Source organism: Erwinia sp. PPS120, assembly GCF_047918655.1.
Classification (GTDB): domain Bacteria; phylum Pseudomonadota; class Gammaproteobacteria; order Enterobacterales; family Enterobacteriaceae; genus Erwinia; species Erwinia tasmaniensis_A.
The window spans coordinates 57672-115342 of record NZ_JBLREF010000014.1 but is presented as its reverse complement, the minus strand read 5'-3'; the positions used below and the strand labels follow the sequence as shown (position 1 = coordinate 115342).

At 55.1% G+C, this 57671-nt stretch carries 49 protein-coding genes, 3 pseudogenes and 1 riboswitch (1 of these 53 only partly in view); of the genes and pseudogenes, 14 read left to right on the top strand and 38 right to left on the bottom strand.

The features are described 5' to 3' along the window. Positions 1-52 precede the first annotated feature (52 nt). Entirely contained in the window at positions 53-955 is a 903-nt protein-coding gene (locus tag ACLRGG_RS08845; protein WP_416249371.1) for a LysR family transcriptional regulator, read from the top strand. A 135-nt stretch (positions 956-1090) separates the two neighbouring features. On the opposite strand, the pseudogene ACLRGG_RS08840 reads toward ACLRGG_RS08845, so the two are convergent. From ACLRGG_RS08840 to soxR, 5 genes and pseudogenes are all read right to left on the bottom strand, one after another. After that, positions 1091-1682 (bottom strand): annotated as a pseudogene (locus tag ACLRGG_RS08840) (Rpn family recombination-promoting nuclease/putative transposase); the annotation flags it as partial. A 207-nt stretch (positions 1683-1889) separates the two neighbouring features. Further along, entirely contained in the window at positions 1890-3539 is a 1650-nt protein-coding gene (locus ACLRGG_RS08835; RefSeq protein ID WP_416249370.1) for a Na+/H+ antiporter, read from the bottom strand. Positions 3540-3707: 168 nt separating this feature from the next. Next, the gene (locus ACLRGG_RS08830; RefSeq protein ID WP_416249369.1) at positions 3708-5057 is read right to left on the bottom strand and encodes an NCS2 family permease; all 1350 of its coding nucleotides are present in this window, start codon (positions 5055-5057) and stop codon (positions 3708-3710) included. A gap of 392 nt (positions 5058-5449) precedes the next feature. After that, a complete protein-coding gene (locus ACLRGG_RS08825) occupies positions 5450-6112 on the bottom strand; it encodes a glutathione S-transferase family protein (protein WP_416249368.1) in 663 nt (220 codons plus the stop codon). Positions 6113-6153: 41 nt separating this feature from the next. Next, the gene (soxR, locus tag ACLRGG_RS08820) at positions 6154-6624 is read right to left on the bottom strand and encodes a redox-sensitive transcriptional activator SoxR (protein ID WP_416249367.1); all 471 of its coding nucleotides are present in this window, start codon (positions 6622-6624) and stop codon (positions 6154-6156) included. A 125-nt stretch (positions 6625-6749) separates the two neighbouring features. Between soxR and soxS the strand changes: the two genes are divergently transcribed. Together soxS and ACLRGG_RS08810 are read left to right on the top strand one after the other, a co-directional pair. Continuing rightward, positions 6750-7151: a superoxide response transcriptional regulator SoxS gene (gene soxS, locus ACLRGG_RS08815; RefSeq protein ID WP_416249366.1), complete on the top strand. Its 402-nt coding sequence runs from the start codon at positions 6750-6752 to the stop codon at positions 7149-7151. Between the two features lie 173 nt (positions 7152-7324). Further along, on the top strand, positions 7325-7606 hold the full coding sequence (locus tag ACLRGG_RS08810; RefSeq protein WP_416249365.1) for a YjcB family protein: 282 nt from the start codon (positions 7325-7327) through the stop codon (positions 7604-7606). A 62-nt stretch (positions 7607-7668) separates the two neighbouring features. Here ACLRGG_RS08810 and ACLRGG_RS08805 read toward each other — a convergent pair whose 3' ends face one another. After that, complete coding sequence (locus tag ACLRGG_RS08805; protein WP_416249364.1) at positions 7669-8628, bottom strand: ATP-grasp fold amidoligase family protein; 960 nt, start codon at positions 8626-8628, stop codon at positions 7669-7671. Between the two features lie 8 nt (positions 8629-8636). Next, on the bottom strand, positions 8637-9893 hold the full coding sequence (locus ACLRGG_RS08800; RefSeq protein WP_416249363.1) for an MATE family efflux transporter: 1257 nt from the start codon (positions 9891-9893) through the stop codon (positions 8637-8639). A 542-nt stretch (positions 9894-10435) separates the two neighbouring features. Here ACLRGG_RS08800 and ACLRGG_RS08795 point away from each other — a divergent pair. Both ACLRGG_RS08795 and ACLRGG_RS08790 read left to right on the top strand, forming a co-directional pair. Continuing rightward, a complete protein-coding gene (locus tag ACLRGG_RS08795; protein ID WP_416249362.1) occupies positions 10436-10867 on the top strand; it encodes a transposase in 432 nt (143 codons plus the stop codon). A gap of 1073 nt (positions 10868-11940) precedes the next feature. Beyond that, positions 11941-12876 (top strand): VirK/YbjX family protein, encoded by a 936-nt coding sequence (locus ACLRGG_RS08790; RefSeq protein ID WP_416249361.1) that lies wholly within the window; start codon positions 11941-11943, stop codon positions 12874-12876. Positions 12877-12909: 33 nt separating this feature from the next. On the opposite strand, the gene ACLRGG_RS08785 is transcribed toward ACLRGG_RS08790, so the two are convergent. The 3 genes from ACLRGG_RS08785 to ACLRGG_RS08775 all read right to left on the bottom strand — a co-directional run bounded on the left by ACLRGG_RS08785 (position 12910) and on the right by ACLRGG_RS08775 (position 14851). Next, positions 12910-13347 (bottom strand): DUF3828 domain-containing protein, encoded by a 438-nt coding sequence (locus tag ACLRGG_RS08785; RefSeq protein WP_416249360.1) that lies wholly within the window; start codon positions 13345-13347, stop codon positions 12910-12912. Between the two features lie 287 nt (positions 13348-13634). After that, positions 13635-13793 carry a winged helix-turn-helix transcriptional regulator gene (locus ACLRGG_RS08780; RefSeq protein ID WP_416249359.1) on the bottom strand — a complete coding sequence of 53 codons (159 nt, stop codon included), beginning with the start codon at positions 13791-13793 and terminating at the stop codon, positions 13635-13637. 503 nt (positions 13794-14296) lie between these two features. Next, the gene (locus ACLRGG_RS08775; RefSeq protein ID WP_416249358.1) at positions 14297-14851 is read right to left on the bottom strand and encodes a single-stranded DNA-binding protein; all 555 of its coding nucleotides are present in this window, start codon (positions 14849-14851) and stop codon (positions 14297-14299) included. Between the two features lie 304 nt (positions 14852-15155). Here ACLRGG_RS08775 and uvrA point away from each other — a divergent pair, with 304 nt between their 5' ends. Together uvrA and ACLRGG_RS08765 are read left to right on the top strand one after the other, a co-directional pair. Then, positions 15156-17987 (top strand): excinuclease ABC subunit UvrA, encoded by a 2832-nt coding sequence (gene uvrA / locus ACLRGG_RS08770; protein ID WP_416249357.1) that lies wholly within the window; start codon positions 15156-15158, stop codon positions 17985-17987. Between the two features lie 174 nt (positions 17988-18161). Then, positions 18162-19214: an NAD(P)-dependent alcohol dehydrogenase gene (locus ACLRGG_RS08765; RefSeq protein ID WP_416249356.1), complete on the top strand. Its 1053-nt coding sequence runs from the start codon at positions 18162-18164 to the stop codon at positions 19212-19214. Positions 19215-19291: 77 nt separating this feature from the next. Here ACLRGG_RS08765 and ACLRGG_RS08760 read toward each other — a convergent pair whose 3' ends face one another. From ACLRGG_RS08760 to dnaB, 5 genes and pseudogenes are all read right to left on the bottom strand, one after another. Further along, positions 19292-19624: an MmcQ/YjbR family DNA-binding protein gene (locus ACLRGG_RS08760; RefSeq protein WP_416249355.1), complete on the bottom strand. Its 333-nt coding sequence runs from the start codon at positions 19622-19624 to the stop codon at positions 19292-19294. A 6-nt stretch (positions 19625-19630) separates the two neighbouring features. Continuing rightward, entirely contained in the window at positions 19631-20047 is a 417-nt protein-coding gene (locus ACLRGG_RS08755; RefSeq protein ID WP_416249354.1) for a secondary thiamine-phosphate synthase enzyme YjbQ, read from the bottom strand. Between the two features lie 27 nt (positions 20048-20074). Continuing rightward, positions 20075-21268 carry an amino acid aminotransferase gene (locus tag ACLRGG_RS08750; RefSeq protein WP_416249353.1) on the bottom strand — a complete coding sequence of 398 codons (1194 nt, stop codon included), beginning with the start codon at positions 21266-21268 and terminating at the stop codon, positions 20075-20077. Between the two features lie 422 nt (positions 21269-21690). Beyond that, positions 21691-21841 (bottom strand): annotated as a pseudogene (locus tag ACLRGG_RS08745) (Lrp/AsnC family transcriptional regulator); the annotation flags it as partial. Positions 21842-21898: 57 nt separating this feature from the next. Next, a complete protein-coding gene (gene dnaB / locus ACLRGG_RS08740) occupies positions 21899-23314 on the bottom strand; it encodes a replicative DNA helicase (RefSeq protein ID WP_416249352.1) in 1416 nt (471 codons plus the stop codon). A gap of 99 nt (positions 23315-23413) precedes the next feature. On the opposite strand from dnaB, the gene ACLRGG_RS08735 reads away from it, so the two are divergent. Then, positions 23414-24394 carry a quinone oxidoreductase gene (locus ACLRGG_RS08735; RefSeq protein ID WP_416249351.1) on the top strand — a complete coding sequence of 327 codons (981 nt, stop codon included), beginning with the start codon at positions 23414-23416 and terminating at the stop codon, positions 24392-24394. A gap of 247 nt (positions 24395-24641) precedes the next feature. On the opposite strand, the gene pspG is transcribed toward ACLRGG_RS08735, so the two are convergent. The 3 genes from pspG to ACLRGG_RS08720 all read right to left on the bottom strand — a co-directional run bounded on the left by pspG (position 24642) and on the right by ACLRGG_RS08720 (position 27429). Beyond that, a complete protein-coding gene (pspG, locus tag ACLRGG_RS08730) occupies positions 24642-24863 on the bottom strand; it encodes an envelope stress response protein PspG (RefSeq protein WP_416249350.1) in 222 nt (73 codons plus the stop codon). A 145-nt stretch (positions 24864-25008) separates the two neighbouring features. Next, positions 25009-26001 carry a tRNA dihydrouridine(20/20a) synthase DusA gene (gene dusA, locus ACLRGG_RS08725; RefSeq protein WP_416249349.1) on the bottom strand — a complete coding sequence of 331 codons (993 nt, stop codon included), beginning with the start codon at positions 25999-26001 and terminating at the stop codon, positions 25009-25011. 183 nt (positions 26002-26184) lie between these two features. Further along, on the bottom strand, positions 26185-27429 hold the full coding sequence (locus ACLRGG_RS08720) for a conjugal transfer protein TraF (RefSeq protein WP_416249348.1): 1245 nt from the start codon (positions 27427-27429) through the stop codon (positions 26185-26187). A gap of 477 nt (positions 27430-27906) precedes the next feature. Here ACLRGG_RS08720 and zur point away from each other — a divergent pair, with 477 nt between their 5' ends. After that, positions 27907-28425, top strand: a complete 519-nt coding sequence (zur, locus tag ACLRGG_RS08715) for a zinc uptake transcriptional repressor Zur (RefSeq protein WP_416249347.1) — start codon at positions 27907-27909, stop codon at positions 28423-28425. A gap of 286 nt (positions 28426-28711) precedes the next feature. On the opposite strand, the gene ACLRGG_RS08710 is transcribed toward zur, so the two are convergent. The 4 genes and pseudogenes from ACLRGG_RS08710 to ACLRGG_RS08695 form a co-directional block, all read right to left on the bottom strand. Then, positions 28712-28921: a CsbD family protein gene (locus ACLRGG_RS08710; RefSeq protein ID WP_067704503.1), complete on the bottom strand. Its 210-nt coding sequence runs from the start codon at positions 28919-28921 to the stop codon at positions 28712-28714. A gap of 237 nt (positions 28922-29158) precedes the next feature. Next, positions 29159-29613 (bottom strand): annotated as a pseudogene (locus tag ACLRGG_RS08705) (MATE family efflux transporter); the annotation flags it as partial. A gap of 237 nt (positions 29614-29850) precedes the next feature. After that, positions 29851-30459 (bottom strand): transcriptional repressor LexA, encoded by a 609-nt coding sequence (gene lexA, locus ACLRGG_RS08700; RefSeq protein WP_416249346.1) that lies wholly within the window; start codon positions 30457-30459, stop codon positions 29851-29853. 107 nt (positions 30460-30566) lie between these two features. After that, positions 30567-30935 carry a diacylglycerol kinase gene (locus tag ACLRGG_RS08695; RefSeq protein ID WP_416249345.1) on the bottom strand — a complete coding sequence of 123 codons (369 nt, stop codon included), beginning with the start codon at positions 30933-30935 and terminating at the stop codon, positions 30567-30569. Positions 30936-31063: 128 nt separating this feature from the next. On the opposite strand from ACLRGG_RS08695, the gene plsB reads away from it, so the two are divergent. After that, positions 31064-33487 carry a glycerol-3-phosphate 1-O-acyltransferase PlsB gene (plsB, locus tag ACLRGG_RS08690; RefSeq protein WP_416249591.1) on the top strand — a complete coding sequence of 808 codons (2424 nt, stop codon included), beginning with the start codon at positions 31064-31066 and terminating at the stop codon, positions 33485-33487. A 79-nt stretch (positions 33488-33566) separates the two neighbouring features. Here plsB and ACLRGG_RS08685 read toward each other — a convergent pair whose 3' ends face one another. The 9 genes from ACLRGG_RS08685 to pgi form a co-directional block, all read right to left on the bottom strand. Further along, positions 33567-36671, bottom strand: coding sequence for a hypothetical protein (locus tag ACLRGG_RS08685; protein WP_416249344.1), 3105 nt, complete (start codon positions 36669-36671; stop codon positions 33567-33569). Positions 36672-36766: 95 nt separating this feature from the next. Further along, positions 36767-37648 carry a 4-hydroxybenzoate octaprenyltransferase gene (ubiA, locus tag ACLRGG_RS08680; RefSeq protein WP_416249343.1) on the bottom strand — a complete coding sequence of 294 codons (882 nt, stop codon included), beginning with the start codon at positions 37646-37648 and terminating at the stop codon, positions 36767-36769. Position 37649: 1 nt separating this feature from the next. Further along, complete coding sequence (gene ubiC / locus ACLRGG_RS08675) at positions 37650-38177, bottom strand: chorismate lyase (protein ID WP_416249342.1); 528 nt, start codon at positions 38175-38177, stop codon at positions 37650-37652. 90 nt (positions 38178-38267) lie between these two features. Continuing rightward, positions 38268-38666 carry a phosphate-starvation-inducible protein PsiE gene (gene psiE, locus ACLRGG_RS08670; protein WP_416249341.1) on the bottom strand — a complete coding sequence of 133 codons (399 nt, stop codon included), beginning with the start codon at positions 38664-38666 and terminating at the stop codon, positions 38268-38270. A 121-nt stretch (positions 38667-38787) separates the two neighbouring features. Then, positions 38788-40884, bottom strand: a complete 2097-nt coding sequence (locus ACLRGG_RS08665; RefSeq protein ID WP_416249340.1) for a YjbH domain-containing protein — start codon at positions 40882-40884, stop codon at positions 38788-38790. Continuing rightward, on the bottom strand, positions 40884-41639 hold the full coding sequence (locus ACLRGG_RS08660; protein ID WP_416249339.1) for a capsule biosynthesis GfcC D2 domain-containing protein: 756 nt from the start codon (positions 41637-41639) through the stop codon (positions 40884-40886). The genes ACLRGG_RS08665 and ACLRGG_RS08660 overlap by 1 nt, the downstream gene beginning before the upstream one ends. Continuing rightward, on the bottom strand, positions 41636-42283 hold the full coding sequence (locus tag ACLRGG_RS08655; RefSeq protein WP_416249338.1) for a YjbF family lipoprotein: 648 nt from the start codon (positions 42281-42283) through the stop codon (positions 41636-41638). The genes ACLRGG_RS08660 and ACLRGG_RS08655 overlap by 4 nt, the downstream gene beginning before the upstream one ends. Positions 42284-42360: 77 nt before the next feature. Further along, positions 42361-42609, bottom strand: coding sequence for an exopolysaccharide production protein YjbE (yjbE, locus tag ACLRGG_RS08650; protein ID WP_067704547.1), 249 nt, complete (start codon positions 42607-42609; stop codon positions 42361-42363). Between the two features lie 817 nt (positions 42610-43426). Continuing rightward, positions 43427-45076: a glucose-6-phosphate isomerase gene (pgi, locus tag ACLRGG_RS08645; protein ID WP_416249336.1), complete on the bottom strand. Its 1650-nt coding sequence runs from the start codon at positions 45074-45076 to the stop codon at positions 43427-43429. Positions 45077-45293: 217 nt separating this feature from the next. Between pgi and ACLRGG_RS08640 the strand changes: the two genes are divergently transcribed. From ACLRGG_RS08640 to panS, 3 genes are all read left to right on the top strand, one after another. Then, positions 45294-47099 carry a cation:proton antiporter gene (locus ACLRGG_RS08640; RefSeq protein ID WP_416249335.1) on the top strand — a complete coding sequence of 602 codons (1806 nt, stop codon included), beginning with the start codon at positions 45294-45296 and terminating at the stop codon, positions 47097-47099. 52 nt (positions 47100-47151) lie between these two features. After that, positions 47152-47313: riboswitch (Lysine riboswitch) on the top strand. Positions 47314-47549: 236 nt separating this feature from the next. Further along, positions 47550-48902 (top strand): lysine-sensitive aspartokinase 3, encoded by a 1353-nt coding sequence (gene lysC / locus ACLRGG_RS08635; RefSeq protein ID WP_416249334.1) that lies wholly within the window; start codon positions 47550-47552, stop codon positions 48900-48902. 65 nt (positions 48903-48967) lie between these two features. Beyond that, positions 48968-49888 (top strand): ketopantoate/pantoate/pantothenate transporter PanS, encoded by a 921-nt coding sequence (panS, locus tag ACLRGG_RS08630; RefSeq protein WP_416249333.1) that lies wholly within the window; start codon positions 48968-48970, stop codon positions 49886-49888. A gap of 44 nt (positions 49889-49932) precedes the next feature. Here panS and ACLRGG_RS08625 read toward each other — a convergent pair whose 3' ends face one another. The 7 genes from ACLRGG_RS08625 to ACLRGG_RS08595 all read right to left on the bottom strand — a co-directional run bounded on the left by ACLRGG_RS08625 (position 49933) and on the right by ACLRGG_RS08595 (position 56601). Then, entirely contained in the window at positions 49933-50169 is a 237-nt protein-coding gene (locus tag ACLRGG_RS08625) for a hypothetical protein (RefSeq protein WP_416249332.1), read from the bottom strand. Between the two features lie 164 nt (positions 50170-50333). Then, positions 50334-51959: a Na/Pi cotransporter family protein gene (locus tag ACLRGG_RS08620; protein WP_416249331.1), complete on the bottom strand. Its 1626-nt coding sequence runs from the start codon at positions 51957-51959 to the stop codon at positions 50334-50336. Between the two features lie 123 nt (positions 51960-52082). Beyond that, positions 52083-53075 carry an ABC transporter ATP-binding protein gene (locus ACLRGG_RS08615; protein WP_416249330.1) on the bottom strand — a complete coding sequence of 331 codons (993 nt, stop codon included), beginning with the start codon at positions 53073-53075 and terminating at the stop codon, positions 52083-52085. A 2-nt stretch (positions 53076-53077) separates the two neighbouring features. Further along, positions 53078-53863, bottom strand: a complete 786-nt coding sequence (locus ACLRGG_RS08610; protein ID WP_416249329.1) for an ABC transporter permease — start codon at positions 53861-53863, stop codon at positions 53078-53080. 3 nt (positions 53864-53866) lie between these two features. Continuing rightward, complete coding sequence (locus tag ACLRGG_RS08605) at positions 53867-54715, bottom strand: ABC transporter permease (protein WP_416249590.1); 849 nt, start codon at positions 54713-54715, stop codon at positions 53867-53869. Then, positions 54715-55530, bottom strand: coding sequence for an alkaline phosphatase family protein (locus ACLRGG_RS08600; RefSeq protein ID WP_416249328.1), 816 nt, complete (start codon positions 55528-55530; stop codon positions 54715-54717). Before ACLRGG_RS08600 ends, ACLRGG_RS08605 begins: the two co-directional genes overlap by 1 nt. A 9-nt stretch (positions 55531-55539) precedes the next feature. Beyond that, positions 55540-56601 carry an ABC transporter substrate-binding protein gene (locus ACLRGG_RS08595; protein ID WP_416249327.1) on the bottom strand — a complete coding sequence of 354 codons (1062 nt, stop codon included), beginning with the start codon at positions 56599-56601 and terminating at the stop codon, positions 55540-55542. Positions 56602-57070: 469 nt separating this feature from the next. Between ACLRGG_RS08595 and iclR the strand changes: the two genes are divergently transcribed. Further along, positions 57071-57671 carry the 5' portion of a glyoxylate bypass operon transcriptional repressor IclR gene (gene iclR, locus ACLRGG_RS08590; protein ID WP_416249326.1) on the top strand. It continues 233 nt past the right edge of the window, so only the first 601 of its 834 coding nucleotides appear in the window; its start codon is at positions 57071-57073; its stop codon lies beyond the right edge, outside the window.

Sequence of the window (57671 nt, the reverse complement as noted above, 5' to 3'; positions counted from 1 at the left end):
GCGTGAAAAAAATGACTTAATATTATCCAAACTATGCCTTAAAGGAATGTTTATGGATGTTCGGGCCCTGCGTTATTTTGTGGAAGTGGTGCGCCAGCAAAGCTTTACTCGTGCGGCTGAGCAGCTTTTTGTAACCCAACCCACCATCAGTAAAATGCTGCGCCAGCTTGAGGACGAGCTGGGCTGTACGCTATTGATCCGTGAGGGCCGTAAGCTGCACTTAACCGATACCGGTCAGGCGGTTTTTCAGCGCGGAGTCACTATTCTTCAGGAGTTTAAGCAGCTGGAGGCAGAAATTAGCGATATCAACGATCTGAAAACCGGCGAACTGCGGCTGGGCATTCCTCCTATGGTCGGCATGCAGATTGCGGATTCAATTTCTGCGTTTCGCCAGCGCTACCCGGGCGTAGAGCTGAAGATTTCTGAATTTGGCGGACTGACCGTACAGCAGGCCGTTCTGTCAGGCACGCTCGATATTGCCCTGACCGCGCTGCCGGTCGCCGATGATTTACCGCTCAACGCCCTGCCGCTGATGAGTCATCCACTTTGCGTTCTGGTGCCACGGACCCAGGCCTGGCTGTGCCGGACGCATATGCCCATTGCTGAACTGGCCGGGCATCCCATCCTGATTTATAACGAGGAATTTTCGCTTAACCGCCAGCTGATGCGCGCCTTTCAGGCAAGCGGTTTTACGCCGCAGATTGCGGTACGCAGCGGTCAGTGGGATTTTCTGGCAGCAATGGTGCAGGCCGGGATGGGCGTGGCGATTTTACCGGAGCCTATCTGTCAGCGGCTGGATAAAACCCATCTGCTGTGGCTGCCTCTGGAGTCGGAGCTGGTCTGGAAGCTGGGACTGATCTGGCAGGAAGGGAGCTATCTGTCAAAAAGCGCCCAGGCATGGATAGCCTGCTGCCGGGAATTCTGGCCGGGTGAGACACCCAGGCTATCGGTTTAAGCCGGTACATTCGCGGCGAAAGCTGCCCGAACCACGTTTAGTGGCGGATCTGCGCCAGGACTTCTTCTGACAGGCCGGTCATTTTAACGAAGTTTAGTGGCGGATCTGCGCCAGGGTTTCTTTTGACAGGCCGGTCATTTTAACGATAGTAGGGCGATCGATACCATTCAGCAGCATGGTGCGGGCCGCCATACTACGGTGATTCATAATGTCGTCATCGGCGATAACTGTCACATCGACCAGTGGGAAATTCCCGCTGTAAAGAATCTGCGCCAGCGCTGGATCGTCGAAGTGGTCAAGCCATCTGATGGAATAAGGATAGGGACTACACCTGCCGGTATAAAACAATACCGGAATAACCAGCGGCAGCTTCTTTTTCCGGCATCAAGATGGCGCTGCATAGCTGCCACGGCAAAGCGGAGCAGCCGCAAGGCCATATGCTTATCAGGTGTGGACTGATGTTCAATCAGAACGTGGATCCAGGCATCACCGGTGCTGGTTTCAGACTGTAAAGGACGTCACTGAAATAGGGACACAGGCTCTCTTCAACAAAGCTCCCTGACCCCAGCTTAAGGGTACTGAGGTCGCAGAGGGCCTGTAGCTGTTTTGGCAAATGCAGCTGCATAAAATCCCGCGCGGTTTCGGGATGGGTAAGAAATTGTTTGAAAACCAGATCGTGTGGCGTCTGAGTGACTCTCTTACCGCCCTTCGAATTCCTTTCCGACACGTCATTACCCCCTTTAATTGTATGGTCATCCTGACCGCAGGGATTACAGAGCGTTTAAGGCGAACGGGCGGGGCGAAATGAAGGTATCACTCCTGGCAGCGTACTGAAATGAAACAGGCCACGATTAAGGTCACGGCTAAACAAACGCAGATTGGACGAACGAATATAGAATTCCCCGCGAACCCTGATAGTCCGCGGGGGCAATGGTTACTCTTCTTTCTCGATAAGCAGCGTTTCCAGCAGGTCAAGATCGTGCAGCAGTTTTTGCATGGTCTCGTTGCTGATTTTTTGCGTTGCGCGCAGATGATAAAGCTCCCCGCGCTCCGCACGAAGCGCAGTCAGGCGGAAGCGGCGCTCAAGATTTTCGGCAAACAGCGCACGCTCTAAATCCTCTTTACCATCCACCCGGCGGCGCATATTGCCAATCACCCGCGAACTCACCTCTTTCAGCAGTTCAACGTCAATATTCTCTTCGGTGTCGGCAATCAGACGCTCCTCCATTTTGTGCAGGCTTTCAATCGCCGTACCCGCCATAACCGCGCGCGCCATCTGCACTTCATGTCGATGCGCCGTTTTGTCCATGCCGGGAATACCACGCAGCAGCAGGGGCAGCAGCACAACACCCACCAGCAGGGAAAGCAGGATCACGCCGGTCGCCAGGAATATCAACTCATAGCGAGCGGGATAAGCATCCCCATTGGTCAGGTAGAGCGGAATAGAGAGTACACCAGCCAGCGTAATGGCACCGCGTACGCCCGCAAATGAGGCAATTAACAGCTCACGCAGCGAATAGCTGCTGAATTCCATCGGGCTCTTTTTAAGCACGCGCTTACTGATTAACTGCATCATCCACAACCAGCCAAAACGCACGATCATCAGTGCGCCATAAATCATCACTACCGAGGCAAACAGCATCCACAACTCGACGTTAGGATCAGCCTTCGCCTGACTTATCGAGGTATCAAGGATACCCGGCAGTTGCAGACCCAGCATCAGGAATACCATGCCATTAAAGACAAATTCCAGCATCTGCCACACGCTGTTAGCACGCAAACGCATAGCAAGCGGGGCCTGACGGATAATGCCAGAGCGGGTGATTGTCATTCCCGCCGCAACGGCGGCCAGGATACCGGATACGCCAATGTGTTCCGCAATCAGGTAAGAGGCAAAGGGCAGTAGCAGCAGCAGCACAGTCTGGGTTGCCGGATCGTCCCCGCTCCAGCGGCTGAACAGGCGCAGCGACTTACCATACAGCCAGCAGATTGCGATCCCGGCCAGCAGACCACCAATCGCGACCTTGCAGAACTCAAGGGTGGCGCCCGACACGGTAAACACCATCGTTCCCATCGCGACCGCAACGGCAAACTTCAGTGACACCAGGCCAGACGCGTCGTTCATCAGCGCCTCACCCTGCAGGATTGACATGATTTTTTTCGGGATGCGCCCTTCTCCGACAATGCCAGACAATGCCACGGCATCGGTGGGCGAAAGTACTGCCGCCAGGGCAAAAGCACCCAACAGGGGAATACCGGGCACCAGCCAGTAAATCAGATAGCCAATACCGACCACTGTGATCAGCACCAGCACCAGCGCCAGACCAATAATTTCGCGTCCGTGATGCAGGAACTCGCTGGTTGGTGTCTTCCAGCCGTCGGCAAACAGAAGCGGCGGAATAAACAGCACCAGAAACAGTTCAGGATCGAAGTCTACGTGCAGACCGAATGTAGGCCAGGCAAGCAGCGCCCCCATCGCTATCTGAACCAGCGGCAGCGGAATTTGAAAGGGAATAATGCGGGCAGCAACGCCAGACAGCGACACCACCAGCGTTAATATGAGGATAGTAAAAAAGATTTCCATGCTTTCCTTAAACGTCTTCCTGGGTTTTACACGTGATCCAATCGATTAAATCAGCCTGTTCGCTGTAATAGTAAAACAAAAATTCAAGTGGTTTAAAAACAGGATGTGCGCTATCGACGCAAAATAACCTGAATAGTTAACGGGGCCGTATTCACGGCCCGCGAGGCATCAGATGGCCCAACCGCCTGCGTAGAAGGCGACCAGCGCGATGGCAATAATCACCGTACCTGGGTTCAACCTGCGCCACTCGCCAGCAAAAATCCGACCAACGACCAGCGAACCAAAGCCGAGCATAATGCCGGTAACGATGTTACAGGTCAGAACAATAAATACCGCAGCCAGCAGCCCGGACATCGCATCAACAAAGTCTTCAAAATCAATCTTTGATACGTTGCTAAGCATCAGCAGGCCAACATACATTAGCGCCGGTGCCGTCGCATAACCAGGCACCAGATACGCCAGTGGAGAAAGGAACAGGATCAGCAGAAACAGGATGCCCACCACTATCGCCGTCAGGCCCGTTTTGCCGCCCGCCGCCGTGCCTGCCGCCGATTCAATATAAACAGCCGCTGGAGAAGCGCCCACCAGACCGGCGAAAATACTGCTGACGGAGTCCGTGGTCAGCGCTTTGCCGCCGCTGATAATCTGATTATCTTTATCCAACAGGTTAGCCTGCCCGGCCACGGCGCGGATGGTACCAGTGGCGTCAAATACGGCCGTCATGACCAGCGCCAGTACGCTCGGCAGCACGGCAGGCTTGAGCGCACCCAGAATATCCAGGCTAAAAAACAGCGAATTGCCCTGGGCATCATGCAGGCTGGGTAGTGCAAACAGTCCCTGATATTTCACGGCCGGATCGAAAATTAGCCCGATAACGGAAATGCCAATGATGGTCAGCAGAATACCGCCCGGCACGCGCAGCTTCTCCAGCCCAAAAATGACCGCAAGTCCCAGTAGTGACATGATCACCGGAAAAGAGGCGAAATCACCCAGCGCCACCGGTAAGCCGGGTGCGGGGTTCTTCACGACCAGGCCTACGCCGTCGGCCGCGATCAGCAGAAGGAAAAGTCCAATGCCAACGCCCGTTCCGTGTGCAACACCCATCGGCAGATTTCGCAGGATCCAGGCCCGAATGCCGGTCGCTGAAATGATGGTAAAGAGTATCCCCATCAGGAATACCGCCCCCAGCGCCACTGGCACGCTGATATGCTGACCCAGCACCAGGCTAAAAGCGGTAAAGGCCGTCAGTGAAATTGCGCAGCCAATAGCCATTGGCAGATTGGCCCACATTCCCATAATCAGCGAACCAAAACCGGCGACCAGACAGGTTGAAACAAATACCGCCGCGGGTGGGAAACCGGCTTTGCCTAACATTGATGGGACCACGATCACCGAATAGACCATTGCCAGGAAGGTGGTCAGACCCGCCAGGATCTCCTGACGAACGGAGCTTCCTCGCGCAGAAATCTTAAACCAGGCATCGAACGTTCCGCGCGCCGGTTGTGATGGAGTCGACATAGTGAAAATCCCCTGAAAATTTTTTTGATTTATCAATGCATGGTGCAGGAAGCACAACCGGGTTCAACGTTTACATCCTGGGCCGCTATGTTCACAGATCGCAAAAACCCCCATAAGAGGCGACGATCGGAAAAAAAGGGAAACGTTTACTACGCCACGCAAAAAAGCCGCATTGTTTTAAAAGGCAAACGATTATCCAGCCTTTAATGCCGCAGATTCAACTCCGATCGCGCATATATTTACGCCAACCGGGTGATCAGGGCGCTAGCCCTGCTCAATTAGCCACCACGGTGACTCTACTCATACGGCATAATGCGCTCTAATAGCACTTTCTTATGATGCCGTGACGCAGGAAGCCACCTGCGCCGCGCAGGCTAATTTCAGGGAAAGAGTTAGCTAAGGTTGACTTCGCCACCCTGTTGCAGGGCGCGCTGCCAGGCGCTTCGGGCCTGCACTTTGCTTAACCACGCCTGAATAGCTGGCGAGTTTCCCGCCCCACCACGTGCCGAAAGCGCCTGTAGAGGAAAGCTCATTTGCACATCGGCAATGCTTATCTGCGTGCCGGCAAACCATGCATTCCGGCTCAGGTGCTGCTCAATAAATTCCCGATGCGTGGCCAGCTGTTTATCGAGATACGCCTTTTGCACCCCCTTACCAAATGCGCCACCAATCGGCCGTAACAGCCAGGGCACCGGCGGTTTCCCCATCCTGCCAAAGATCAGCTTCATTACCAGCAACGGCATCAGCGACCCCTCCGCATAGTGCAGCCAGTAACGAGCCTGAAGATGCGCGTCATCATCAACGGGTGTTAATCGGTTTTCGCTATCATAGCGCTCTGCAAGGTACTCAAGAATCGCGCCCGACTCCGCAATAACCCGATCGCCATCGGTAATCACCGGAGATTTGCCCAGCGGATGCACTTTTTTTAGCGCCTCGGGTGCCAGCATTGATGCTTCGCGCTGGTAACGTTTGATTTCATATGCAACCTCAAGCTCTTCCAGCATCCAGAGTACGCGCTGTGAGCGGGAATTATTCAGATGGTGAAGGGTAATCATGGGCTGTCCTTATGTTGATCGCAAAGCGTTGAGTATAGACCCTATGGCTCGTTCGCCGGTTCCAGCAGGATCGCACCGGTCCCCCTTTCGCCAAGACGGTCATCTGGGTTGCGCAATGGGCAGTCGGCCATAGACAGACAGCCGCAGCCGATACAGCCGTCCAGGTCGTCGCGCAGTCGCGTCAGCGTCGCGATACGTCGATCCAGCTCTTCCCGCCAGCGTTCGGTCAGGCCTCGCCAGTCCTTAGGCGACATCCTTTTTCCGGGTGGAAATTGCAGCAGATGCTCACCAATGGTTGCCAGTGGAATACCGATGCGCTGGGCAATTTTAACGATTGCGACCCGTCGCAGTACGTCACGGTTATAGCGCCGCTGATTTCCCGCATTGCGAAAGCTGCTGATTAATCCTTTACTTTCATAGAAATGGAGCGCTGATACGGCTACCCCACAGCGTTGCGCCACATCGCCTGGGGTCAGTTCACGCTTGTTCGCGCCGTGAAGATTTTTTTTCATTTCGCCCTTTACCTCAAGTTAACTTGAGGAATTATACTCAGCAGCCATTGAGAAGGCGACATCGTTTCTCGCGCAACTTACTCATTCGGGGCTGACAGCGCCGCTGAACCAGGGAGAAAAGAGGTATGCATGACAACATCATCCACACGCTGACCGACTGGATAGAGAATAATCTTGATAAAACCCTGTCTATTGATGACGTCGCCGCAAAATCAGGCTATTCGAAATGGCATCTGCAGCGGATGTTCCGCACCGTGACCAAACAGACGCTGGGGGGGTATATTCGTGAGCGGAGGCTGACGCTGGCGGCTGAAGCGCTTCGTCAGACGCAGCGCCCGGTTTTTGATATTGCGATGCAGTATGGCTATGATTCTCAGCAGACATTTTCCCGCGTTTTCCGCCGTCAGTTTTCCCTGACGCCAACCGCTTATCGCCAAAGCATGCGCCGTCAGTCGCTCACCCGGCAGCCCAGCTACGCCTTTGACTGTGGCGCCGGCAGAGGATATTGCAGCGATAGCCTGCTTTAACGCCTAAAAATTATTCAAATTTTAAAAACGAGTGATATAATGTGACCGTCGTCACATTTATATGACCCTCAGGGTCAGCTTCGACTAAGGGCTTATCCTGGCAACCCTTCGTCCAGAATACGTGATGCCACTACCTATTGTCAGGGCAGTTATTCACGGAGTTTGAACGAGATATGGGAACCTTAACCACAAGCCTGGTATTAATGAGATGGGAACTGGTAAGTGCGGTGATGATGTTTCTTGCCAGCACGTTTAACGTCAGGTGCCGCAAAAGCAGCCATAACGCAATGGCCTTTATCTTTACCGGCATCGGGATTGGTATGTCCTGCTGGTTTGTTACCGGCCTGCTCGGCATGACGCTAAACATGAGCAACCTGCAGAATTTTTGGCACGTTACTAAAGCTGTCTTTATCGACGTTATGAGTCACACCCCCGCCGATTACCCCATGCCTTAACCGCACCCGTGAGCCGCTAATTCTGCCTGACAGGCGGCTCACCGTTTACATTAGCCACACCTTCAGATCTTCTTAAATACAGCAGGCAATGGCGTTATCTCTTCCGGGCGGTGCGCACGCGGCAGCGCGGCGGATTTACGCTCCTGTAGCCACATATCACCCATCATTTTATCGAGTCCCTGCTCCAGTCCGGTGACCATTCCCGCGCCTGGCGTGAACGTCAGCTCGCCAAAGTAGATCTGGCCTTCACTGATGTACCAGTCAACGCGGACATAATCGAAGTCACTCGCCAGCTTCTTACTCAACTCCAGCGCCTTCTCGAGCGTCTCCCGATCGCTGCTGATATCCAGGCCCGTATCGCGGATCTTGTAGAAGCAGTGGCTGAGATTGTTGACATAAAAGTTCATTGAGAGCGGCGAGTTGCCGCTGCGGTTATAAATCACCTGCAGCACGTACTCATAGTTGCCGTCTTTTTTATTAAACATATGAAACTTATAGTCAATAGCCGCGAACTTACCGTCGCCTACATACTGTTCCACCAGAATCCTGGGTTTTATGTAGCGATAGTGAATTTCGCGCGCCTCATGCGAGAAATCACGGCTGAGCCACTCTTCACAGCGTTTAATCAACAGCTGCTTCTGGATGCAGTCCGGCTCATCCAGAAAGATTTCTACCATACCGGAACCGTGGTTCGGTTTGATAACGGTATTCTTTAATGATTTAAGTCCCAGCAGCGTAATGGGATCGGCCGTTTCATGCAGCAGCGGAATGAGATACTCTTCGCCGATGGTTTTTGAAATATAGTCTCTCACAAGAATTTTATCCGATAGGATCCCATAACGAACGTAGTCTCCGGTGATAAATTTACGATATAAAACCTTCTCATTAAATAACTTCGGCTGGCGAATGTTAGGTAACTTTCTAAATTTATGAAAATAATAGATTCTGTCCTGACAGGACCACGGCATCTTTTTTAACAGATATAAGACGCCTTTTCTCAGTTCAGTTTTGAGCTTGAACATTTTTCACCTCATTTGTAGGTTTTGTAGTTAAGTGAGGAAAGCTGTATTTTAAGAATGACGGCATTCTTAAAGAAATAATTCATTACGGTAAGGGATAAGAGCTCCGTCACAAGAACACTCCAGGCTGCGCCTGTTAACCCCCAGGAACGGATGAAGAACCAGTTGGTTGCCACGCTAATTACCACCAGTAAAATAATCTTTACCAACAGATAATTAAAACCACCTTCTTTCACCATATAGCGATAAGCTACTGTCCCCATTGCCGAAAAGCAGGTTGCTAACGACAATAACGTAACGAGATTTCCAGATTGTGTGTAGTCGTGCCCAAAGAGGACACTGATAATTCTGTCGCCAAACAGCGCAATAAAAATAAGCATCAGAAATGAGACTGCCATAACATAGCCGTAGAGCCTTGAGGCCAACCGGATTGCAACATCCGACCGCGCCCTGAATATCTCCGTAAAACAGGACGTAATGATCGCCACAGGGATAAAAATCCACGATGCCGATATCGTATTCGCGGCAGTAAACAGCCCCAGCTCATGCGCTGATCCCACCCCAACCAAAAAAAACTGCGCCAGCTTTACCTGAATCGAGATAAACACGCTGGATATGGCCAGCGGCAGGCCCGCATGCAGCAGGTAGCGCAGATAGGTTTTATGTTTACGCTGGGGTGGCGGAGTCATGTTCTGCGCCTGATAAAACATGCCGCGTTTAATCAGATAGGGCACCAGCGTAACGGCAACAATCGACAGCGACAACAGTAACGGGCTGAGCTTCATCCAGGCAATGGTAAAACTGATGGCGAAGCTCAGTATCATTCCCGTGGCATTGGCTACGGTATTCATTCTCGAAGCCAGCCGCGCATTATTGTAAACGCTAAAAATATCCTGTGTAACGAACATGGCTGACAGAAAAGAGGCGATCGCAAATACCATAAAGTTTTCGCGCATGGTCAGCCAAACGTAAAGTAATACGGGTAAAGAAAGTATGAGCAAAAGCGCCATCCGCAACTGCTTCGCTACCGCCATCAGGCGCATTCCCTTTGGCACGCTTTTGCTAATACTCTTAAATAAAATGGTCTCTGTGCCAAAAATGGCAATCGTCTGAACAATTGAAAAAAGTGAAGCAGAAAATGCTATTTGTCCAAAAACAGTAGGACCAAATGATTTCGCGACATAAGACGTCACAAATATCACGCCGAAGACAGAAACGATTTTTTCCGACATCATCCAGGCGGCGTTTGACATAACACTGTGTTTCATTAAAGCATCCTTTTGACACGAACTACTTACTGCAAAAAACGGTACATCCTTGTTTACAACAAAAGAAATTTGCTGAATTTCCCCTGGCGAAAAAAGACGCCTGAATATTTTCAATCATACAGCAGGATAGTTTTCGCTCTTAACGAAAAGCGTTATTTTAAAATACTAACTCAAGGCAATAACTTTTTCTGTGTTTACCTGGCCTTGATACCCCCGGCCTTCGTCTGAAAAGGCTGCCTGACGGAAAACAGATTCGCACAGAAAACCTCCTTCGCCTGCTGGAGAATTCTGAATTAGATACTGGTCTTGTTGTCGGCATGAAACGAATTTATAACAAAAACCCAAATATCGAAAGCTAACTCCGGCCTTTAGAAATAAAATAGGAGAAATCCCATGATGATATTTATCCATAATCCCTTAACTTAATGGCTGTCTTAAAAATCGCGCACTTAACGTCATTGCCCTTATTGGTTCATTAATCAGATCCATTAAATAGTGCAGTTACTCTCATCACATTATAGTTAAGAAAGGTAATAGCATTTATGAGAAAGTCACGATATAGCGAAGAGCAAATCACCAATGCCATTAAAGCATCTGATAGTGGTGTAAAGGTTAAAGAGATTTGTGAAGAATTGGGGATTTCTGAGGCCACCTTCTATAGCTGGAAGAAGAAATATGCTGGGCTATCCTCAGAGGAAGGAAGAAAAATCAAAGAGTTAGAGGATAAGGTGCATCACTTTGAACGCGAGCTGCAGATACTTTCCTCGGATAAAGAGATGCTGCAAAGCGTTTTAAAGAACTTCTTTACGACTCACGATAAGCGGCAGGCGGTGAATTACCTTCAGGATACGTTTGAAATCGGAACTCGCCGAAGCTGCCGCCTGCTTGATATTAGCCGTAGTGTTTACCACTATCCATACAATAGTGAAAATCATCAGGGTTCGGGCAATAATCTTAAAACCCGTGACTGCTGATACAAAATTTAAATATCTTTAATGCTAATTGAAATCTATAAATGGTTCCTGTTGCGTCGCTTTTACTTGATGTGTTAGCAGTGTCCAATTTCACCAGCTAAGTCGTGACCACTTTTCAAATAAGATAAATTTCATTTATTTTCATGTAGTTAACTGCGCATTTATCTTTGTTTTCAAAGATAAATGCGCATTCTATGACATTAAGACTGCTTACCGATTGTTAAGTTTCACCCTCTCAGACTTGAAAAATCATAATAATCCCCCGGACTCAAATGATTCATAACCCTGATCCATATCACGAGAAAACTCACGTCACAAAACTGCGTTAATGACAACCAGTCCTTACCAGCCCGCACACCATGACGCAGCAGCCTAAACTGCACTCAGATAAACAATAAAGGCATTCTTAAGCATGACACCCTTTCTGTTCATTTATTCATCGATCCTATACTCTGAGACTATCGTTTCCTTATGTATTGCCTCTTAACATTGACGTCTTCGTGCCCTCCTTAAGGGAAGAATTTGAGTTAATAATGGATTGGTAAATTCTCTGCAGTCACAAATTCAGGCGAAGAGCCATTAAGTAGCTCGTATTTACTGTCCATAGTTATCGATGAATACCATTAGCGATTATTCTTATAGCGGAACAATTCTCAGCTGTGCCAGGCACCTGAGAAAATAAACGGCGAGTAAGCGAGCAGGAACACGCCTAAAAAAGTGTCTTACATCACAAATGTGATACAAAACCCGTCGCATTGCGGCCAGTTTGAAGAAGATTTTTAGCGTTAATTGCGAACTGGTACAGGTTAATAGATGTACCAGGCGCCTCGTGATCGCTCTTACCCTGGTACCAAAAAAAAATGTACTGCAGGACGATTTATGTCTCCTCACAGACTGCTGAGCCACCTGCCGGGCCGCGTTCCACGGAGGATCTGTCGCTTAGCGCCCACATCTATTAGGAATTTCCTCAACAAATCCTAAACAAACAGCAACGTTAAAAACGTATTTACTCTGTGTTGATAGTGGCGTCTTTATAATGCCGTTTTACCCCTCCCTCCCCTGGAATGCAGAAAATGTCTGATACTGCGGTTGCAACTCGTCAGGATACTTCCCTGACCTTTTTCCTGTCCCTGGTTACTGGCAAGCTAACGCCAGGAAGATTGTGGTTCGATCGCGACTACCGTATTAAGTATCTGTTCCGCTCCCTGGCCTACCCGATAGCGACCCAAAGGCTGGTCAGCGCCATTTCAGAAAGTTCGGTAATGCGTGACATTCTGCCGATCCAGCACACGTTACCGAGCAAAATCCACCGGCCTTACCTTTATGGTGGCATGCCGATGGTTAAACGCGCTCAGGCAATTATCGATCACTACCGCTTCGCTCAGGATCTCAGTGCGGTACGTTTACGTCAGGCGATGCTGACCAAAGACGGCGTTGCGCTGGTTGAATTCGCTGGAAAGAACGGTGAAGCCTTCTGTATCACCCTCGCCTGTACCGGCAGCTGTGAAAGAGAGGGAGAGGTGAACCTGTTTGTCACCTGTGATGGCGTTAAGCTGGCCATGCTAACCTTTGCAGTGACGGAACAGCAGGACGTAAAAGTGCTGATTATAGGTGGCATTCAGGGAGCCCATCGCGATACGCCCCACGAGTTGATCCGTGAGGCGACAAAAGCCTGCTACGGCCTGTTCCCTAAAAGGTTGCTGCTGGAGACGTTAATGCTGTTTGCTGCTGCGACGGGAATTACTCAGATACAGGCGGTCAGCGACAGCGGGCATATTTTCCGCAGCCTGCGTTATCGCCTGAAAAAGAAGAGTCTCTTCCATGCTAACTATAACGAATTCTGGGAAACGCTGAACGCGCAGCCGCTGTCTAAGCATCTTTATACGCTGCCGATGCCCATTGCGCGCAAGCCGCTTGAAGATATTGCCAGTAAAAAGCGCGCTGAAGCGCGCAGGCGTTATGAACTGCTGGATACAATGGCTGAACGTTTCGCCGACCAGTGCCGCTAAGTTTTACCGGTTTAAAGCCCTGTTAACCCAGGGCTACGGATTCTCTTTTGCCACATCATCGATCTTCCATCCATCACGATCCCGGTGCAGCGTTATCAGCAGCAGCTGCCTGTCGTTGGCATCGCTGCCCAGCGTCACATCCCCTGAGGCCGTATCGCCGTTAATGGTAAATTTCCCGGCGCTGACGTGATCGACCCAGCCATCGCTATAGTCCTGATCCTGCAGAAAATAGTCATCATCCATGCCGTCCGGGCTTTTTATCAAAATATAGATTTTCTGTAACAGCTGCGGGGTGACGTACTCTTTCAGTAGTGGATCGCGCTCATCAATGGGGCTTTCATCCTTACTTAACGCCGTCAGATACCAGCTGTAAAAATCTCTGCTGAGTGACTGGGGATCGGCGCTGTTACCCTTCGCCGTAGCGTGCAGTGCAAAAAGCGCTATACCGAGCGCCAGTAACCATCTCTTCATTAAGTGCCATCTCTGCCTGTTCATCGCTCCCTCTCATGCTTTGCTGATGTCCCTGCCCGCTGCGTCGTAAAATGCTCCGCTAATTTACTCTTTAACCGGCGAAGTCGAGCGATTATCTGCGTTATTTTTAGTAACCGTTTATACCGGAAGGGCAACACGCCAGCGCCGCCTTATCTTCACCTGCTCCACGGAGGATATCAATTTCACTCCTCCTGGTCATCCCGCAACACATTGTCATAATGCCCCCGGGCCTGGCGAAACTGTGCGGCGGAGTCAATTACCCAGCGCTATAGCGGCAGCATATGCATCAGCAGCCCCTTTCCCAGTGGCGTAATAGCGTACTCCACCCGCGGACGCTTTTCCCGATAGTCGTGCCGGGAGATCAAGCCATCCCGCTCAAGCTGGCGCAGGGTACGGGTGAGCATCCGCTGGGTCACATCTTCCATGTCGACGACTGATTACTGCATGCCGCACTGGCCCCTGTCAGAGTCATACCTGCATCACCGTATTACTCAGGCCTGAAGCCGCTCACGCTGCCGCCGGGAACAGTAAAGCCCGTCTGGATGCCCTGGCCAGGCTGGGGATCTGCGTGCTGCCGCGCGATTTGCAGCAATCCACATCCGACCTGGCTGCGCTGTTCCACCCTTTTGATGCGGTGATAAACTGTAGCGGTTTGGCAGCACAGTAGCTGTCTGATAATCGCGGGGTAGTGGCTGGTTGATAACGCAAGGGTAGTGGCTGGCAGGTGAGCCGGGAGGGTTGAACCGAACGCCGGCGTTTACCGTTTTGGTCTTTTCGCTGATGGCGTGACCAGTAAGGGCGGAGTTTATTCTTCTATAAACCAGTAAGGCCCCGCGCTGGCGGAGCCTTACCTGCTAAGACAACCAGAAAGGTTCTGGCTACCCTAAAACGGACTCTTGCCCGCTCACGACATATTCTCAGACGAGAATCAGAACGGAATATCGTCATCAAAATCTATCGAAGGTTCGCTGCTGGCCGGCGCGTTGTTCTGCTGAGGCTGCGGGCGGGATGGCTGAGAGCCGCCGCTGAACTGGTTACCGCCGCCCTGCTGTGGCTGCTGTGGCTGTCCCCAACCGTTGTTATTGTTGCTGCCGCCCTGACCGCCGCCAGCTGGTGCGCCTGCACCGCCGTTCTGACGCCCGCCGAGCATCTGCATGGTGCCACCAACGTTAACCACGACCTCGGTGGTGTATTTTTCCACGCCCGCCTGATCGGTCCATTTACGCGTCTGCAGTGCACCCTCAATATAAACCTGAGAGCCTTTACGCAGGTACTCACCGGCAACTTCCGCCAGCTTGCCGAACAGCACGACACGGTGCCATTCCGTCTTCTCTTTGGTTTCGCCGGTCTGCTTGTCACGCCAGCTTTCGGACGTGGCGAGGGTAATGTTGGCAACGGCGCCGCCATTCGGCATGTAGCGGACTTCCGGGTCCTGACCCAGATTTCCGACCAGAATCACTTTGTTTACGCCTCTGCTGGCCATGTACGTCTCTCCGATAATTGTTCTGCTTTAAGTCTAAGCCGAAAATTCTAACATGGCGTACCTTTATATCCTACTTTCAGATTTGGGTCTCAGAGGCTTTATACGGCTTGCCGCATTGCAGCGAGCGGCCTGCGCCGGATCGTAAATTTTTAAGTCGGGGGCATGATAGCCGTTAGGATCCTTTCCCCCGGGCTGCGCCAGAACACTGTATATCCAGTCAGGTTTTTTTGTGCCATACTTACAGGCTTCATTCTGGCCGTGCCGGACCGGCATGGCGAGGTCTGTGTTAATCCGGGAATTGTGAATGGATAAGATCGAAGTACGGGGTGCACGCACCCATAATTTGAAAAATATTAACCTGATCATCCCTCGCGACAAACTGATCGTTGTCACAGGCCTGTCAGGCTCCGGTAAGTCTTCGCTGGCGTTCGATACGCTGTACGCCGAAGGACAGCGCCGCTACGTTGAGTCCCTCTCTGCTTATGCCCGGCAGTTTCTCTCTTTAATGGAGAAGCCGGATGTCGATCATATAGAAGGGCTGTCGCCAGCCATCTCCATTGAGCAGAAGTCTACCTCGCATAACCCGCGCTCAACCGTGGGTACGATCACTGAAATCCATGACTACCTGCGCCTGCTGTTTGCTCGTGTGGGTGAGCCGCGCTGCCCCGACCACGACGTGACGCTGGCCGCGCAGACCGTCAGCCAGATGGTCGATAACGTGCTGGCGCTGCCGGAAGGGCGCCGCCTGATGCTGCTGGCCCCGATTGTGAAAGAGCGTAAGGGTGAACATGCTAAAACGCTGGAAAACCTTGCGTCTCAGGGCTATATCCGCGCCCGCATTGATGGCGAGGTCTGCGACCTCTCCGATCCGCCGAAGCTGGAGTTGCAGAAAAAGCACACCATCGAAGTTGTCGTGGATCGTTTCAAGGTGCGCGACGATCTCCAGCAGCGCCTCGCTGAATCCTTTGAAACCGCGCTGGAGCTCTCCGGCGGGACGGTAGTGGTTGCCGATATGGACGACCCTGAAGTGGAAGAGCTGGTGTTCTCCGCTAATTTTGCCTGCCCCGTCTGTGGCTACAGCATGAGCGAGCTGGAACCGCGCCTGTTCTCGTTTAACAATCCGGCCGGTGCCTGTCCGACCTGCGACGGCCTGGGTGTACAGCAGTATTTTGATCCGGATCGTGTGGTACAGAATCCTGAGCTGTCACTGGCTGGCGGAGCGATCCGCGGCTGGGATCGCCGCAATTTCTACTACTTCCAGATGCTGCGTTCACTGGCCGAGCACCTGAACTTCGATATTGAAGCCTCATTTGGATCGCTAAGCGAGAAAGCCCGTCAGGTGATCCTCTACGGGTCCGGCAAAGAGAGTATTGAGTTTAAATACATCAACGACCGCGGTGACACCTCGGTGCGGCGCCACGCCTTCGAAGGCGTACTGCACAATATGGAGCGCCGTTATAAAGAGACGGAATCTTCTGCCGTGCGTGAGGATCTGGCTAAGTTTATCAGCAACCGCTCCTGCGCCAGCTGTCACGGTACCCGTCTGCGTCGTGAAGCACGGCACGTCTACGTTGAGAACACCACGCTGCCGACGATCTCTGATATGAGCATCGGCCATGCGATGGATTTTTTCCTGAATATGCAGCTCAGCGGTCAGCGCGCAAAAATCGCCGAGAAGGTGCTTAAAGAGATTGGCGACCGACTGAAGTTCCTGGTTAACGTCGGGCTGAACTATCTCTCCCTCTCCCGCTCTGCCGAAACCCTTTCCGGCGGTGAGGCGCAGCGTATCCGCCTCGCCAGCCAGATCGGTGCCGGACTGGTCGGCGTGATGTACGTGCTGGATGAGCCATCAATCGGTCTTCATCAGCGCGACAACGAGCGCCTGCTGGAGACGCTGGTTCACCTGCGGAACCTGGGAAATACCGTCATTGTGGTCGAGCACGATGAAGACGCGATCCGCGCCGCTGACCACGTTATCGATATCGGGCCAGGCGCTGGCGTCCACGGCGGTCAGGTAGTGGCAGAAGGAACGGTAGACGATATCATGGCGGTCGAAGCCTCTCTGACCGGTCAGTACCTTAGCGGTAAGCGCGAGATCGCCATCCCCAAAGAGCGGGTTAAAGCCGATCCCGCGAAAGTATTGAAGCTGACCGGCGCCAAAGGTAACAACCTGAAAGACGTGACGCTTACGCTGCCGGTCGGCCTGTTTAGCTGCATCACCGGTGTATCCGGTTCCGGTAAATCGACCCTGATCAACGATACTCTGTTCCCTATCGCTCAGCGTCAGCTGAATGGTGCAACCCTTGCTGAACCGGCGCCGTACCGCGATATCAGCGGGATGGAACACTTTGATAAGGTTATCGACATTGATCAGAGTCCGATTGGTCGCACGCCGCGCTCGAATCCGGCCACCTATACGGGAATATTCACCCCGGTACGCGAGCTGTTCGCCGGCGTTCCCGAGTCGCGTACGCGCGGCTATACGCCGGGCCGCTTCAGCTTTAACGTGCGTGGTGGACGCTGCGAGGCCTGTCAGGGCGATGGCGTCATCAAGGTAGAGATGCACTTCCTGCCGGATATTTACGTACCGTGCGACCAGTGCAAAGGCAAGCGCTATAACCGCGAAACGCTGGAGGTCAAATATAAAGGCCGCAGCATCCATGAAGTGCTGGAAATGACCATTGAAGAGGCGCGTGAATTCTTCGATGCCGTTCCGGCGCTGGCGCGTAAGCTGCAAACGCTGATCGACGTAGGTCTTTCCTATATCCGTCTCGGCCAGTCAGCCACCACGCTTTCCGGCGGGGAGGCGCAACGCGTGAAGCTGGCGCGCGAGCTGTCCAGGCGCGGCACCGGCCAGACGCTCTATATTCTTGACGAGCCGACCACCGGTCTGCACTTTGCCGATATTCAACAGCTGCTGGAAGTGCTGCATCAGCTGCGGGATCAGGGCAATACCATCGTGGTAATTGAGCATAATCTGGACGTGATTAAAACCGCAGACTGGATTGTCGACCTGGGTCCTGAAGGCGGCAGCGGCGGCGGTGAAATACTGGTATCCGGCACCCCGGAAACGGTGGCGAAATGTAAAGCATCGCATACGGCCCGCTTTCTTAAGCCTCTATTAAAAATGAAATAATATGTAGCCGGGGCGGTATTTCCCGCCCCATTCTTCACCCACTTCCCCATAATCTTGCAGGATCAGGCAAGATTTAAACAGGTTCAGACATACCCGCTTTCACCTGCACTGACTATCCTTAACGTTCAGTTTTCCGCGTTACGTTCACGACACTTTTCATTAGCTGGAGATACCATGAATATTACGCATGCTTATGCAGCACAGGACGCTAAATCCAAACTGGCTCCCTTTGAGTATCAGCCGCGCGAGCTGCGCGATCACGACGTACAGATCGAAGTTTTATTCTGTGGCGTGTGCCACTCAGACCTCCATCAGGCTCGCAACGAGTGGAAAAACACCGTTTTTCCCGTCGTCCCAGGCCATGAAATTGTCGGGCGTGTCACCGCCGTAGGCGGCCACGCGAAAAAATATAAAGTGGGCGATTTGGTCGGCGTAGGCTGTCTGGTCGACTCCTGTCGCACCTGCGACAGCTGTAAAGAAGATCTGGAGCAGTTTTGCGAAAACGGCTTTACCGGCACCTATAACGGTAAAGATCGCGTTACCGGTGACATCACCTACGGCGGCTACTCCACGCAGGTTGTGGTAACCGAAGACTTCGTGTTGCGCATTCCGGAAAATCTTGATCCTGCCGCCGCCGCACCGCTGCTGTGCGCCGGTATTACTACCTTCTCCCCGCTTAACCACTGGGGCGTAGGTCCGGGCAAAAAGGTCGGGATTGTCGGTCTGGGTGGTTTAGGTCATATGGGTGTAAAAATTGCCCATGCGATGGGTGCGCACGTCGTGCTGTTCACCACCTCCCCTTCAAAAATTGAAGACGGTAAGCGCCTGGGCGCGGATGAAGTGGTGATCTCTAAAGACCCCGAGCAGATGGCAGCACAGGCTAACAGCTTCGACTTTATCCTGAACACTGTAGCGGCTCAGCACGATCTGAACCCATTTATCAACCTGCTGCGCCGTGACGGTACCATGACGCTGGTTGGCGTTCCTGAGCATGACCATCCGGCACCTCAGGTGGTTAACCTGGTGTTTAAACGCCGTAGCGTTGCCGGTTCCCTTATTGGCGGCATTAAAGAAACCCAGGAAATGCTGGATTTCTGCGGTAAGCACAATATCACTTCCGATATTGAGATGATCAAAATTGATGAGATCAACGAAGCCTACGAACGTATGCTGAAAAGTGATGTGAAATATCGCTTTGTGATCGACATTGATTCACTGCGTAGCTAACAGACTACGTGAAAGCTGAAACGGGGCGAAGAGATTCGCCCCGTTTTTCAATGCCATCTGACGCGGATTTAAACAGCTTAGTGCGCCGTTTTACTGTTTAGGGCCTGCTGCCATGAGGCATCCACCAGGTAGTAGATCTGCGAATCCTTTAGCGTTCCGTCCAGCAGCACCGTGCTCCAGTGCGATTTGTTCAAATGCTCACTGGGCCGTACGTCACTGTGTGAATCTCGCAAAAGCTCAGCCAGCGCGGGGGTGGACTTCAGCGCTACCGCTGGACGCCCCTCAACTTCATGCACCAGGGCGAACAACACATCATCGAGTTTGATTTGCGTCGCTTTCCAGCCGCTGTGCACGCTCTGTTCCGCGCCCGGTTTATCCATACAGTAAGTAAGAAGATCTGAAACGGTCATACTCTCTTATTCTCCTTGCAGCGTGGCAACGATGCGCCGGGCACCACCCTGTATCCGATGTTCCCCCAGCCAGATCCCCTGCCAGGTCCCGAGCACCAGCTGTCCCCGGGCAACAGGCAGCGTCAGCGACACCCCAAGCAGTGATGATTTGATATGCGCTGGCATATCGTCTGCTCCCTCATAATCATGCTGGTAGGGGCCGTTATCCGGCACCGTGCGCAGGAAATGCTGCTCCATATCGCTTCTGACCGTAGGATCACAGTTTTCATTCAGCGTCAGGGATGCCGAGGTATGTTGTAGCAGCAGATGCAGTAGCCCTACCTGTACGTCTTTCAGGCGACGCAGCTCACCCAGCACTTCATCAGTAACCAGATGGAATCCGCGCTGTTTAGCGCTTAACGTTAGCGTTTGCTGATACCACATCGTACGCTCCTTAAGTCAATATAAGCATCACATCACGGCGGCAAAGGCTTCAGCCACCAGATGAACGTTTTTGTCATTGAGGCCTGCGACGCACATGCGTCCGCTGGTAAGCAGATAGATACCGAACTCATTCCGCAGACGGTCAACCTGTTCAGCGCTCAGGCCGGTGTAGCTAAACATGCCGCGCTGCTTCACAAGATAGTCAAAGTTTTTACCCGGCACGGCGGTGGTGAGCACGTCGACCAGCGTCTGGCGCATAGCCAGGATACGCAGGCGCATGGCTTCCACCTCTTTTAGCCAGTTTGCCTTAAGACGCGCATCATTCAGCACGCATGATACCACCTGCGCACCAAAGTTAGGCGGGCTGGAGTAGTTGCGTCTGACGGTCGCTTTCAGCTGACCCAGTACGCGCGAGGCCTCTTCCGCATCGTTACAGACCACCGACAGGCCGCCCACACGCTCGCCATACAGCGAAAATATTTTTGAGAAAGAGTTGCTGACCAGCGCGGATAATCCGGCAGTGGCAATGGCGCGAATGGCGTAAGCATCCTCCTCCATTCCTGCGCCAAACCCCTGGTAGGCAATATCCAGGAAGGGGATCAGATCGCGTCCTTTCAGTACGCCGGTCACCACGTCCCACTGGTCGTTAGTCAGATCGGCACCGGTGGGGTTATGACAGCACGGGTGCAGCAACACGATACTTTTCGGCGGCAGGGTTTTCAGTCTGGCAACCAGCTCGTCAAACTTCACGCCGTTAGTGGATTCGTCATACCACGGGTAGGTGTTGACCTCAAAACCGGCACCGGAGAAGATCGCCACGTGATTTTCCCAGGTAGGATCGCTGACCCAGACCTGCGACTGCGGAAAATAGGCCTTAAGAAAATCGGCACCAATTTTAAGCGCGCCCGAACCGCCAACGGTCTGGATAGTGGCAATACGCCCCGCTGTCAGCAGCGGGTGATCCTGGCCAAACAGCAGCGGCGCAATTGCGCTGCGGTATGCAGGCAGGCCATCCATAGGCAGATACTGAGAGGCGCCAGACGCCTGGGCATTCAGACGGGCCTCAGCCTCGGCAACCGCGTTCAGCTGTGGGACCTCACCCTGTTCGTCATAATACAGCCCGATGCTCAGGTTCACCTTGTGGGGTCGCGGATCCTGCTTAAATGTCTCCATCAGGGAGAGAATTGGATCGCCGGCATAGGCATCAACGTTTTGAAACACGGTGCAGATCTCCATTTAATGATTGGGCAGTTCAGGCGCTTCAGCAGGAAGCCCCTTACATCGACGTCCAGCTGTGACAGGGCTGAGGGTCAACCGGTTAAGGATTCATCGCTCGGTGCAGAGTAAAGGTCTTCTCCAGCCCGGCCTGATAGCGAAACTACACTATAAACCTAATTTTCCTTATCAGGTTACTGAACAGTGTGGCAGAAAAGGAATTCAGCGCGAAAAAATGGATGAAACGCGGATGTAAAACGCGGATTACTTTCCTCCCCCCGCGAAGAAACCGATCACCGCGACGGACGACACTGAGCAGAGACTTAAGGTGATCATATCGGATTTACCCGTGAGGCGGCAGAGCGGCAGAGCGGCAGAGCGGCAGAGCGGCAGAGCGGCAGAGCGGCAGAGTACATCATGCCGGATCCTTCGGCAACCATGCGGTAAAAACGGTTAACCAACCCGGCGGTGTGATTAATCAACCGTACCTCGATCAATCCAGTCATGCCCAACCTCATCGGGTGAGAGCCGTGCATGATAGCCAGAGATCACACCCGCCTGCTCAAGATGGATACGCCGCCCTGCCCAACACTATTTTCTGATGGCCGACGAAAATGCAGGGATGCAAAATGAGGATCAGTCGTCGTCGTACTGGGGTCCGGCGTAGTTATCGAACCGCGACCACTGGCCATTGAAGGTGAGTCGTACTGTACCAATCGGACCATTACGCTGCTTACCGAGAATAATCTCCGCAATCCCTTTCTGATCGCTGTTCTCGTGATACACCTCATCACGGTAAATAAACATAATCAGGTCGGCGTCCTGCTCAATGGAGCCAGATTCACGCAGATCCGAGTTCACCGGACGCTTATCGGCGCGCTGCTCAAGCGAACGGTTCAGCTGCGACAGCGCCACTACCGGCACCTGTAACTCTTTCGCCAGCGCCTTCAGCGAGCGGGAAATCTCGGCTATCTCCAGCGTACGGTTATCGGACAGCGCCGGCACGCGCATCAGCTGAAGGTAGTCGATCATAATCATGCTAAGGCCGCCATGCTCACGGAAAACGCGGCGCGCGCGCGAACGCACTTCCGTGGGGGTCAGTCCTGAGGAGTCATCAATAAACATATTCTTCTTCTCCAGCAAAATACCCATGGTGCTGGAGATCCGCGCCCAGTCCTCATCATCGAGCTGGCCGGTACGAATGCGAGTCTGATCGACGCGCGAAAGCGAGGCAAGCATACGCATCATCAGCTGCTCGCCGGGCATCTCAAGGCTGAAAATCAGTACCGGCTTATCCTGCAACATCGCGGCATTTTCACAGAGGTTCATGGCGAAAGTGGTTTTACCCATCGACGGACGCGCGGCAACGATGATCAGGTCCGAGCGCTGCAAACCAGCAGTCTTCTTATTCAGATCCTGATAACCGGTATCCACGCCGGTCACACCATCGTGCGGGGTCTGGTACAGCGATTCGATCCTGGCGATAGTGGCTTCAAGGATCTGATCGACGCTTTTCGGTCCCTCATCCTTATTGGCGCGATTTTCGGCAATTTGAAAAACGCGGGACTCAGCCAGATCGAGCAGATCTTCACTGGTTCGCCCCTGGGGATCGTAACCGGCGTCGGCAATCTCATTGGCAACGGCAATCATCTCTCTGACGACCGCACGTTCACGGACGATATCCGCATAGGCCCCAATGTTTGCCGCGCTGGGGGTATTCTTCGACAGCTCCGCAAGGTAGGCGAAGCCGCCAACCATGCTCAGTTCACCCTTGGTTTCCAACGATTCGGAGAGGGTTATCAGGTCAATCGGCTTACCCAGCTCTAACAGGCGCTGCATTTCGCTGAAGATCATTCGATGCGGGCGGCTGAAGAAATCTTTCGCCACCACGCGCTCTGACACATTGTCCCAGCGTTCGTTGTCCAGCATCAGCCCGCCCAACACGGATTGCTCTGCCTCCAGAGAATGAGGCGGTAACTTGAGCCCTTCCATTTGACGATCCCGTGGCTCACGGTTCTCAACGGATTTGTTGGTGGGTTTATTTCCTGCCATAGTGATGCAATACCAAAAATCTGAGTAGGGGACGCGCAAGTATACCCGTTTGGAGACTCGTCGTCCTCTTTCAATGACGCTGAATCAGCAGGAGTGACCATGGCAAAACGTATACAAATCAGCCAGCACGGCGGGCCGGAAGTGATGCAGTGGGTTGAGGTCGATCTGCCTGAACCGCAGGCGGGGGAAGTGGTGGTAGAAAACAAAGCCATCGGGATCAACTACATCGACACTTACGTACGCAGCGGGCTTTATCCCGCTTCACTGCCCAGCGGTCTGGGAACCGAAGCGGCGGGCGTCGTCAAAAGCATTGGCGCGGGAGTCACGGCGGTAAAACCGGGCGATCGCGTGGTCTACGCCCAGTCAGCGCTGGGTGCCTACAGCGAATTTCACGCCGTACAGGCCGACAAGCTGGCGATCCTGCCCGACAGCATCTCCTTCGAGCTGGCTGCTGCCTCCTTTCTGAAAGGACTGACGGTACATTATCTGCTGTGCCAGACTTATGTGATCCAGCCTGATGAGATTTTCCTGTTTCAGGCTGCCGCAGGCGGCGTCGGCCTGATAGCCTGTCAGTGGGCGAAAGCGCTCGGCGCACACCTGATTGGCACGGTAGGGTCAGCAGAAAAGGCGGAGCGAGCCAAAAAAGCCGGAGCCTGGGCAACCATTAATTATCGTGAGGAAGATGTCGCCAGACGCGTGAGCGAGCTCACCAACGGTAAAAAAGTGCGGGTGGTTTACGATTCCGTTGGTCAGGATACCTGGGAGTCCTCGCTCGACTGTCTGCAACGGCGGGGTCTGATGGTCAGCTTTGGCAACTCGTCAGGGCCAGTGAGCGGCGTGAATCTCGGCATACTCACTCAGAAAGGCTCGCTTTACGTCACGCGTCCCTCGCTGAATGGCTACGTGACCACGCGTGAAGCGCTGATCTGGGCCAGCAATGAGCTGTTTTCGATGATTAGCAGCGGCGCGATAAAGGTTGACGTTCCCGAGCAGCAGAAGTTTGCGTTGAAGGATGCGCAGCAGGCGCATAAAACGCTGGAGAGCCGCGGAACCCAGGGCTCAAGCCTGCTGATCCCGTAGGCGTGATACAGCCTGCCCGTGCGCCAGATGTGAGCAGGGCTTCCCGTAGGAAGCCCTTTTTATTTTTTTAGTTCGCGCTGAATGTAGGGTACAGCGGCGAATGAATATTTTTCCATTCAGTCGTCTATGGTTGCAGAAATCATAAGAAAAAAGAATGACGGAATGCCAAAGTAGCCGGTCAAAGTCCAGGAATGTGACCAACGCCACATTGCGGGCTACATGTGGCGCAGCGGTGTCTCACGCCTCTTTACCATCGGTTCACTTTTGGCGTTGATTTTTTATTCGCCCGGTAAAGCCATACCACTACCACCGCCAGAACCAGCCACGGCAGCATTTTTATGACAACCGCGAGCATCCCGCCAAAAAACATGACCCCGGTCGCCACTACCAGCGCAGCAAGGATACCGAATACCGAGATACCGGTGAGCAGCAGCATAAAGAAAAAGCCCAGCACAAATAAAATTTCCATCGGATGGCTCCTGTTAACAATCGCTACAGGAGTATTACAAGAATCATGCCAGAAGAGAGATAACGCTAACCTGTTGAAATCATTCAGTCAGGTAAGAAACCCCGCGGGCGGGGTTAGTCAATTTCATCATTTAATGGTGTAGGTTTCACGCCGTGGGAATTTTATCTGCAACCAGGCACAGCGCCTGCTCAACCGTCTCGATATTGGCACCCGCCTTGTGCGCATTTTCACTGAGGTGACGACGCCACTGTCGCGCGCCGGGAATGCCCTGAAAAAGGCCGAGCATATGGCGGGTAATATGACCCAGCCAGGTGCCATTCGCCAGCTCACGCTCAATATAGGGATACATTGAACGCACAACAGCGACCGGATCAACGGCTGGGCCTTTAGCGCCAAACAGCTCGCGGTCAACCTGAGCCAGCAGGCCGGGATTCTGATAAGCTTCACGGCCCATCATCACGCCATCCAGATGCTGCAAATGGGCTTTCGCTTCTTCCAGCGTTTTCACGCCCCCGTTAATGGCCATGGTCAGATGCGGGAAATCACGCTTTAGCTGATAGACACGCTGGTAGTCCAGCGGTGGGATTTCGCGGTTCTCTTTCGGACTCAGGCCTGAGAGCCAGGCTTTACGCGCGTGGATAATAAACATCCCGCAGCCGCCCTGCTCTGAAACCTGGCGAATAAAATCGCAGAGGAATTCGTAGCTGTCCAGTTCGTCGATACCGATGCGCGTTTTTACCGTCACCGGGATTGAAACGCGATCGCGCATAGCTTTGATGCCCTCAGCAACCAGTCCGGCTTCGCCCATCAGACAGGCACCGAAGCGGCCATTTTGTACGCGATCGGAGGGACAACCGACGTTCAGGTTCACTTCGTTATAGCCACGCGCTTCGGCCTGACTGGCGCACTCGGCCAGCGCAGCGGGATCGCTGCCGCCCAGCTGAAGGGCAACAGGCTGCTCCTCCTGACTCCAGGCAAGATAGTCCCCCTTGCCGTGAATAATGGCGCCAGTGGTAACCATCTCGGTATAGAGCAGTGCCTGACGCGTCAGCTGGCGGTGGAAATAGCGGCAGTGGCGATCGGTCCAGTCGAGCATCGGCGCGACAGAAAAGCGGTGTGCAGGTAAGTTCTGGGTCATAAAGCGCGCAAACTCGGTATATTTAATAAACGATGATAATGTGTGCAATGGTATCACGGCTTGATGCCGCAATCATTAACACCGCGCGATGAGAATATCGCCTCAGGAAGTGAGAGGGGCAGGCGTGGCGGGATGCTTAATCTGATGGCAGGGACGCACAGTAAGTGCGCCCTGCCGCCACCGTTAGAAAGTGAAGTTTAGCTGAGCAACGGCACCCCAGGTATGGTCGTCGCCTTTCATACCCGCCAGATCCAGATGGACGCGGTTATAAGGAGAGATGCCAAAACCGGCGGTGACCACGTTTGTATCGTTGGATTTCATATCGGCGCGGTAGCCCGCACGCAGCTGCAACCAGCTCAGCAGGCGGTACTCGGCACCGACACCCGCATACTGGCTCTCATCCTGCGATTTAAATCGCTTCGTGGGCGTGGCGTCAACATCCAGAGCGGTGGTCAGACGATCGATATGGTAAGAGATCCCCGGCGTCACGACGGGGCGGATCTGATAAGTATCCTTATAGCCGTTAACCTCTTTCGTCTCCAGATCGCGCGAAATCAGGTTTTGTGCGCTCAGACCCAGCGTCCAGTTGTCGCCCAAATCGGTCGCGGCACCGGCATCAATGTTAAAGCCGGTATCAGAGTTTTTATAACGCCCTTTGGTGAAGTCAGACTTGTTGTAGTTATAAACCGAGGCACTGTAGTTATACAGGTAGGTTCTCTGCAACTTTGGGGTCACGCCGAACGACACCGGATGCCCGGCGACGGTGAATTCATGCGCAACGGCGATGCCGTAATCATAGACAATGGCTCCGCGCCCCAGACCCGCCGACGTCAGTTTACTCTGGTCGCCCGGCAGGGGGAAAATCGTGCCATCGGCCACACCCTGCAGATAATCAATATCACTCTGGCTAACGGCAGCAGTAACGTGTGCCGTGCCGTAGGCCTTAGTCACAAAGGCAAATGGCAGCTGGTCATTCGGGATGGTGACGGCGAAGGCGGCACCTGCGGTACCGGAGGCTTCATTGCCCTTTATGTGACGCAGCTGGCTGGCAAGATCGCCCGCGGCAGCCTGGATCTTCGGGTAGTCGGCAAAGTTAAATGCGCCACTGCTGGCAATATCCTTGTAACGATCGACGCTGTCGGTCAGGTCATCGACTTTATCAATCAGCTTATTTTTGTCCGTTACCTGTAACCCGGCAGCGGGCAGAATGATACTAACGTCATCATCGGGCTGAGCTTTTGTCATCAGCGCCGGGTTAGCCAGCACCGCCGTGCCGTAGGTGGAAGAGGCGACACCGGTTCCCCCCATCGCATCATTACGCGCATCATAATAGTTACCGGCAGCAAGCGCGCTAAGAGGAGCAAGGAACAAGACGGGGAAAACCGCAGGCCGGGACAGCCTGTTCAACTTACCGATCAATTTCATCATTTTACCGTAGACCCATCCAGAAAAGGAAAAAGCGCTTAACGTAAGCGAGAAGAGTGCGACTGCCTGCATAATGGACACAAAGGCAGCTATTCATTGCCGTGAAGTCAATAACAATGCGTGGGCTTATCAGCTCATTGCCGATTTATTTATCTGTTATCACATTAATCGTTTAGCCCGGTATCTCAATCCTTTACGCTTAAAATGCCGCTATTCCTTATCTCAAGGTAGTCAGTAACGTTTGTGGCTGCAAATTACATAAACGATGTTTTATAAACCTTTTACCTCTTATCTCCAAATGCTCTGACATATTAAGACAGCTTAATGATAACCCCTTTAGTCAAATACCAATCATTTCTGGAATTTTTTCAGCAACTTAACCTTGACGACTAATTCACTAAAGAGGCACGCGAGGAGATTCGGCGTTTTGTGGCGGGCGTGATAACATAACAATTCGATCTGGCGTGAGGGGGAAGAAAAATGACCACTAACAGTGCTGAAAAAATCCTGTCACAGGCGGAATCACTTTGTCAGCAGCGTAATGTAAGACTGACGCCTCAGCGTCTGGAAGTGCTGCGGCTGATGAGCGGTCACCACGGGGCCATCAGCGCCTACGATCTGCTCGATCTGCTGCGCACCACGGAACCCCAGGCTAAGCCTCCTACCGTCTATCGCGCGCTGGATTTTCTGCTGGAACAGGGATTTGTTCATCGCGTTGAGTCGACCAACAGCTACGTTGTCTGCCATCATTTTGAGCAGCCCTCGCACACTTCCGCCATGTTGATCTGCGATCGTTGCGGCTCTGTCGCCGAGAAGCACGCGGAAGGGGTAGAAAATATCCTGAATATACTGGCCTTTAACTCAGGCTTTACCCTCTCCCATAGCATTATTGAAACGCATGGATTATGTCGGGACTGTAGCGAGGTTGAAGCCTGTACCCATCAGGACAATTGCCACCACGATCATACCCGGAATGCCGGTAAAAAACGCGGACGTTAACCGGAACGCGAGAAATGCTCCCAAAAGTAAAAACAGGGCAATGACGGGGCAGAGACTGCTAATAACCGCTTAGACTAGTAGGTATACGCATGGCTGTTTGTGGTGGGATTTATTCAATTACCGCTTAGGTTAACGTGTGTATGTGAGACTGTCATGGAGGGGATTTATACAATAACCGCGCGGGTTGTGGAAATGGGAGGCAAGGTTTAAGCGGCACAGTCCGTGTGCCTGGGTAGGAGTATCTTCCTGAAATGCTTTAATGCTGTCAGAGAAAAGTACTTACTTATCAGAAGCGATGGTTGTTATGGCTCTCCCAGTCGCTGACTTCTTTCTCAGCCTGGTCTTTTGCGTAGCCGTAGCGCTCCTGAATTTTACCGACCAGCTGATCGCGTTTACCTTCAACGACGGTCATGTCGTCATCGGTCAGCTTGCCCCATTTTTCTTTCACTTTACCCTTCAACTGTTTCCAGTTACCGCCGGCTTCATCTTTATTCATCTTGTGTCTCCTGACTTTGAGTGTAAAGAGCATTAGGTGTAAGAGATTTAGTGCAATCGTCTAAGCATAACGCCTGGCAGCAATATAAAACGCTGCTCAACTGCTTAACCTAACGATAATTGTAGTAGAAGATGAGGGGATTGCACGGAACGATATAATAATAAGCGGCAGATTAAGACTATTCCTGCCCGGAGCGATAAAAAATTCTTTTTTATCAATAACTAATCAAACGATGTGAACGCCAGGCAGCCACCCTGGCAGCACAAGGTTTGCCAGCGTGGCAGGCGCGCTGAGCCAGCGGACATGCATAAACAGCGATGCCTGGTACTGCATCGTCAGGATCGCCGCCGACCAGCGACAGCGCCAGATGCTTAAGGGGAGATTTCAACGTGACAAAAGCCAGTCCGGCCACCAGCGCAATGCCGAGAGGCTGCATCAGCGCGCGTGCAAGCGCAGATTTATCACCGGCCCCGAAAGCCTGAGCGGTTAGCCCGGTCGTGCTCATGCGCAGAAAAAGCAGCAGCATAGGTACCGACAGCGGCGCCTGCAAGATAGACAGGCCTGTCAAGATGGCCAATAACAGCGGTATCGATCAGTCCCAGCAGCGGCACGGTAATATTAGAGAGGATCATCGGCGGCGCAAGCCGCCAGAGGCTTTTATCAGCAGCGTTTAGGAATCGCTTACCTGACATAGACGTCACTTACCTGCCATATAAAACGCTTACCAGTTGGAAGCTCACGATAAGCCGTTATACACATCGCCTGCTAAGGGCAAGCAAACGATAAGCCGTTATACACATCGCCTGCTAAGGGAAAGCAAACGAAAAGCCGCTATACACATCGCCTGCTGAAGGCAAGCAAACGATAATATGACGCGCTGGCGAAGCGGCGCGTCAGTTAAAAGTCAGTTACAACGAATAAAACGGAGATCAAATCCAGTTACCGTTACGGATCACGCCCACGGCCAGACCTTCGATCGACAAAGTCTGCTGGCGAAGATCGACGACGATAGGGGCAAAATCGCTGTTTTCAGGCAGAAGGTGTACGGTATTACCCTGTTTTTTTAGCCGCTTGACGGTCACTTCATCATCAATGCGCGCAACCACCACCTGGCCATTGCGGACTTCCTGGGTTTTATGTACCGCCAGAAGATCGCCATCCATGATACCGATATCTTTCATCGACATGCCGCTCACGCGCAGCAGGAAGTCGGCGCTGGGTTTAAACAAACCCGGGTCGACCTTGTAGTGGCCTTCGATATGTTCCTGAGCCAGCAGCGGCTCACCGGCAGCGACGCGGCCAATCAGCGGCAGGCCTTCTTCGTCTTCCATCATCAGACGAATGCCGCGCGAGGCGCCGGACACAATCTCGATTACGCCTTTACGCGCCAGCGCCTTGAGATGTTCTTCCGCCGCATTTGGGGAGCGGAAGCCAAGCTGAGCGGCAATTTCTGCCCGCGTTGGCGGCATGCCAGTCTGGTTAATATGGGCGCGTATCAGGTCATAAACCTGCTGCTGTCTTACCGTTAGTGCTTTCATCCCGCCCCCTGGTTGTTTATACAGTCGACTGTGAGTATATACAGGTATTTGCGCATTGAAAACCTAAAGATGGACAAAAAACAGCAGTTTGTCTGATTCTGGAACGTCTATCGCATATGTGGCACTAACAGCATCAGCCAGGTGGTCAGCGCCATAAGAATAGTCAGCAGCACTGCCGCTGACCCCATATCCTTCGCGCGGCCTGCCAGCGGGTGCCGCTCGCTGCCGATGCGGTCCACAATCGCTTCAATGGCGCTGTTAAGCAGTTCAACCACAACCACCAGCGCCACCGAACCGATCAGCAGCACCCGGGTTATCGGCGTGACGTCCAGCCAGCAGGCCAGCACGATGGCGACAAGTACCACAATGGCTTCCTGCCGGAAAGCCGCCTCGTTTTGCCAGGCAGCACGCAGTCCCTGCCACGAATAACCTGCGGCCTTGATAATTCTGGTCAATCCGGTGACGTTATTTGTCATAATGAGGGAACCCTTTGAACGGTTGAACGTCAATGTCTGGGTGGCGCACATTTTGCAACACCACAGATCTCACTGGCGCTTTCTGGTATGCTTGCCGCGCTTTGCTAACAAGAGGCTTCATGTTGTCTATGTCAGGTTGGCGTAATTTATATTATAACCTATTGAATTTACCGGTTAAATTCTTGCTAAAGAGTAAGGCGATCCCCGCCGAGCCGGTCGCTGAACTGGGGCTTGATACGTCGCGCCCTATTATGTATGTGCTGCCTTACGATTCAAAGGCCGATCTGCTCGCGCTACGTGAACAGTGTCGCAAACAGGATCTCCCCGATCCCTTAGATCCGCTGGAAATCGATGGTACGGTGCTGCCCCGCTATGTTTTTATTCATGACGGTCCGCGCGTGTTCCCCTATTTTGTCCCGAATATTGAGTCGGTGAAGCTGTTTCACGACTATCTGGATCTGCATCGCAGCAATCCGCTGCTGGATGTGCAAATGGTTCCGGTATCGGTGATGTTTGGCCGCGCCCCTGGCCGTGAAGTTCAGGGCGAGAGTCAGCCCCATCTTCGCGTGCTTAACGGCATTCAAAAGTTCTTTGCCGTACTGTGGCTGGGCCGCGACAGCTTCGTGCGCTTTTCGCCGATGCTCTCACTGCGCCGCATGGCAACGGAGCACGGCACCGATAAAACCATTGCTCAGAAGCTGGCTCGCGTGGCGCGCATGCATTTTGCCCGCCAGCGCCTGGCCGCCGTTGGGCCGCGCCTGCCCGTCCGTCAGGACCTGTTCACTAAGCTCCTGCAGTCCAGGGCGATTGCTAAAGCGGTAGAGGACGAAGCGCGCAGCAAAAAAATCCCCTTTGAAAAGGCTCAGCAGAATGCCGTTGAGCTGATGGAGGAGATCGCTGCCGACTTCTCTTATGAAGCGATACGCCTGACCGACCGCATTATGGGCTGGACGTGGAGCAAGCTCTATCAGGGGATTAACGTTAACGGCGGCGAGCGCGTACGCCAGCTGGCGCAGGATGGACACGAAATCGTCTACGTTCCCTGCCATCGCAGCCATATGGATTACCTGCTGCTCTCCTACGTGCTTTATCACCAGGGCCTGGTACCGCCGCACATTGCTGCCGGGATCAATCTGAACTTCTGGCCTGCCGGACCGATATTCCGCCGCCTTGGCGCGTTCTTTATCCGCCGTACTTTTAAGGGCAACAAACTCTACTCTACGGTATTCCGCGAATACCTGGGCGAGCTGTTCACCCGCGGGTATTCGGTCGAATATTTCGTTGAGGGCGGACGTTCTCGCACCGGCCGTTTGCTTGATCCAAAAACCGGCACGCTGTCAATGACCATTCAGGCTATGCTGCGCGGCGGCAACCGTCCAATCACGCTGGTGCCGATTTATATCGGCTACGAGCACGTTATGGAGGTGGGCACCTATGCGAAGGAACTGCGCGGCGCGACCAAAGAGAAAGAGGGCTTTTTACAGATGGTGCGCGGGTTACGCAAGCTGCGCAACCTGGGCCAGGGCTACGTCAACTTTGGCGAGCCGCTGCCGCTGGTCACTTATCTGAATCAGCGCGTTCCGGAGTGGCGCGACGCCATCGATCCTATCGAAGCTCAGCGCCCCGCCTGGCTGACGCCTGCGGTCAACGACATCGCTTCGCAGGTAATGATGCGTATCAACAAGGCCGGGGCGGCTAACGCCATGAACCTTTGCGTCACCGCGCTGCTGGCCTCACGCCAGCGTTCGATGACCCGTGAACAGCTGATTGCACAGCTTGAGTGTTACGTACAGCTGCTGCGCAACGTGCCCTATTCACCCGACGCCACGGTGCCGGATATGACCCCGGAGGCACTGCTTGATCATGCGCTGGGCATGAATAAGTTTGAAATCGAGCAGGATAATATTGGCGAGATCATCATTCTGCCGCGCGAGCAGGCGGTGCTGATGACCTATTATCGCAATAATATTCACCATATGCTGGTCATGCCTTCGCTTATTGCCGTCCTGCTCATGCAGCATCGCGAGCTTTCCCGAGCCGAACTGCTGCGCCAGATCGGCGTTATCTATCCGATGCTTAAAAGCGAGCTGTTCCTGCACTGGAACAAAGAAGACCTGCCGACGGTGCTTAACGGACTGGTCAGCGAAATGGCCCGACAGGGCCTGCTCACCGCTGATGAAGAGAGTCTGCGCCTTAGCCCCGCCCGCTTCCGCACCCTGCAGCTGCTGGCGGCGGGCGTTCGCGAAACGCTACAGCGCTATGCCATTACCTTCTCCATCCTCAGCGCCAATCCGTCAATCAACCGGGGCACGCTGGAGAAAGAGAGCCGGACCATGGCTCAGCGCCTGTCAGTGCTGCACGGCATCAACGCGCCGGAGTTTTTTGATAAGGCGGTCTTCTCCACGCTGGTGCTAACGTTACGTGATGAAGGCTATATCAGCGATACCGGCGATGCCCATGTAGAGCAGACTCAGCGGGTATATCATCTGCTGGCTGAGCTGATCACGCAGGAAGTGAGAATGACCATCGAGAGCGCAGCGGTTCACGAATAGCCTGACGCGTAACTGATAATCAGGCTAACGACGTAAAGCCGCTCAGCGAACATGGGTTAGGCTGCTGTATAAGTGGCCATCAGGGCGATGAGGGATCATCGCCCTGAGCAGGCTCTGGTTCTGGCTCAATAATCCCGCGAGTTATCATCGCCTGCGCGATGGTACCCTGCCAGTGCCGGGCCGTTTCTTCAGGAGACGTATTTCTCAGCCGGCCTGCCAGCTGCATTGCGCACGCCTCGGTAAACTCGCTGCACGCGACCCGCTCTTTGTTAGCGTGCAGAAACTCCAGCTGGCTGTTAACATCCAGCCTGCTAAAGATGGCATTCACCAGCCGGTCTTTATGCCCCTGCGGCAACGCCTGCCAGGCCTGGTTTGGCAGCGACTCATCAACGATGCCCACGCTGCGGCTGAGAGGATTTTTCTCCAGGATCGCAACCAGATTGTTAGCGCCAAAGCGCTGCATCTCCGGCGCGCTATTCCATATATCCTCCAGGCAGAGCTGACACTGCAGCATCACCGCCTGCTCCCGTCCGGTACGGGACACGCCGGGCATACCTGATTGCGTCAGCCCAAGGAGCAAATCGTGCAGCGCCTGACGATCGTCCGAGTCTGCCATCTCCTTCATCACCTCCTGGCTGCTTAGCAGGAAGTTGAGGTAGCCGACAATCGACGCGACTTTATTGAGCGTATACCCATGAGAAACGGCGGCGTTTGCCCGTAGCTCACTTACCCCGGCAGTATTCCGTTGTCTGTCGCTTAACGGCGTGGCTTCGTTTTTTCCTGCCTGGCGTAGCCTGTCGCTCAGAGGCTTATGTAAAAGCTCCTGCTGCTGTTCCGGCGTCAGGGCATCATTCACCAGTCTGTTGGCCAGATCCAGCGCGGCCTGCGCAGTAAAGGGAGGCCTGTCGAGCTGCATCTCTCTGCTTAGCATCCAGAACCGCTCGATCAGCTCGGGTTTGTTCTCCTGACCAAAGGATAAACGCATCATCTTGCCGTCATAGCCAGGCAGAGTGCCAATTCCCCCCATATTGCTTTCGGTAAAACCGAAAGACCCCCTGGCGCGGATCAGATTACCATCAACCATTTCGACCGGATTAAGGGTCAGCGTTTCGTCGCTCTCACCGCGTATCAGGAATTTGGGTAAACGCTCATCGGGCTGATGAGTAAAGCTATCGAACATTGCGAAGGGTTTATCGGGGCGATGTCCGGCGAAGCGGGTATGGCCGTTTTCTCCATTGAAGCACTGTTTCACGACAAAATTGGCGTTATCAATGGCCGTTTGTAACATTGCAGGTTCAGATTTTATGGCCGCGCCGGTGAGATGCGTCAGCAGCTGGCTTTCATCATTGTTAAACCAGTTCTGGCTCGCTTCATAGCGTCTGAATTTCGCCTGCACGCTTTCATTTTCCGGGGTTTTCGCGCCCATCAGTATAATGCTTCCCCCCAGCACTTTTGATGCACCCAGATTGGCAAACTTTTGATGGCTTTTACAAAGCAGCAAACGAAGCTGGTTGTCGGCAAGAGCGGGAGCAAATTTATCCAGTAGCGCTTTTATCTCGCCACCCTTTTCAATCGTGGTGTCGATAACAACGTTCAGCGGCGCATTTTTGTTTTTACGCGCCTCAATCTGCTGTCCGATACCCTCAATAATGTCATTCAGTGCCCAGCTGTGCTCGGGCTGGCTACTGTGAGGGACAAAGCTGTCGCTCAGGGAAGTATAAAATGCGGCGTCGTGGGGATCTGAATCGGGAGGTGTATCGAAGCTGTCGGCATACTCCTGAGCTTCATAGTAAAACTGCGAACTTTTGCTGCCATTCATCAGGGGTGCCAGACGGCCACCTGTCGCCATCGTTGCGGTGTCGATGCCTTCCGTGAGCGCCTGCATGCCGGAAGAGAGTAAAAAGGCTTCAGGCGGTGCTAATTTTGCTGCCTGCTGCTGTGAGAGCGATTCGCGGATGCGGTGTGATGCAAAGGATTTGAACGCCCCCGGAGCATAAGGACGTACCGCGCTTAAAACAACCTGCATCTCTTCCATCAGTGCGCGATGCGCATTACCAAAACGGGTACTGTCCGTTGCCAGTGCGGGCATGGAATCAGCGATATGCCGTATCCCCTGTAATCCCTGCGCCACCAGCGGGTTATGCTGATGCTTCTGTGCCAGATGGGGAATCGTCAGCGTATGCAGCAATGTAAGAATCATATCAGCATCGGCGTGCGCCAGGGTCGCCGTGCTCAGTATATCGGGAACCCGGCGGAGCTGCGCGAGGGTACCTTGTGGATCGGATGAGCCCAGCGCCCTGATCATCTGAAGATTTTGCACCCGGGGATCGCTGATCTGTGGACTGGGTTTACCCTGTGGCACAGCGGCATGCCGTGCGACCTGGTACGCTGACGGACGTGCACCAAATTTATCGATTAAAATATCTATCGCCTGCCAGTCCTTATTGCTGGTACAGCCGATCGCAACAATACCGGGCGCAACCTGTTCCGCTTTTATCGGACCATGATTGTGTCCCCGCGCGTGAAACTCTTTAAGAATTTTATCCGCCATAAACTCGCTGTTAACGAAGTGCTGATCCTGCTGCTTAGCCTGGGGATATCGCCGCTTATAAAGATGCTCACAGAGGAGGGTCGTATCCCCGGAGGGAGCCATACGCTGATAGTACCCGTTCATCTCATGTGCGATGTCCAGCTTACCAAAAGGCGGTTTGCCACCGGTATCGTCGTGAGCAAAACCCAGACCATACTGGGCGGCAGCCACCTCGCCGCCGGGCGTGCTCTGTAACTGTGCACAGCGCATACGTTTCCAGGGTTGCGACCCGAACAGATCGGCCGTGGCGGCTTTCTCATAACGATGCTGCGTCACCAGATGCTTATATAAATCCAGACTGAGCGCACCCGGAACGCCCTCCAGGTCGTCTTTCGCACGCACCGCGTTTATCTGTTTCTCCACATCGGCAATCTGCTGCTGGAGGCGCAAAGGGGGGGAGCCATTGTCCAGGCTCTGGCGGCGGATAAGCGGGCGGCCGCCCTGATGAGCAGCGCCGGTACGTAGGCGAGCGCTTATATGGTCGCGCTCCGTGGGAGCAGGTTTAGCAGGCTGTAAGGCTGGCGAGGCGTTTGCGCCAGCCGAAAGAGGTTGTAGGGCTGGAGAAGGATTTGCGCCAGCCGAAAGTGATTTCATTGATTCACACCTTTTCTTATAAAAGAAACTGTGTGGTTTTTAAGCAGTACGGGTTCCCTAAAATGCTCTGCCCGCCCCTTCTCCGTCCCCTTCTGTTAGCCGATCGCCAGCGGCGCAGTGCTGAGAACGATGCCAGCAAACAGCAGCAGGCCAACGTAGTTATTATTTAAAAAGGCCTGAAAACATGCCTTTCTCTCCCGGCCCACAATCAGCTTTTGCTGGTAGATAAACAGCCCGCCCGCCAGCAGAACAGAGAGGTAAAACAGGTGACCCAGCTGCAACATCTGGCCGGTAATACCCATCAGCACCAGCGTCGCCAGCTGTAGCAGCCCGATAATCAGCCGGTCAAAGCGGCCAAACAGGATCGCCGTGGACTTCACGCCTATTTTCAGATCGTCGTCGCGATCAACCATCGCATACTGCGTATCGTAGGCCACCGTCCAGCAAACGTTCGCCAGGAACACCAGCCAGCAGGCTGGCGGCACCGTTTCGCTCACTGCGGCCCAGCCCATGGGAATGGCCCAGCCAAACGCCGCGCCCAGCACCACCTGCGGCAGATGCGTGTAACGCTTCATAAATGGATAGACCCAGGCCAGCGCCAGCCCGCCCAGTGAGAGCCAGATGGTCATGGTATTCATCGTCAGCACCAGGCAAAACGATACCAGTACCAGTCCGGCAAACAGCAGTTTCGCCTCCTTTGAGGTGACCGCGCCGCTGGGCAGCGGTCGCCCCTCGGTACGCTTAACGTGGCCGTCAATTTTGCGATCGGCAAAATCGTTAACCACGCAGCCCGCCGCACGCATAAAAAATACCCCCAGCACGAAAACCAGCAGCACCTTTAGCGGGGGCAGGCTCATGCCCGCCAGCCACAGCGCCCACAGCGTTGGCCACAGCAACAGCAGCGATCCGATGGGCTTATCAATACGCATCAGTCGGCTGTAGGCCTGGAGTTTACCCGGGGGGAACGTTCTCTCCATGCTACAGGCTCCTGTCCATTGGGTGGGATGAGTAGAGGGGGGCAGCGGGTAGAAACAGCTCGGTCAGCAGCAGCGGCTTGTCAGAGAGACGCAGGCGTGAACGACGCCCCCACAGCCCATCCACCTGCCCCGGTTCGATAAAGTCGCGCGTCAGCGTGGAAGAGGCAAACAGGTAGCGTCCCAGCGGGCGCGTACCCAGCTGCTGTAACATCTGCTCCGGGCCATTCAGGGTTGACGCCGGCACCAGGGTACGGCCAGCCAGCCAGGGTACGCCGTCGCCGCATAGCAGGATCTCTCGCAGCCAGTAGCGGGCCTCGGCGGGCAACAGCGCGGCCTCGTCGCCCGCTTCCCCGCCGCGAATAAATCCTTCCTGCTGAACCTCCACGGTCACCTGGCTGCAGTGCCGCTCCAGGCGCCGGGTCATTGAGTCTTCTTCCATCAGCCAGTCGAGCAGAGGGGGCGTGAGCAGCGGTGAAGTCACAGGCAGCCATGCCATGGCGCGCAGTTGTGCCAGCGCGTTATCAGCCATACGGCGTCCTCGGATAAAATTTCGGTGCCATAGTGTAGCGCAGTCGCTTATCGGGTACACCGCTGCGGGTGCCATTATCGGAAATTTTGACTACTCGCGCTTCAGACGATTGCTGTTCGCCAGCCACAGGGTGATCACCAGGATCAGGATCGCCACGGAGTAGGCCAGCGTGTCTAACGGATTTTCATGATCGACAATAATCAGCCGGATAATGGCGGTAATGCCGATATAGACAAAGTAGCGCAGCGGGAAGTGGTAGCCGGACTGGAAATACTTCACGATCAGCGCGATAAACTCGAAGTAGAGGAAATAAATAACAATACCGTCGATCAGCAGGTAGGAGGAGGTTTGCTCCCCGGTATTCAGCAGCACATTGGCCAGATGAAACGTTTCCCTGCCTAAAAAAACCACCAGAATACAGGCCAGCATAATCAGGCCAATATTCAGCACCATCTGTAAAATCCGGGCAATACGCGATGCGGTAATCATGCACACTTCCTCAAAAATACACGTTATTCGTCAGGAAAGTCCTGGCACGGATAATATGCTTTAGTGTGATGAAGTTCACAAGTTTAGTTGCAGGCCGCGTAGGGACGCGGCCTGCGGCAGGTTAGCGGAAATCGATATCGCGATCGGAGGTCATATCATAAAGCTGGTATTTACGACCGAGCATCTGGCCACCGTCGCGCGTCAGCGGCGTCCAGTTAACCTGAGCGCGTCCTCGCGTTGGTGAGGCGGTAAACAGATCCATCGGAATCGAGATATAGAAGCCTTTAGTGAAGTCTCCTTCACCGTACTCTTCCGCCGACACGTTGGTTTTGGTGGCGTAAGCACCGACTATTACGCCGCTGTCGAACTGACGTGACACATCAATCGTCGCACCTTTATCTTCGGCGAGATACTGCCCGACGCTCGCCTTCACCAATAACTGATTGTTGAAGAATGAGGGACGCCAGTAGGCGGTCAGGTTACCGGTTTTTGCGTGGTAGCGGGTAAACTGCATCATGTTGTCCCAGTCACGCTGCTTAACGTAGTTGGCATCAATACCAAACGCCCAGTCAGAGTCCAGCGGACGGTAGAGCACTTCGCCCCCCACGCCGCCGTACATCGTTTCCAGATAGCCGCCATACATCTGCCCGTAGAAGCCATTCCCCAGGGCGTGCATATAGTTAGCCTGCAGGTTATTCACATAGACGTTATTTTCGACGTAATCACGAATATGGGTACGCACGCGCGGCAGCGTGGAGTCGGTCGGTGCGCCGTTGTAGTTAAATTTGTCATAGTTATTCGCCAGGTTGGCAAATACGCTGCCGTCCAGCAGCAGGTGGTCGGTGAGCCAGTAGTTGGCATTGGCCATCACCCCAACCTGATAAAGGTAGAAGCTTTCCGGGCCGCCGACCGACTGATTCAGCACCGGCGCCAGACTGTAGTCCAGCCGATCTGCATCAATATGATAGCCCTGCTCGGTGCGGCCCGGATCGACCGGCTCCACCCGCTGCTGATCGAGCGTCTTCTCTTTGCCCAGCGGATAGCCTTCGAGCTGCTGACGCAGACTGTCAACGCGGGTTACGGTGGTTACCTGCGGCATATTGCTACGGGTTTCCGTCACGTTCAGCGTATCGATGTTGGCAGGCAGGTTATTCATCATGATCACGTTGGCGCGATCGACTCCTTCCTGCGTATTGCGATACTTACTCTGCTGGCCGGTGGCGTACAGGGTATTGCCCTTAACCTGCAAATTTGGACCGTTCAGGCCGGCATTATATTTCAGATCCGTCAGCTGGCTGGCGACGACGGTTGGCTCCAGGAACCTGCCCTGCGGCTGAGGTTTATAAGTCGGTTTCGGCACGTCAGCAGCGGCAGAATGCAGATCGTTAAAGTTGGTGCGCAGCGTAAATCCGGCCATAAAGGTGTTGCCGCGCTCGTAGCTGACGTTGACATCGGCCCAGTCGCTGAGGCGATAGATTGCGCCCACGTTAACTTTGCTTCTCTGCTCCAGGCGTCCCGCGAAGTCATCCTGATAATCGTTGCCTTCGTACTCTGCTTTAAGACGCAGCGGCTGCCACGGCGTCTGATACTCAACGCCGCCAAAGATCGCAGCCGGGCCTTTGAACAGGTCCTTACCGTTAACCGATCCTGCCGTGCCGTTGCCGTTCGAGCGATTACAGAAACTGCTGTCGGCCTGGCAGAACGGATTTTTTACCGTGCCGCTGTTGCCCAGGTAGCCCGTGCCCATCCCCAGGGTAAAGTCAAAAGGTCCCCAGGCCTTGGTTGCCACGACATATTCGCTGTCGAACAGGCCGGTACCGCCAAGGTCACGCGCCCCGACTGAGACTTCCGGCAGCCAGTAGCCCTCCTGCCACAGTCGCGCTTTAAGATCGAACGCCTTATCTTTATAGCTCTGATTGCCACTGAAGCTGTCCACGGCGCTGTAGCGGCGGGTTTTTACGTCGGTATAGCGGATGGTGGCTTCCAGCCACGGAAACAGCTGCACCGATGAGGAATAGAAGCGGTACTGGTCGTTATAGCGGTAGTTGAGGCTAAATTCGCCATCTTTTGCCATACGCGCGGTCGGCACCTGCATCAGGCCAACCCCGCCGAAGTCAGACTGCGATGGCCCAACCGGATCGGCAAAGGTCGCGGCCTGCGCCTGGCAGGCACAGGCAACGGAGACAGCCAGCAGGCTGAGAAGACAGGTTTTTTTCATCAGTCAGGGATCCGGTGCGTCAGTACAGAAACAATCTGCTGGTTGAGATCGTCATAATCGCCGGGCAGCGACCATGAGGAGAAGCCAACGTAAATAGTGCTACCCGCTTCGGGTTCAGCGTGACGCCGGTTCCAGTAGGCGACTGGCACCTCCGTTACCCTGCCCTCGGGTGAAATCAGCACGGCGGTATTACGTTCGGCACCGGAAAGGCGGTCATGCGCATTCAGGTAGTCAACCACGCTGCGGCCAGGCTGCCATGAGGTTTTGCCGCTGTCGGTGACCAGCCCCGCAAGGGTCAGCGTGGTGGGCTTATGTAGCGTATAGACGCTGTAGTCACCCTCCAGGCGGCGATTCTCCGCCGGGCGCATACGCACCCAGTCAGGATCGAGGTTAACAATCTGCCGACCGGTAACCTTAACCGCCGCAATCTGCTGACGCAGGTTATCGACCACGGCTGCTTTGTCGCCGTCGTCATCCGCACGCAGCCGGGCGCTCCAGCTCTGCAGGCGCGCCAGCAGCTGTTGCTGCTGCTGAATGGCCGCCGCCGTTGCCAGCTTTTCGGCGATCACCGTCCCGGGCCACCAGGTTTTTCCCATCAGCGCCGGGCTGGAAACCAGCTGCGCGAGGTTTTGTGCATGGTCAACCGTGGAAGTTTGCGTCTGGCCGGGGGAGTACACCGTAACCTGACTTTCTGCATAAGCACTTAGCGAGACGCCAAGTGAGATCCCTGCGAGGAGTAGCGTTATTTTTTTCATGATTTCGCGGGCTTCAGGATTGTGGTTTCAACGAGGAAGTCATCGCCGGTGGGCTTCTGCTGTGTCTGACGAACCTGTCCGGTGGTGGTGTCGATCCAGAAGGTGTTGGTCCATGCGCTGCCGTCTGCGGCGATGGAGACCTTCTCCTGCCATACCCGACAGGCCACGCGACGACCGGCGATATCAAGCACCCGATCGTTCAGGCGGCTGAAGCGGGAAACGGCCGTCCCGGCACGAAATTTACCGCTCTCTGTCCAGCTTATCAGGCGCGTCCAGCTTGCTCCCTCGGTCAGATGCAGCGGATCGGCCAGCGGATCCTGCTGGAGGTTGGTCACCTCCGTCAGGTTGTCCCTCAGCCCCAGCGTTTTGACCACGCGGCCGTGCTGGGTGACCACCATCGAACGATCGCGGGTGATCCATTTTTGCTGACCGTTTTCGTCAAAGCCCAGCACCACAAAGATGCGCTGCCCGCCGTCGACGCGCAGATACATGCTGGCATAGGGAAGGCTTTCAACCTGTTCATCGGAGACCTGAACATCATCCGGCCCAAGCAGGGCGAGTTTAACCGTCTCTCCCAGCCCTTTTTGCGTTTGGGTACAGGCCTGGAGAAACAGGCACAGAAACAACAGTGGTATGTAGCGCAACGGTGTGAGTCCCTGAAAAGTCTGACAATGTCGAAAAATAACCACACGGGCGTGTGGTTATGATTAATTTTGTGTACTTAACGCGTGGTGCTTGTGGTTGTGGTGGTCGTGGTACCCGTATTGGAACCATTCCCGCCACTACTCGCCGCCAGCGCAACGCCGACCAGTGCGCCAAGCGCGCCCACACCTACTGCGGTCGCGGTTCCCGTGGAAAGCGTTCCCGCGGTCGCACCGGCTGCGGTGCCTGTCTCTTCTGGTGCAGCAAACGCAGCAGAAGCCCCCGCTAAGTACACTATGGCTGCAGCAGCACATAAGACTTTTTTCATAGCATTTCCCTTCATTGAATGAATGGATATCGCCTGAAGAGTTTCAGGCGCGTTCAGTATAAGGCAATCAATTACCAGAAATCATGAAGTGCCCCTGGCTGGCAAGGGGGAGTCTGCGCGCGCGGAAAATCGAGCTTATTCAGCTTAATATGGTGAGGTTTGTTGAAATGAAACGACATATTGAAATTTATGACTGATTTAATGGCTTTAATTAGTACCATTCGCCATTGACGCCCTTTACAGGGGTCGCCGTTACCATGCAGACGTTGTCTGAAGAGAGTGATGTCATTAGCTGTTAATTTACAACAAGTTAACTATTAACTTTGCGCCAGATCGCAGAAATCGCGGTACAAAGGTTTCAGAATTATCCTGCCAGAAAAAACCCTTTATGGGTCAGTTTTAAGAATATCCTCATCCGCGTACAGGCGACTTGAGTAAATATTGGGGGTAATTAAGCGCGACATAAGGCTTTTCCTAACGCCTGTAAGGGAAGTAGCGGGCGAGACGGGCTAATACAGTTTTGTCAACCAGGACCACCCCAGAGTACGCTGGCGCTGACGCGATTAATGAGTGCAGCTCAGACGGGGATGCCGCTATAGAGAGTGACGCAGGCAAATAAATACGGTGAGGATACAGAGATCGGTGCGGCCTTACACATCATTGCAGCCAGTCAGATCGGAGCGGCCTTACGCACCGCTGCGGCCAGTCAGATGGGGACGGACCCTATGGCGTGGGCCCTGCAGACCAGATAACAGGGCCGGAGGCGGATCCCCCCGGCCCTGTAAACCCGCTCAGCGCACCGCGCGAACGAGGTTACTTAACCGCGCCAGTTTTTATAGCGGTTAATCAGCCCGTTAGTGGAGCTGTCGTGGCTGCTGACCTGCTCGCTGCCGGAAAGCTCAGGCAGGATGCGGTTAGCGAGCTGTTTACCCAGCTCAACGCCCCACTGATCGAAAGTGAAGATGTTAAGGATCGCGCCCTGGGTGAAGATTTTATGCTCATAAAGCGCAATCAGCGCGCCCAGGCTGAACGGGGTGATATCGCGCAGCAGAATGGAGTTAGTCGGTCGGTTACCTTCAAACACCTTGAACGGCACCACGTGTTCAACGTCGCTGGCCGATTTGCCTGCATCGGTAAACTCTTTCTCCACCACTTCGCGCGACTTGCCAAATGCCAGCGCTTCGGTCTGCGCAAAGAAGTTTGACAGCAGCTTGGCGTGGTGATCGCCCAGCTTGTTGTGCGTCACGGCCGGGGCAATAAAGTCACAGGGAACCATCTTGGTGCCCTGATGAATCAGCTGATAAAACGCGTGCTGGCCATTCGTCCCCGGCTCACCCCAGATAATAGGGCCAGTTTCATAGGTAACCGGCGTACCGTTGCGGTCAACGTACTTGCCGTTAGACTCCATATTGCCCTGCTGGAAGTAGGCCGCAAAGCGGTGCATATACTGATCGTAAGGCAGAATCGCTTCGGTTTCAGCGTCGAAGAAATTGTTATACCAGATGCCGATCAGCGCCAGGATCACCGGCAGGTTCTGCCCGGCTGGCGTGGTGGAGAAATGCCTGTCCATCGCGTGTGCGCCGCTAAGCAGTTTCTCAAAGTTATCAAAGCCCACCGACAGAATGATTGACAGGCCAATCGCTGACCACAGCGAGTAGCGTCCGCCTACCCAGTCCCAGAACTCGAACATATTGGCGGTATCAATGCCGAATTCGCCCACCGCTTTAGCATTGGTAGAGAGCGCGGCAAAGTGCTTCGCAACGTGCTTCTCATCACCCGCCGTGTTCAAAAACCAGTCGCGCGCGCTGTGGGCGTTGGTCATGGTTTCCTGGGTGGTGAAGGTTTTTGACGCCACCAGGAACAGCGTGGTTTCCGGGCTGAGATCCCTGACCGTTTCTGCAATATGGGTGCCGTCCACGTTGGAGACGAAATGCATATTCAGGTGATTTTTATACGGGCGTAGCGCCTCGGTGACCATAAACGGACCGAGATCGGAGCCGCCGATACCGATATTCACCACGTCGGTGATCGCTTTACCGGTGTAGCCTTTCCACTCACCGCTGATGATGCGTTCAGAGAATGACTTCATCTTCTCCAGCACCGCATTCACTTCGGGCATCACATCCTTGCCGTCAACCACAATCGGGGTATTGCTGCGGTTACGCAACGCCACATGCAGTACCGCCCGGTCTTCGGTGCGGTTGATCTTCTCGCCGGAGAACATCGATTTAATGGCACCCTGCAGGTCAGTCTCTTTTGCCAGCGCCTGGAGCTTCTCAAGCGTTTCGCTAGTAATGCGGTTTTTCGAGAAATCCACCAGCATCTGATCGTCAAAAGTGGCAGAAAATTTAGCAAAGCGGTCGCCATCTTTGGCAAACAGGTCCGCGATGCTGATATCTTTCATTTCTTCATAATGCTGCTGCAAAGCCTGCCAGGCAGCGGTTTGTGTCGGATTGATATTTTTCATAGCAACACACTCTTTTTATTTAAGAACCGTAAATCAGACCGGACGCCATGTTAGCGGAAGCGTCATCTGCAACACCTCTTTTGCTGCAACAGGCCAAAACTATCAGGGGCAGGATTTTCCCACCTTTTTGTCCGGGGTTATTTATAATTCATGCGACGGAGATTAACGCCGTTCAGCTTTTCAGTATGACTATTCTACCGTCGAAAGGAAAAATTTTATGGAGTTATCCGCCCCACTGCTGTTGGTTATCATCGGATTAAGTTCACTGGTAGCCCAGTGGGTAGCCTGGCTGCTGCGATTGCCTGCTATTCTGCCCCTGCTTATTTTCGGCATTGTCCTGGGGCCTTTTTGCCACGTTTTGCAGCCGGACGCGCTGTTTGGCAGCCTGCTCTTCCCCTTAGTCTCTCTTTCGGTGGCCATCATCCTGTTTGAAGGTGCGCTGACTCTGCGCTTTGACGAAATTGACGGCCTTGGCAGCGTGGTACGTAATCTGGTTAGCATTGGCATGCTGCTCACCTTCCTGGTCATTAGCGTGGCCTGCTGGGGTCTGCTGAATTTCCCGCCAGAGCTGGCGGCGCTGGTCGGCGCGGTGACCGTAGTGACTGGCCCAACGGTGATTGCGCCTCTGATGCGCGTGGTACGGCCTAATAAGGCCATCAACCAGATCCTGCGCTGGGAAGGCATTCTTATCGATCCCATTGGCGCTATTTTTACCCTGATGGTGTTTGAATTCATTGTCCTGCGTCAGAAAGCGGAATCTCTGACGCATCTGTTCTGGACGCTGGGCTTTACCGCCGCCGTCGGCCTGATTGCCGGGGTGCTGTTTGGCTGGCTGCTGGGCATTGCGCTGAAGCGCGTCTGGCTGCCGGGATACCTGCAAAATTTTGCGGTGCTGGCCGTGATGCTGACCGCCTTCGGCCTCTCCAACGCCATTGCCGATGAGTCCGGGCTGCTGACGGTCACGGTGATGGGCGTCTGGCTGGCCAATATGCGCGATGTCGATCTCACCGACATTATCGCGTTCAAAGAGGAGCTGTCGGCGCTGCTGATTTCTGCGCTGTTCATTATTCTGGCCGCCCGGCTGGACGTCAGCGCGCTGGTGGCGATGGGCTGGCCGCTGATTGGTCTGTTGCTGGTGGTGCAGTTTATCGCCCGGCCACTCTGCATTGCGGCCTCCACCCTGGGGTCAAGCCTGCACTGGCGTGAAAAGCTGATGCTCAGCTGGATCTCGCCGCGCGGGATTGTTGCCGCCGCCGTGAGTTCGCTGTTTGCGCTGACGCTGGAAAAAATCGGCTATCAGGGCGCGGACAGGCTGGTGACGGTGGTTTTTGCGGTAATTATTGGCACCGTGGTGCTACAGAGCCTGACCAGCGCCGTGCTGGCGCGGGCGCTGCGCGTCAGGCAGCGCGAGCCGCACGGCGTGTTGATTATCGGAGCGAACAGCGTGGCGCGCGCGCTGGCCCTGGCCCTCAAAAAGCTGGATATTCCGGTTCGGGTCACCGACAGCAGCTGGGAATACTATCGTCAGGCGCGCATGGAGGGGATCCCGGCGTGGTATGGCAACGCCTGGTCCGAGTATGCAGAAAACTTCCTCGACCTGAGCGACACCGCGCAGGTGCTGGCCCTGTCGCCTAATCGCCATCAGAACGCGCTGGCGGTCTACCACTTCAGCCATATTTTTGGTGCCGATAAAGTAGCCGCCATTCGTTCAGGGGCCACGCTGAAGGGGCGACGGGACAGCGAAAGCCCGCGCTTTCGTCGGCATGAAGTGCTGTTTGGCCCGCAGCAAACCTATGCCCGGCTGAGCAGCCTGCTGGCGAAGGGGGCGACGCTCAAAGCCACGCGGCTGAATGAAAACTTTGGCTGGCTGGAGTATCTGGAAAAAAACCAGGGCGTGATCCCGCTGTTTATTTACAACGAGCAGGGAAAATTGAGTCCGGTGAAGGGTGAACAGACGCCGCCGCTACCCTGCACGCTGATTGCGCTGGTACAAAATGAGATCCCCTCAACCGGCAGGGATTGACAGCGAACGCATAACCCGATATTTGTAGTCGGCTACTTGCGCATCTGATGCGCAAGCCAGAAGAGGCGCGTCGCCCAGGCAGTGTGTTTGAGGAGCCGAATCCGTCGAAAACACATCAGGGGGAGCGACGCCGAGGTGCAAACCATGCGGCGTGGTGAGCATCGACTACAGGGGCTGAATCCCCTGGGTTGTCACCGGGCGCGCGACGATAAACCGCGCCCTATCCTGATTAGTTGACGTTGCGGCAGGCAAATGCGTTCCGATAAACTGTTAAAAGTGAACCGGTAAGTTAGCGCAAAGAGCATAGCCGCCGCGTCAGGTAAGCGGGTAAACAAGGTGGGGCGCTTCTGGGTGACGCGTAGTTAAAGGCTTTTCTACGTCTTCCCCCTTTCTGCTCCTCCCTTGTGCCAACGCTGATGGAAACTAACCTGACACGAGGTATGTCAACACATGTCCCAAACACTGATAGTGGCTAAATTTGGCGGAACCAGCGTGGCCGATTTCGCCGCCATGAACCGCAGCGCCGACGTGGTGCTTGCCAATCCGGGTACACGTCTGGTGGTGCTTTCCGCCTCGGCGGGCGTGACCAATCTGCTGGTCACGCTGGCTGAAGGCCAGGAGCAGATGCAGCGCGCTTATCTGCTGGATGAAATCCGCCGTATTCAGTATGCCATCATCGACCAGCTCGCCCAGCCGGAGATCATCCGTGACGAAATTGATCGCGTGCTGGAAAACATTACCATGCTTTCCGAAGCGGCGGCGCTGGCAACCTCTACCGCCCTGACCGACGAACTGGTCAGCCACGGTGAACTGATGTCCAGCCTGCTGTTCGTCGAGGTGCTGCGCCAGCGCAGCGCCCCCTCGCTATGGTTTGACGTCCGCAAAGTGATGCGCACCGACGATCACTTTGGTCGCGCCGAACCCGACATGGCGCTGCTTGCTGACCTTGTGCAGACCCAGCTTGCTCCGCGGATGGCAGAAGCGCTAATCGTCACCCAGGGCTTTATCGGCAGCGAAGCCAAAGGCCGCACCACCACGCTGGGCCGCGGCGGTAGCGATTATACCGCCGCGCTGCTCGGCGAGGCGCTGCACGCCAGCCGAATTGATATCTGGACCGACGTACCGGGCATCTACACCACCGATCCCCGCGTGGTGCCGTCAGCGAAACGCATTGACGAAATCACCTTCGAAGAAGCGGCGGAGATGGCAACCTTCGGCGCGAAAGTGCTGCACCCGGCCACGCTGATGCCAGCAGTGCGCAGCGACATCCCGGTCTTTGTCGGCTCGAGCCGGGACCCGGAAGCGGGCGGCACACGCGTATGCAATCAGACGCAGAATCCTCCGCTGTTCCGCGCGCTGGCGCTGCGCCGCAAGCAAACCCTGTTGACGCTCCACAGCCTGAATATGCTGCACGCGCGCGGCTTCCTGGCCGAAGTGTTCAATATTCTGGCGCGTCACAGTATCTCAGTAGACCTGATAACCACCTCGGAAGTCAGCGTGGCGCTGACGCTGGATACTACCGGCTCCACCTCAACGGGCACCAGCCTGCTGACGCAGGCGCTGCTAACGGAGCTGTCGTCGCTGTGCCGGGTCGAGGTGGAAGAGAACCTGGCGCTGGTCGCGCTGATCGGCAATAAGCTCTCCCAGGCCGCGGGCGTAGGTAAAGAGGTCTTTGGCGTGCTGGAGGGGGTCAATCTGCGCCTGATTTGCTATGGTGCCAGCAGCTATAACCTCTGCTTCCTGGTGCCCGGCCAGGACGCTGAGAAAGTGATTCAGAAACTGCATCGCAATTTATTCGAGTAATGCTTCCGAATGCTGATGGCAAATCCTGCACGCAACAACAACGACTGAAATAAGGAAGTCTGGCTATGCTTGCCACCGTTACCCGACTGTTTCCACTCTGGGCAGTCCTGCTCTCCGCCGCCGCCTGGTATTCCCCCGCCCCCTTTCTGAGCATCGGGCCATGGGTTACCTCGCTGTTGATGCTGATTATGTTCGGCATGGGCGTGACGCTAAATATTAACGATTTCAAACGGGTGCTGACGCGCCCCGCGCCGGTTATTGCCGGAACCTTTCTGCACTACCTGGTAATGCCGCTTGCCGCCTGGGGGCTGGCAAAGCTCTTTCATATGCCGTCGGAACTGGCCGCCGGTATGATTCTGGTTGGCAGCGTCGCCAGCGGTACCGCTTCAAACGTAATGATCTATCTGGCGAAGGGCGACGTGGCCCTGTCGGTGACCATCTCTTCAGTATCGGCGCTGGTCGGGGTGTTCGCTACGCCGCTGCTGACTAAGCTCTATGTAGACACCCATATTCAGGTGGATGTGGTTGGTATGCTGCTGAGTATTATCAAAATTGTGGTGGTGCCGATCGGCATTGGCCTGATTGTTCACCATACGCTCAACGGCGTGGTGAAGCGCGTGGAGCCGTATCTTCCCGCGTTTTCCATGGTCTGCATTCTGCTGATCATCAGTGCGGTAGTGGCGGGCAGCCAGGGCTTTATCGGTTCAGTGGGACTGATGGTGATCGCGGCGGTGATCCTGCATAACGCCATCGGGCTGATGGGCGGCTACTGGGGCGGAAAGCTGTTTGGCTTTGACGAATCCACCTGCCGCACGCTGGCGCTGGAGGTGGGCATGCAGAACTCGGGGCTGGCCGCTACGCTGGGCAAGCTGTACTTCTCCCCGCTGGCGGCGCTGCCTGGCGCACTCTTCTCCGTCTGGCATAACCTCTCCGGTTCGCTGCTGGCAGGATACTGGTCGGGTAAACCCGTTAAAAAGAAATTTTGAGGGAAACGAGGGATAACGCAGGTTCTGTTACCCCTCAACGCCCTTTACTGCGCGTTTTGCTGCTGCTGTTGCTGCTGCTTTTCGTCCGCTTTTTTAGCTTTTTTCTTCGCCATATGATGACCCACGGCACAACCCGCTGCCGCGCCAGCCACGCCGTGATGCTTGATATGGCCCGCCACGCCGCCTACTGCGGCACCTTTGATACAGCCTGCCGCTTCAACCTGTGACGTTGCAGACATCAGCAGGCCAAGGGTCACAACAAATACTGGAAGTTTACGCATACCCATCTCATCCTCAAAAAAATCAAAAAATACACCATCGTCAGACAGGAGAGCATAGCGCTCTTTATCAGAAAGAACAGGTGACAGAGAGAGATTCCAGAACAGTCTGGATTTGCGGTGAAGGCGCAGGCACTTTCCCGAATACCGTCGTGGCTGACCCGTCCCTACTCCTCATCCCTTTCATCATCCGGCTGCTCCAGCACGCTGTAGGCCACCGCGCAAAACAGCGAGTTAAGACGCTTCATATCGCCCAGCAGGCCCAGATGCAGCGAGCTGGTTTCAATACTCTGCACGTTTTGCTGGTGCAGGCGATCGACATGCTTATGCGAGTAGCGCCGGTTGGTGATGCGGAAGCGGTGCTTGGCGCGGCGTAGCCGTTTTGCGCTGGTCATATCCTGCGATAAAAACACCGACAGGCTCAGGCGCAGATTACTGGTAAGCTGCTCCAGCAGCGCATCCAGCTCGTTCAGCCCGTCCACGGAGAAAGGCCGACGGGCGTTAAGAGATTTGTCCGCCACGTCACCGCTCATTCGCTCCAGAATATCGCCCGCCATCTCCAGGTTAAGCGCCATCTCGATAATTTCCGCCCAGCGGCGGGAGTCGTCCTCAGGCAGATCCTCCTTCGGCATCTGGGCGAGATAGAGCTTGATGGCGGTATAGAGAACGTCCACATCGTCGTCCAGCCGACGAATTTCGCGATCCTCCCGCACCTCGCCGTGAATGACCTTAGTGAAGGTCGCCAGCATCTGGTCCAGCACATCACCCATGCGCAGCGTCTCGCGCGAGGCATTTGCCAGCGCCAGCGCGGGCGTATCGAGCGCGCTGGGATCGAGATGGCGCGGTTTCAGCCGCAGATCGCTCTCCGGCTCCTCGCGGATCAGGCGGCGGCAAAGCCTGGCCATCGGCTCGGCAAAAGGCACCATAATCAGGCAGCGGATCAGGTTGTAGAAAACGTGGAAGAATATCACCAGCTCTTCGTCGTTTACCGGCAGCTTATGCAGCCAGACGGCCAGGACATCCACAAACGGCAGGACCACCAGCGAGCCGATAAATTTAAACAGCAGGCTGCCCAGCGCCACGCGCTTGCCCGCCGCGTTGGCGGTGCTGTTATTGAGCATCGCCAGCAGCCCGCTGCCGAGGTTAGCCCCGATCACCAGGCACAGCGCCACCTTAAAGGAGATAACCCCTGTGGCGGTCAGCGTTGCGGTGATCAGCACGGCGGCCAGGCTGGAGTAGCTGACAATGGCAAACACCGCGCCAATCAGCGCATCCAGCATCACGTCCCCGGTCAGCGACGAGAAGATAACCTTCACCCCGGAGGCCTGAGTAATTGGCGTGGCGGCGGCGACGATCAGCTGTAGCGCCAGCAGGATCAGCCCCAGCCCGATGCTGGCGCGACCCAGTTGCCCGGCGCGCGTCTGTTTGCGGCCCAGAAAGAACACCACGCCGAAGAAGATAAACAGCGGGGAAAGCCAGGAGAGGTCAAAGGTCAGGATACGCGCCATCAGCGCGGTACCGACGTCGGCCCCCAGAATAATCACCAGCGCGGGCGTCAGTCCCACCAGCTCCTGCGCCACAAAGGACGTCACCAGCAGCGTGGTGGCATTACTGCTCTGTACCAGCGCGGTGACGCCAATACCCGCCATAAACGCCATCGGTTTTTTTGCCACGCTGCGGCTCAGCACGCGGCGTAAATCAGCACCGTAGACGCGCATAATGCCGGTACGCACAATATGCGTTCCCCAGATCAGCAGCGCCACGGCAGAAAGTAAATTAAGCAGGGTTAACACCGGTATCGACCTCGTTACATCACAAACATACCATCGGGGCGATTCTGTCCGCCCCGCTTACCGCCTTAAGCGTAGTCGATTTGGTGAAAAAATGTGTTTAATCAGCGTGATATCTGGTCACTATCAGGCAACTTCGCGCAGCGTGCCTGGCTCCAGCAGCAGACCGACCTGAAAGCCCGCCGGATGCAGGCTCTCTACCGAGCGGTTCAGCACGTCGACCCACAGCTCGACCTCTTTTGCCTTAACCCGGTAGCGAATAACGTTCCCCAACAGGCTGTGGCCGAGTATCTCCGCCGGAATGCCCTGCCCGGACGGACAGAAAACCACGGATTCAGGCCGTAGCGCCACCTGGCGGTGAAAGGTCTGGCCGGTCAGCCGCGCTGCCTGCTCTGCCGTCAGCAGGTTGTAGTGGCCGATAAAACCAGCGGCAAACAGATTGACGGGCTGGGTATAGAGCGCCTCGGCATTACCGGTTTGCACAATCCTGCCCTGGTCCATCAGCACGATACGGTCGGAAAGCACCAGCGCCTCCTCCTGATCGTGCGTGACGAACAGCGTGGTCAGGTTAAGCTCTTTCTGAATGCTGCGAATGCGATCGCGAAGGTGGCGGCGAATACGCGCATCCAGCGCCGAAAGCGGCTCATCCAGCAGCAGCAGTCGCGGTCGGGTCACCAGCGAACGCGCCAGCGCCACGCGCTGACACTGCCCACCGGAAAGCTGATGCGGGTAGCGCTGGGCGTAGTCGTTCATCTCCACCAGCTCCAGCACCTCCGCGACGCGCTGCGAAATCGCGGATGCCGGAAGTTTCTGCATCTTCAGGCCAAAGGCCACGTTACGCTCCACGGTCATATTGGGAAACAGCGCGTAGCTTTGAAATACCATGCCGACGGCGCGATTCTGCGGCGTCAGCGGCGCAATGTCCTGCCCGTGAAGGAAAATCTGCCCGCCATCGACCGGGGTCAGGCCCGCGATACAGCGCAGCAGCGTGGATTTACCACAGCCGCTGGGACCGAGCAGGGTAACAAACTCCCCCTCGCTGGCGGAAAAATCAATATCCTGAAAAATCATCGTCGGGCCATAGCTTTTACTCAGGCGGGTGACGTTCAGCCAGCTCATATTCAGCCTCTCTCGCGGTTCAGGACGTTCGCCAGCCAGGTGATCAGCAGGACGACCAGGAAGTAGGAAATCACTAACGCGCTGCTGAAGTGACCGCTTTCATTACGCACGTTATAGAGATAGACCTGTAGCGTTTCATAGCGGGTGCCGACCAGCAGGTTAGCAAGTACAAACTCACCTATCAGGAATGAGAAGGAGAGCAGCACGGCGATAAAGGTTCCCTTGCGCAGATTCGGCAGCACCACCAGCAGCGCGGCCTGCCAGGTAGTGGCCCCCAGCAGGTGCGCGGCGTCAATCAGCTCACGCATATTGATCGCCTGCATATTGTTGGCCAGCGCCCGGTAGATAAAGGGCAGCGCGAGGGTGAAATAACAACCGATTAAAATCCAGGGCGTACCGGTTAGCATCAGCGGCGGGTCGGAGTAGAGCTGGAGCAGGCCCACCGAGGAGACCACCGGCGGCACGGCAAACGGCATCAGGATCAGCACATTCATTATCGCGTCCAGCCGGGGAAAATAGTAAGCAATTACAAACATGGCAGGCAGCACCAGCACAAGCGAGAAGATAAGCGCCCCCAGGCAAATCAGCAGGGAGTGGCCCAGCGCGGTCATAAAGCGTGGATCGCTCCATAACTGCGCCATCCACCTGAGGGTAAAGCCCTGCGGCAGAATGGTTGCCCCCCAGGTGGTGGAGAGCGCATAGAGCAGCGTCGCCAGCAGCGGCAGCGCCAGTATCAAAAACACCAGCCACACCACCCCTTGATGATAGAGATATTCACACCGTGACATCCGTCAGCTCCTCCGGCCTGCGTACTGGTAGCTGCGGCGCAGCAGCCACTGGTGCACCAGGGTGATCGCCACCATCAGCAGCACCAGCAGCATCGCCAGCGCGCTGCCCATATTGGGATCGAGAGAGATATCGCCCGAGACCAGCGCGGCAATCCGCACCGGGACCAGGTTGACGTTACCGGTGGTCAGCGCATAAAGGGTGGCGTAAGCCCCCAGCGCATTCGCCAGCAGGATCACAAAGGTGCCGAGCAGCGCGGGCGACAGGATCGGCAGACCAATATGCCGCCAGTAGTGCCAGCGTCCTGCCCCCAGCAGCGCCGCCGACTCCTGCCACTCCTTCTTCAGCCCGTCAAAGGCCGGGTAGAGCAGCAGGATCCCCAGCGGGATCTGAAACCAGCTGTAAACCACAATCAGCCCGTCGGCCGAGTAGAGGTTAAAGGTCCGCATCAGGCCATATTTATGCATCAGCAGCGTTACGCAGCCGTTCAGCCCCAGCAAAATCACAAAGGCGAAGGCCAGAGGCACCCCGGCGAAGTTGCTGGTCATATTGGTGAATGACATCAGGAAGCGGTGCAGCCTGCCGCCGCCGAGCTGATGCAGCGAATACCCGCCCGCCAGGGCGATAAGCAGCCCCCAGACGCTCGACCAGAACGAGATATCCAGCGAGAAGCGCATCGCCTGACGATAAAAAGCGGAGGTCAGGATATCGCTGTAGTTGCCCCAGCCCCAGGCTTCATACATCTCGCTGTAGAAGCTGTGGATGGCAATCCACACCAGCGGCGCAACCTGAAAAGCAATATAGAACAGCGTGAACGGCAGCAGGCACAGCAGCGCTAACCCTTTCCCCCTCATCACTCTGCCTCCCGCCGCGCCAGCAGCTCGGGGCAGAGAGGCTTATCATGATCGACGCCCAGCAGTTCACACAGCGTGCCGCACAGCTCGGTTTGCAGCGGCGCGGCATCCATTTGCAGTGAAAAGGCCTGGCCGAAGACGAACAGCGGCACCGAGGTTTCCTCCGGCAAAATGCCGCCGTGGCTGCGATCGTCATTCATGCCATGATCGGCGGTGACCAGCACCTGATACCCCGCCTCCAGCCAGCCCGGCATCCAGTGCGACAGATAACCGTCGGCCATCCGCGCGCGGTTACGGTACTGCGGCGTGGAGAGGCCAAACTTATGTCCGGCGTCATCAATATTCATCGGATGGATCAGCAGGAAATCGGGGTTGTGGCGCAGCCGCAGGCTTTCCGCATCCTCAAACAGATGGGAATCCGGGTAGCCGTCGTCATAATAGAAGTGACCGTACTGGATGGGCAGCGCCGCATCGACGGTATGACGATCCCGGGCGGGCTGCCAGGGCGAACGGTTATACAGCTCGCTCACCCAGTGGTAGGCCGCCGCCGCCGTGGTCAGCCCGGCCTCACGCGCATAGTGGAACACGCTGCGCTCCCGGCTCAGGCGATTGACGCCATTATGCACCACGCCGCTTTTGACCGGCGTGACGCCGGTAAGAATGCACTCATACAAAGGGCGCGACAGCGAGGGAAGCTCACAGGTCAGCTGATAGAGCTGCCCGTTACCCTGCGCACATTCCGCCTGGAGATAGCCCATCGTCGCCTCAGCCACCTCATAATTCAGCCCGTCCAGCACCACCAGAATCGTTTTCATCCCGACTCCCTACTGCTTCATATTGACGATAACGTTTTCCTGCCACAGGCGCGGCAGCATTTTAGCGGCTTTGTCCCACGCTGCCGGATCGGCGATGGGGTGTGCGCTCTTATAGGCGGAGGCGGGCAGCAGTTTGGCCTGCACGTCGGCGGGCAGCGTCAGATGTTCAGCGCGGATCGGGCGGGCGTAGCCGCGTGCAAGGTTGATCTGCCCGGCGTCGGAGAAAATATATTCCCGCGCCAGCTTCGCGGCATTGGGGTGCTGCGCATACTTGTTGATGATGGTGGTGTAGCCGGAGGTGATGGATCCATCGGACGGGATAACGACCTCAAAGCGGCTCCTGTCGATGCGGTCGCGATAGTTCAGACCATTAAAGTCCCATACCACCGCCACCTGAATTTCGCCCTTCTCGATGTTGGCGATCACCGGATCGCTTACCCCCAGCCGTCCCTCTTTCGCCAGCTCACCAAAGAATGCCAGCGCAGGCTTGAGGTTGGTCTCGCTGCCGCCCAGCGCGTAGCTGGCCGCCAGCACGCCGTTGGCCGCCTGGGCCGCGACGCCCACGTCGCCGATGGTCACCACGTATTTGCCCTTTTTCAGGTCGGCCCAGCTGTGCGGCACCTCTTTCACCTGGCCCTTATTCACAATAAACGCGATGGTACCGGTGTAGGCCAGCGCCCAGTACCCCTCTTTATCCTTCGCCCACGCCGGGATCTGATCCCAGGTGCTGGGCTTATAGGGCTGCGCCAGCCCCTTCTGTACCGCGATCGAGCCAAAGGAGGCCCCTACGTCACCGATATCCGCGCTGGCGTGGCTTTTTTCTGCCGCGAACTTCGCCAGCTCCTGCGCCGACGACATATCGGTGTCGCTGTGCTTAATACCGTACTGACTGCTGAGGTCATCCCAGGTTTGCTTCCAGTTGGCCCAGCTGTCCGGCATCCCGACGCTGTTCACCTCCCCTTCACTTTTTGCCGCTTTTTCCAGCACAGCGAGATCGCCGTCCGCTGCGCGGGCGCCGGACAGGTTCAGAAGAAGGGCACTGACTAAAACAGATGCGAATAGTGGTTTCATCACTGCTGCTCCGGGTGGGTCGTTGAGGGGATTTCTGGATCATTCCAGCAAGATCCGCGCCAATCTAACCTGGCGAGATGACAGTTTTATGAAAAGCCGCGGGCATGGGCAGAGGTAAGGTCGCCAGCGCCTTACGCCCGAAACCGCCCTTAATTGAGATAGCAGCCGCGCGGGCTTTATGCGCGGCTTCCGATCCGTTTATGTGCAGCTTCGCACTAAATAGAGGCCTGATAACCCTCGCACTGTGCCCGGAAGTGGCGCCTTTTACCTGCAGGCTGAATGCATACCGTTTTCTCCCTCCGGCGGGGGCGGCTGATTAATCATCATGCCGCGTGGCCGGGAGCCGCGCGAAGCCTGCCCAGAGCTTTTTCAGCATCCGCCCATACTGATCCGACCAGATAACGCCGCTTGCAATATTGCCTGATAAAACGAAAATGGTTTCCATAATGTGAAAAAGAAGGGATCCGCCATGACCACGCCAGCAGTTATCAAACGCGGCAAAAAGCCCCGTGCCGCGCAGACGCAGCCCGCCCAGCCCGCAGGCCAGGTCCAGTCGCTCACCCGCGGCCTGAAGCTGCTGGAGTTTATCGCCGATGCCCACGGCAGCGTGGCGCTGACTGAGCTGGCGCAGCAGGCGGGATTACCCAACTCGACCACCCATCGCCTGCTGACCACAATGCAGCAGCAGGGGTTCGTGCGTCAGGTGGGCGACCTCGGCCTGTGGACCATCGGCGCGCACGCCTTTGTGGTGGGCAGCAGCTTTTTGCAGAGTCGTAACCTGCTGGCGCTGGTCCACCCGATGCTGCGCAAACTGATGGAGGATTCGGGAGAGACGGTTAATCTGGCCGTGCTGGACATTAGCGATCGCCAGGCAGTGATTATCGACCAGGTGCAGTGTACCCAGCTGATGCGCATGTCTGCCCCCATTGGCGGCAAGCTGCCGATGCATGCTTCCGGCGCGGGCAAAGCCTTTCTGGCCAACCTCTCCGAGGCGCAGGTCAGCGAGCTGCTGCACCGGCAAGGGCTGCATTACTACACGCCGCGCACCCTGATGTCGCCGCACAGTCTGA

Bases quoted from the DNA above. Each gene is read 5' to 3' on its own strand.
- ACLRGG_RS08775 (WP_416249358.1), bottom strand. From the start codon at position 14,851: ATGGCCAGCAGAGGCGTAAACAAAGTGATTCTGGTCGGAAATCTGGGT.
- ACLRGG_RS08640 (WP_416249335.1), top strand. From the start codon at position 45,294: ATGGAGTTATCCGCCCCACTGCTGTTGGTTATCATCGGATTAAGTTCA.
- ACLRGG_RS08760 (WP_416249355.1), bottom strand. From the start codon at position 19,624: ATGACCGTTTCAGATCTTCTTACTTACTGTATGGATAAACCGGGCGCG.
- ACLRGG_RS08720 (WP_416249348.1), bottom strand. From the start codon at position 27,429: ATGATGAAATTGATCGGTAAGTTGAACAGGCTGTCCCGGCCTGCGGTT.
- ACLRGG_RS08695 (WP_416249345.1), bottom strand. From the start codon at position 30,935: ATGACAAATAACGTCACCGGATTGACCAGAATTATCAAGGCCGCAGGT.
- ACLRGG_RS08800 (WP_416249363.1), bottom strand. From the start codon at position 9,893: ATGAAACACAGTGTTATGTCAAACGCCGCCTGGATGATGTCGGAAAAA.
- ACLRGG_RS08685 (WP_416249344.1), bottom strand. From the start codon at position 36,671: ATGAAATCACTTTCGGCTGGCGCAAATCCTTCTCCAGCCCTACAACCT.
- ACLRGG_RS08810 (WP_416249365.1), top strand. From the start codon at position 7,325: ATGGGAACCTTAACCACAAGCCTGGTATTAATGAGATGGGAACTGGTA.
- ACLRGG_RS08610 (WP_416249329.1), bottom strand. From the start codon at position 53,863: ATGTCACGGTGTGAATATCTCTATCATCAAGGGGTGGTGTGGCTGGTG.
- ACLRGG_RS08765 (WP_416249356.1), top strand. From the start codon at position 18,162: ATGAATATTACGCATGCTTATGCAGCACAGGACGCTAAATCCAAACTG.
- ACLRGG_RS08735 (WP_416249351.1), top strand. From the start codon at position 23,414: ATGGCAAAACGTATACAAATCAGCCAGCACGGCGGGCCGGAAGTGATG.
- ACLRGG_RS08710 (WP_067704503.1), bottom strand. From the start codon at position 28,921: ATGAATAAAGATGAAGCCGGCGGTAACTGGAAACAGTTGAAGGGTAAA.
- ACLRGG_RS08845 (WP_416249371.1), top strand. From the start codon at position 53: ATGGATGTTCGGGCCCTGCGTTATTTTGTGGAAGTGGTGCGCCAGCAA.
- ACLRGG_RS08625 (WP_416249332.1), bottom strand. From the start codon at position 50,169: ATGCGTAAACTTCCAGTATTTGTTGTGACCCTTGGCCTGCTGATGTCT.
- lexA (WP_416249346.1), bottom strand. From the start codon at position 30,459: ATGAAAGCACTAACGGTAAGACAGCAGCAGGTTTATGACCTGATACGC.
- psiE (WP_416249341.1), bottom strand. From the start codon at position 38,666: ATGATTACCGCATCGCGTATTGCCCGGATTTTACAGATGGTGCTGAAT.
- lysC (WP_416249334.1), top strand. From the start codon at position 47,550: ATGTCCCAAACACTGATAGTGGCTAAATTTGGCGGAACCAGCGTGGCC.
- ACLRGG_RS08835 (WP_416249370.1), bottom strand. From the start codon at position 3,539: ATGGAAATCTTTTTTACTATCCTCATATTAACGCTGGTGGTGTCGCTG.
- ACLRGG_RS08615 (WP_416249330.1), bottom strand. From the start codon at position 53,075: ATGAGCTGGCTGAACGTCACCCGCCTGAGTAAAAGCTATGGCCCGACG.
- ACLRGG_RS08805 (WP_416249364.1), bottom strand. From the start codon at position 8,628: ATGTTCAAGCTCAAAACTGAACTGAGAAAAGGCGTCTTATATCTGTTA.
- pspG (WP_416249350.1), bottom strand. From the start codon at position 24,863: ATGGAAATTTTATTTGTGCTGGGCTTTTTCTTTATGCTGCTGCTCACC.
- panS (WP_416249333.1), top strand. From the start codon at position 48,968: ATGCTTGCCACCGTTACCCGACTGTTTCCACTCTGGGCAGTCCTGCTC.
- dnaB (WP_416249352.1), bottom strand. From the start codon at position 23,314: ATGGCAGGAAATAAACCCACCAACAAATCCGTTGAGAACCGTGAGCCA.
- ACLRGG_RS08600 (WP_416249328.1), bottom strand. From the start codon at position 55,530: ATGAAAACGATTCTGGTGGTGCTGGACGGGCTGAATTATGAGGTGGCT.
- ACLRGG_RS08665 (WP_416249340.1), bottom strand. From the start codon at position 40,884: ATGAAAAAAACCTGTCTTCTCAGCCTGCTGGCTGTCTCCGTTGCCTGT.
- dusA (WP_416249349.1), bottom strand. From the start codon at position 26,001: ATGACCCAGAACTTACCTGCACACCGCTTTTCTGTCGCGCCGATGCTC.
- soxS (WP_416249366.1), top strand. From the start codon at position 6,750: ATGCATGACAACATCATCCACACGCTGACCGACTGGATAGAGAATAAT.
- ubiC (WP_416249342.1), bottom strand. From the start codon at position 38,177: ATGGCTGATAACGCGCTGGCACAACTGCGCGCCATGGCATGGCTGCCT.
- soxR (WP_416249367.1), bottom strand. From the start codon at position 6,624: ATGAAAAAAAATCTTCACGGCGCGAACAAGCGTGAACTGACCCCAGGC.
- ACLRGG_RS08780 (WP_416249359.1), bottom strand. From the start codon at position 13,793: ATGGAAGATGTGACCCAGCGGATGCTCACCCGTACCCTGCGCCAGCTT.
- yjbE (WP_067704547.1), bottom strand. From the start codon at position 42,609: ATGAAAAAAGTCTTATGTGCTGCTGCAGCCATAGTGTACTTAGCGGGG.
- ACLRGG_RS08755 (WP_416249354.1), bottom strand. From the start codon at position 20,047: ATGTGGTATCAGCAAACGCTAACGTTAAGCGCTAAACAGCGCGGATTC.
- ACLRGG_RS08825 (WP_416249368.1), bottom strand. From the start codon at position 6,112: ATGATTACCCTTCACCATCTGAATAATTCCCGCTCACAGCGCGTACTC.
- ubiA (WP_416249343.1), bottom strand. From the start codon at position 37,648: ATGGAGAGAACGTTCCCCCCGGGTAAACTCCAGGCCTACAGCCGACTG.
- ACLRGG_RS08785 (WP_416249360.1), bottom strand. From the start codon at position 13,347: ATGAAGAGATGGTTACTGGCGCTCGGTATAGCGCTTTTTGCACTGCAC.
- ACLRGG_RS08830 (WP_416249369.1), bottom strand. From the start codon at position 5,057: ATGTCGACTCCATCACAACCGGCGCGCGGAACGTTCGATGCCTGGTTT.
- ACLRGG_RS08795 (WP_416249362.1), top strand. From the start codon at position 10,436: ATGAGAAAGTCACGATATAGCGAAGAGCAAATCACCAATGCCATTAAA.
- ACLRGG_RS08605 (WP_416249590.1), bottom strand. From the start codon at position 54,715: ATGAGGGGGAAAGGGTTAGCGCTGCTGTGCCTGCTGCCGTTCACGCTG.
- ACLRGG_RS08595 (WP_416249327.1), bottom strand. From the start codon at position 56,601: ATGAAACCACTATTCGCATCTGTTTTAGTCAGTGCCCTTCTTCTGAAC.
- uvrA (WP_416249357.1), top strand. From the start codon at position 15,156: ATGGATAAGATCGAAGTACGGGGTGCACGCACCCATAATTTGAAAAAT.
- plsB (WP_416249591.1), top strand. From the start codon at position 31,064: ATGTCAGGTTGGCGTAATTTATATTATAACCTATTGAATTTACCGGTT.
- ACLRGG_RS08790 (WP_416249361.1), top strand. From the start codon at position 11,941: ATGTCTGATACTGCGGTTGCAACTCGTCAGGATACTTCCCTGACCTTT.
- zur (WP_416249347.1), top strand. From the start codon at position 27,907: ATGACCACTAACAGTGCTGAAAAAATCCTGTCACAGGCGGAATCACTT.
- ACLRGG_RS08660 (WP_416249339.1), bottom strand. From the start codon at position 41,639: ATGAAAAAAATAACGCTACTCCTCGCAGGGATCTCACTTGGCGTCTCG.
- pgi (WP_416249336.1), bottom strand. From the start codon at position 45,076: ATGAAAAATATCAATCCGACACAAACCGCTGCCTGGCAGGCTTTGCAG.